Source organism: Croceicoccus sp. (genome assembly GCF_983967925.1).
Genome location: NZ_CFETID010000027.1, coordinates 1 through 40,385, shown reverse-complemented (window position 1 = coordinate 40,385; position 40,385 = coordinate 1). Strand labels below are relative to the sequence as shown.

General features: G+C 63.8%; 43 protein-coding genes and 2 tRNA genes. 28 read left to right on the top strand and 17 right to left on the bottom strand.

The window, feature by feature from the left end; translation table 11 throughout:
- Positions 1-59: 59 nt before the first annotated feature.
- Positions 60-812 carry an MFS transporter gene (locus AC4FIJ_RS13715; protein WP_490337273.1) on the top strand — a complete coding sequence of 251 codons (753 nt, stop codon included), beginning with the start codon at positions 60-62 and terminating at the stop codon, positions 810-812.
- A 54-nt stretch (positions 813-866) separates the two neighbouring features.
- Here the strand turns inward: AC4FIJ_RS13715 and AC4FIJ_RS13710 are convergent, their stop codons facing one another.
- Positions 867-1,793, bottom strand: a complete 927-nt coding sequence (locus tag AC4FIJ_RS13710; protein ID WP_490337272.1) for a LysR family transcriptional regulator — start codon at positions 1,791-1,793, stop codon at positions 867-869.
- A 129-nt stretch (positions 1,794-1,922) separates the two neighbouring features.
- Between AC4FIJ_RS13710 and AC4FIJ_RS13705 the strand changes: the two genes are divergently transcribed.
- Both AC4FIJ_RS13705 and AC4FIJ_RS13700 read left to right on the top strand, forming a co-directional pair.
- Positions 1,923-2,621: a pirin family protein gene (locus AC4FIJ_RS13705; protein ID WP_490337271.1), complete on the top strand. Its 699-nt coding sequence runs from the start codon at positions 1,923-1,925 to the stop codon at positions 2,619-2,621.
- Between the two features lie 25 nt (positions 2,622-2,646).
- Positions 2,647-3,081: a DoxX family protein gene (locus AC4FIJ_RS13700; protein ID WP_490337270.1), complete on the top strand. Its 435-nt coding sequence runs from the start codon at positions 2,647-2,649 to the stop codon at positions 3,079-3,081.
- 168 nt (positions 3,082-3,249) lie between these two features.
- On the opposite strand, the gene AC4FIJ_RS13695 is transcribed toward AC4FIJ_RS13700, so the two are convergent.
- The gene (locus AC4FIJ_RS13695) at positions 3,250-4,161 is read right to left on the bottom strand and encodes a LysR family transcriptional regulator (protein WP_490337269.1); all 912 of its coding nucleotides are present in this window, start codon (positions 4,159-4,161) and stop codon (positions 3,250-3,252) included.
- Between the two features lie 119 nt (positions 4,162-4,280).
- On the opposite strand from AC4FIJ_RS13695, the gene AC4FIJ_RS13690 reads away from it, so the two are divergent.
- The 3 genes from AC4FIJ_RS13690 to AC4FIJ_RS13680 are packed head-to-tail and all read left to right on the top strand — an operon-like array spanning position 4,281 to position 5,961.
- Positions 4,281-4,610, top strand: a complete 330-nt coding sequence (locus AC4FIJ_RS13690) for a nuclear transport factor 2 family protein (protein ID WP_490337268.1) — start codon at positions 4,281-4,283, stop codon at positions 4,608-4,610.
- Positions 4,607-5,386 carry an SDR family oxidoreductase gene (locus AC4FIJ_RS13685; protein WP_490337267.1) on the top strand — a complete coding sequence of 260 codons (780 nt, stop codon included), beginning with the start codon at positions 4,607-4,609 and terminating at the stop codon, positions 5,384-5,386. The genes AC4FIJ_RS13690 and AC4FIJ_RS13685 overlap by 4 nt, the downstream gene beginning before the upstream one ends.
- Positions 5,387-5,400: 14 nt before the next feature.
- Complete coding sequence (locus AC4FIJ_RS13680) at positions 5,401-5,961, top strand: DNA-3-methyladenine glycosylase I (RefSeq protein WP_490337266.1); 561 nt, start codon at positions 5,401-5,403, stop codon at positions 5,959-5,961.
- A 214-nt stretch (positions 5,962-6,175) separates the two neighbouring features.
- Here the strand turns inward: AC4FIJ_RS13680 and AC4FIJ_RS13675 are convergent.
- The 4 genes from AC4FIJ_RS13675 to grxC all read right to left on the bottom strand — a co-directional run bounded on the left by AC4FIJ_RS13675 (position 6,176) and on the right by grxC (position 7,949).
- Positions 6,176-6,252 (bottom strand) — tRNA-Arg (locus AC4FIJ_RS13675).
- A gap of 64 nt (positions 6,253-6,316) precedes the next feature.
- Positions 6,317-6,814, bottom strand: coding sequence for a DUF1178 family protein (locus AC4FIJ_RS13670; protein WP_490337265.1), 498 nt, complete (start codon positions 6,812-6,814; stop codon positions 6,317-6,319).
- 8 nt (positions 6,815-6,822) lie between these two features.
- A complete protein-coding gene (locus AC4FIJ_RS13665; protein ID WP_490337264.1) occupies positions 6,823-7,653 on the bottom strand; it encodes a carbon-nitrogen hydrolase family protein in 831 nt (276 codons plus the stop codon).
- A gap of 20 nt (positions 7,654-7,673) precedes the next feature.
- Positions 7,674-7,949, bottom strand: a complete 276-nt coding sequence (gene grxC, locus AC4FIJ_RS13660) for a glutaredoxin 3 (protein ID WP_490337263.1) — start codon at positions 7,947-7,949, stop codon at positions 7,674-7,676.
- A 208-nt stretch (positions 7,950-8,157) separates the two neighbouring features.
- On the opposite strand from grxC, the gene AC4FIJ_RS13655 reads away from it, so the two are divergent.
- The 12 genes from AC4FIJ_RS13655 to AC4FIJ_RS13600 all read left to right on the top strand — a co-directional run bounded on the left by AC4FIJ_RS13655 (position 8,158) and on the right by AC4FIJ_RS13600 (position 17,389).
- Positions 8,158-8,640: an Hsp20 family protein gene (locus AC4FIJ_RS13655; RefSeq protein ID WP_490337262.1), complete on the top strand. Its 483-nt coding sequence runs from the start codon at positions 8,158-8,160 to the stop codon at positions 8,638-8,640.
- Between the two features lie 169 nt (positions 8,641-8,809).
- The gene (gene purB / locus AC4FIJ_RS13650; RefSeq protein ID WP_490337261.1) at positions 8,810-10,120 is read left to right on the top strand and encodes an adenylosuccinate lyase; all 1,311 of its coding nucleotides are present in this window, start codon (positions 8,810-8,812) and stop codon (positions 10,118-10,120) included.
- 109 nt (positions 10,121-10,229) lie between these two features.
- Positions 10,230-10,568, top strand: coding sequence for a LapA family protein (locus AC4FIJ_RS13645; RefSeq protein ID WP_490337260.1), 339 nt, complete (start codon positions 10,230-10,232; stop codon positions 10,566-10,568).
- Positions 10,565-11,239 carry an orotidine-5'-phosphate decarboxylase gene (gene pyrF / locus AC4FIJ_RS13640; protein WP_490337259.1) on the top strand — a complete coding sequence of 225 codons (675 nt, stop codon included), beginning with the start codon at positions 10,565-10,567 and terminating at the stop codon, positions 11,237-11,239. The genes AC4FIJ_RS13645 and pyrF overlap by 4 nt, the downstream gene beginning before the upstream one ends.
- A gap of 149 nt (positions 11,240-11,388) precedes the next feature.
- A complete protein-coding gene (locus AC4FIJ_RS13635; protein ID WP_490337258.1) occupies positions 11,389-11,745 on the top strand; it encodes a hypothetical protein in 357 nt (118 codons plus the stop codon).
- Positions 11,742-12,260 (top strand): GNAT family N-acetyltransferase, encoded by a 519-nt coding sequence (locus AC4FIJ_RS13630; protein ID WP_490337257.1) that lies wholly within the window; start codon positions 11,742-11,744, stop codon positions 12,258-12,260. Before AC4FIJ_RS13635 ends, AC4FIJ_RS13630 begins: the two co-directional genes overlap by 4 nt.
- A 10-nt stretch (positions 12,261-12,270) precedes the next feature.
- The gene (locus tag AC4FIJ_RS13625; protein WP_490337256.1) at positions 12,271-12,912 is read left to right on the top strand and encodes a phosphoribosylanthranilate isomerase; all 642 of its coding nucleotides are present in this window, start codon (positions 12,271-12,273) and stop codon (positions 12,910-12,912) included.
- Positions 12,913-12,976: 64 nt separating this feature from the next.
- The gene (gene trpB / locus AC4FIJ_RS13620) at positions 12,977-14,224 is read left to right on the top strand and encodes a tryptophan synthase subunit beta (protein WP_490337255.1); all 1,248 of its coding nucleotides are present in this window, start codon (positions 12,977-12,979) and stop codon (positions 14,222-14,224) included.
- Positions 14,221-14,403: a hypothetical protein gene (locus tag AC4FIJ_RS13615; protein WP_066843286.1), complete on the top strand. Its 183-nt coding sequence runs from the start codon at positions 14,221-14,223 to the stop codon at positions 14,401-14,403. The genes trpB and AC4FIJ_RS13615 overlap by 4 nt, the downstream gene beginning before the upstream one ends.
- Positions 14,403-15,191 carry a tryptophan synthase subunit alpha gene (gene trpA, locus AC4FIJ_RS13610; RefSeq protein WP_490337254.1) on the top strand — a complete coding sequence of 263 codons (789 nt, stop codon included), beginning with the start codon at positions 14,403-14,405 and terminating at the stop codon, positions 15,189-15,191. Before AC4FIJ_RS13615 ends, trpA begins: the two co-directional genes overlap by 1 nt.
- Entirely contained in the window at positions 15,191-16,042 is an 852-nt protein-coding gene (accD, locus tag AC4FIJ_RS13605; protein WP_490337253.1) for an acetyl-CoA carboxylase, carboxyltransferase subunit beta, read from the top strand. Before trpA ends, accD begins: the two co-directional genes overlap by 1 nt.
- Positions 16,043-16,063: 21 nt before the next feature.
- Positions 16,064-17,389: a bifunctional folylpolyglutamate synthase/dihydrofolate synthase gene (locus tag AC4FIJ_RS13600; RefSeq protein ID WP_490337252.1), complete on the top strand. Its 1,326-nt coding sequence runs from the start codon at positions 16,064-16,066 to the stop codon at positions 17,387-17,389.
- On the opposite strand, the gene AC4FIJ_RS13595 is transcribed toward AC4FIJ_RS13600, so the two are convergent.
- Entirely contained in the window at positions 17,386-19,128 is a 1,743-nt protein-coding gene (locus AC4FIJ_RS13595) for an AmpG family muropeptide MFS transporter (RefSeq protein WP_490337251.1), read from the bottom strand. The two genes, AC4FIJ_RS13600 and AC4FIJ_RS13595, sit on opposite strands and share 4 nt — an antisense overlap.
- 156 nt (positions 19,129-19,284) lie before the next feature.
- On the opposite strand from AC4FIJ_RS13595, the gene AC4FIJ_RS13590 reads away from it, so the two are divergent.
- Complete coding sequence (locus AC4FIJ_RS13590; protein ID WP_490337250.1) at positions 19,285-20,178, top strand: pseudouridine synthase; 894 nt, start codon at positions 19,285-19,287, stop codon at positions 20,176-20,178.
- 50 nt (positions 20,179-20,228) lie between these two features.
- A complete protein-coding gene (gene rsmD, locus AC4FIJ_RS13585) occupies positions 20,229-20,771 on the top strand; it encodes a 16S rRNA (guanine(966)-N(2))-methyltransferase RsmD (RefSeq protein WP_490337249.1) in 543 nt (180 codons plus the stop codon).
- 92 nt (positions 20,772-20,863) lie between these two features.
- Here the strand turns inward: rsmD and AC4FIJ_RS13580 are convergent, their stop codons facing one another.
- A complete protein-coding gene (locus AC4FIJ_RS13580) occupies positions 20,864-21,409 on the bottom strand; it encodes a hypothetical protein (protein ID WP_490337248.1) in 546 nt (181 codons plus the stop codon).
- Positions 21,410-21,546: 137 nt separating this feature from the next.
- Between AC4FIJ_RS13580 and AC4FIJ_RS13575 the strand changes: the two genes are divergently transcribed.
- The gene (locus tag AC4FIJ_RS13575; protein WP_490337247.1) at positions 21,547-23,871 is read left to right on the top strand and encodes an ATP-dependent helicase; all 2,325 of its coding nucleotides are present in this window, start codon (positions 21,547-21,549) and stop codon (positions 23,869-23,871) included.
- A gap of 27 nt (positions 23,872-23,898) precedes the next feature.
- On the opposite strand, the gene AC4FIJ_RS13570 is transcribed toward AC4FIJ_RS13575, so the two are convergent.
- The gene (locus AC4FIJ_RS13570) at positions 23,899-25,338 is read right to left on the bottom strand and encodes a DEAD/DEAH box helicase (protein WP_490337246.1); all 1,440 of its coding nucleotides are present in this window, start codon (positions 25,336-25,338) and stop codon (positions 23,899-23,901) included.
- A gap of 201 nt (positions 25,339-25,539) precedes the next feature.
- Positions 25,540-26,055: a hypothetical protein gene (locus AC4FIJ_RS13565; RefSeq protein ID WP_490337245.1), complete on the bottom strand. Its 516-nt coding sequence runs from the start codon at positions 26,053-26,055 to the stop codon at positions 25,540-25,542.
- A gap of 140 nt (positions 26,056-26,195) precedes the next feature.
- Here AC4FIJ_RS13565 and AC4FIJ_RS13560 point away from each other — a divergent pair, with 140 nt between their 5' ends.
- Both AC4FIJ_RS13560 and AC4FIJ_RS13555 read left to right on the top strand, forming a co-directional pair.
- Complete coding sequence (locus AC4FIJ_RS13560) at positions 26,196-27,638, top strand: FAD-binding oxidoreductase (protein ID WP_490337244.1); 1,443 nt, start codon at positions 26,196-26,198, stop codon at positions 27,636-27,638.
- A 153-nt stretch (positions 27,639-27,791) separates the two neighbouring features.
- Entirely contained in the window at positions 27,792-28,571 is a 780-nt protein-coding gene (locus AC4FIJ_RS13555; protein WP_490337243.1) for a SapC family protein, read from the top strand.
- A gap of 239 nt (positions 28,572-28,810) precedes the next feature.
- On the opposite strand, the gene AC4FIJ_RS13550 is transcribed toward AC4FIJ_RS13555, so the two are convergent.
- Positions 28,811-29,797, bottom strand: coding sequence for an N-formylglutamate amidohydrolase (locus AC4FIJ_RS13550; protein ID WP_490337242.1), 987 nt, complete (start codon positions 29,795-29,797; stop codon positions 28,811-28,813).
- A gap of 186 nt (positions 29,798-29,983) precedes the next feature.
- On the opposite strand from AC4FIJ_RS13550, the gene cpdR reads away from it, so the two are divergent.
- Both cpdR and AC4FIJ_RS13540 read left to right on the top strand, forming a co-directional pair.
- Positions 29,984-30,361, top strand: coding sequence for a cell cycle two-component system response regulator CpdR (gene cpdR / locus AC4FIJ_RS13545; RefSeq protein WP_490337241.1), 378 nt, complete (start codon positions 29,984-29,986; stop codon positions 30,359-30,361).
- 111 nt (positions 30,362-30,472) lie between these two features.
- Positions 30,473-30,547: transfer RNA gene (locus AC4FIJ_RS13540), tRNA-Val, on the top strand.
- 57 nt (positions 30,548-30,604) lie between these two features.
- Here AC4FIJ_RS13540 and AC4FIJ_RS13535 read toward each other — a convergent pair.
- Positions 30,605-31,582, bottom strand: a complete 978-nt coding sequence (locus AC4FIJ_RS13535) for a quinone oxidoreductase family protein (protein ID WP_490337240.1) — start codon at positions 31,580-31,582, stop codon at positions 30,605-30,607.
- Positions 31,583-31,768: 186 nt separating this feature from the next.
- Between AC4FIJ_RS13535 and AC4FIJ_RS13530 the strand changes: the two genes are divergently transcribed.
- Positions 31,769-32,995, top strand: a complete 1,227-nt coding sequence (locus AC4FIJ_RS13530) for an NADP-dependent isocitrate dehydrogenase (RefSeq protein WP_490337239.1) — start codon at positions 31,769-31,771, stop codon at positions 32,993-32,995.
- Positions 32,996-33,093: 98 nt separating this feature from the next.
- Positions 33,094-34,719, top strand: a complete 1,626-nt coding sequence (locus AC4FIJ_RS13525) for a GNAT family N-acetyltransferase (RefSeq protein WP_490337238.1) — start codon at positions 33,094-33,096, stop codon at positions 34,717-34,719.
- Here the strand turns inward: AC4FIJ_RS13525 and AC4FIJ_RS13520 are convergent.
- Together AC4FIJ_RS13520 and AC4FIJ_RS13515 are read right to left on the bottom strand one after the other, a co-directional pair.
- The gene (locus AC4FIJ_RS13520) at positions 34,716-34,991 is read right to left on the bottom strand and encodes a hypothetical protein (protein ID WP_490337237.1); all 276 of its coding nucleotides are present in this window, start codon (positions 34,989-34,991) and stop codon (positions 34,716-34,718) included. The two genes, AC4FIJ_RS13525 and AC4FIJ_RS13520, sit on opposite strands and share 4 nt — an antisense overlap.
- Positions 34,988-35,671, bottom strand: coding sequence for a hypothetical protein (locus AC4FIJ_RS13515; RefSeq protein ID WP_490337236.1), 684 nt, complete (start codon positions 35,669-35,671; stop codon positions 34,988-34,990). Before AC4FIJ_RS13515 ends, AC4FIJ_RS13520 begins: the two co-directional genes overlap by 4 nt.
- A gap of 164 nt (positions 35,672-35,835) precedes the next feature.
- Between AC4FIJ_RS13515 and AC4FIJ_RS13510 the strand changes: the two genes are divergently transcribed.
- A complete protein-coding gene (locus tag AC4FIJ_RS13510; RefSeq protein WP_490337235.1) occupies positions 35,836-36,249 on the top strand; it encodes a hypothetical protein in 414 nt (137 codons plus the stop codon).
- A 10-nt stretch (positions 36,250-36,259) separates the two neighbouring features.
- On the opposite strand, the gene paoC is transcribed toward AC4FIJ_RS13510, so the two are convergent.
- From paoC to paoA, 3 genes are read right to left on the bottom strand one after another with little or no spacing between them, the layout of a single operon-like run.
- A complete protein-coding gene (gene paoC, locus AC4FIJ_RS13505; protein ID WP_490337234.1) occupies positions 36,260-38,461 on the bottom strand; it encodes an aldehyde oxidoreductase molybdenum-binding subunit PaoC in 2,202 nt (733 codons plus the stop codon).
- Positions 38,458-39,423, bottom strand: coding sequence for an FAD binding domain-containing protein (locus tag AC4FIJ_RS13500; RefSeq protein ID WP_490337233.1), 966 nt, complete (start codon positions 39,421-39,423; stop codon positions 38,458-38,460). The genes paoC and AC4FIJ_RS13500 overlap by 4 nt, the downstream gene beginning before the upstream one ends.
- On the bottom strand, positions 39,420-40,061 hold the full coding sequence (paoA, locus tag AC4FIJ_RS13495; RefSeq protein ID WP_490337232.1) for an aldehyde dehydrogenase iron-sulfur subunit PaoA: 642 nt from the start codon (positions 40,059-40,061) through the stop codon (positions 39,420-39,422). The genes AC4FIJ_RS13500 and paoA overlap by 4 nt, the downstream gene beginning before the upstream one ends.
- Positions 40,062-40,385 lie beyond the last annotated feature (324 nt).

Genomic DNA, 40,385 nt, shown 5'->3' with positions numbered 1-40,385 from the left:
CAGATCAAGGCCCATCCACTTCGCTGCTGCGGCCTCATGAATAAACCGGGCTAGGCGCATTGGCGCTGCCAAGTCTCAGGTCCCGGATGAGTGGTAATACGATCAGCATCTGTGCATCCCTGCTGATGGCCGGGGCGCTTGTCGCATTATCACGAACGAACGGATTCGTTCTTGCGGCAATGGTGCTTCTGGTGGTCGGTCTCGCATGGATCGCCATGATGTCGATCCTGAACGGATCGGCGCAGGCCGGCTCTCCCGACTGGGTGAAGGCGCGGGCGCTGTCGGTCTATCTGCTGGTCTTTCAGGGGTCGATGGCCGGGGGATCGCTCCTGTGGGGCTGGACCGCCAGCCAGTTCGGCATTCCGATGGCGCTTGCGGTTTCAGGCTGCGGCCTGCTTGTCATCACTGTATTGGTCGCGCCCCTCTTCCGGCTGGAAGCGGCTCCCACGCTCGATCTCGCGCCCTCGCTTCATTGGCCCGACCCGCAGGTGGAAGGCGACCGGGACATCGACAGCGGTCCGGTTCTGGTCACAGTCGAATATTGGATCGATCCCGCCCGCATGGCGGAATTCATGGCCGCCATGCGCGCCATGAAACGCATTCGCCGCCGCGACGGGGCCATGCAATGGGGCCTCTACGAAGATGCTTCTCGCAAAGGCGTCGTGCTTGAAACATTTACGGTCGAAAGCTGGCTTGAGCACAAGCGTCAGCATCGTCGGATAACCAATGCGGACCGCGTCGAGCAGGACGTGGTCAGGGCGTTCCATCTGGATGACGAACCACCGCTCGTCCGCCATTTCATAGCCCCCTGATCCTCTGGCAGGAGCTCCGAAGGAGTGAGGCCGTCAAGGCTGCCCACCCGCCACTCAGACATCGGCCATTGCACCGGCTGGCGCGTCATGTTCTCCCGAAGCGACGATGTTGTCTACCAGCCATTTTGCGGCAGGGCCCGGCGGGCGGTCACCGCGCCAGATCGCGCGAAAGCGATAGGTGCCGCCGGGGTGGTCCGGCATCTGCAAATGCAGCAGCGTGCCGGCCACCAGATCCGCTTCGACCATCGGCCGCGGCATATTGCCCCAACCGATCCCCTCGCGCAGCAAGGCGTGTTTCGCGCCGAGGTCGCCAAGACGCCACGTGCGCGGACTGACGACGGAGAAATCGCGCCCCTCGGTCGCGCGCGACCGGTCGGTAAGGACAAGCTGCGTATGGTCGCGGGCGGCACCCGGCGGCAGCGGACTCTGCCGTGCCAGCGGGTGGTCAGGCGCCGCTACGGGGATCATGGTGACGAGGCCTGCGGGCAGGCCATCGATCCCCTCGACCCCTGCGGACAGGGGTCCGGACACGCCGATGATCGCTGAGCCGTCGAGCACATTGGCGGTCACGGCTCCCAGCGCTTCGACCTGAAGGCGCAGCGTCACCGTGGGAAAGCTCTCGGCAAAGACACGCAGGATCCGTGCCAGCCGGTCGGCCGGGAACATGACGTCGACAGCAAGGCCGACTTCGGCCTCCAGTCCGTCGAGCAGCCCCTTGGCCCGTGCCCGCAGATCGGCGACCTTGCCCGAAACCGCTCTTGCGTCGGCAAGGACGGCGTGGCCCGCCTCGGTCAAGACGGGTTTCTTCGTCCCCTCGCGGTCGAACAGGGTCAGCCCCAGCTGCGCCTCGAGATTTGCGATACCGTAGCTGATCACCGAGACGGCACGGTTCAAGCGGCGTGCGGCGGCGGCGAAACTGCCTTCCTCCACGATGCACTCGAAGATCCGCAACTGGTCCAGCGTGGGCGTTCCGGGCTCCATGGGTATAGGCTCGCTTTTCAGTTTTATCGAACGTTATCGTCTATTTTATCCCAGTTTTCGAGAAAGTCGAGTGCGCCTACATCGGTCCGGCAGCGGCAATCGGGCCGCGACAAGGAAAGGATCGATACGATGATCGAACTCCGTCCATTCGAAAGCCTGGGCTCGGCCAATCACGGCTGGCTCGATGCCCATCACCATTTCTCCTTCGCCGGTTACCACGATCCCGAAAGGGTACATTGGGGCGACCTTCGCGTCTGGAACGACGATACGATCGCGCCGGGCACCGGATTCCCCCCGCATCCGCATCGGGACATGGAAATCATCACCTATGTCCGCGAAGGAGCGATCACCCACGAGGACAACCTTGGCAACAAGGGCCGTACCGAAGCGGGCGACGTGCAGGTCATGTCCGCAGGATCGGGTGTCCGTCATTCGGAATACAACCGCGAGGACGTGACGACCCGCATCTTCCAGATCTGGATCATTCCGGAAAGCCAAGGCGGCGATCCGTTCTGGGGCGCAAAGCCCTTTCCCAAGGGCGATCGTTCCGGGCGTTTCGTGACGCTGGCGTCGGGCTTTGGCGACGATGCCGATGCGCTTCCCATCCGCTCACGCTCGCGTGTGCTGGGGGCGACGCTGAAGGCCGGCGAAAGCGTGACCTATCGGCTGGGCGACAAGCGCAGCGCCTATCTCGTCCCCGCGACGGGGCAGGTTCGGGTCGAGAACGTCACCGCAAAGGCCCGCGACGGCGTCGCCATCGCTCAGGTCGAAAGCTTTACCGTAACCGCCATCGAAGACAGCGAAATCGTGCTGGTCGATGCCGCCTGAGATTGAAGAGATAAGGAGACCTACAATGCAGAACATCGAAACCGTCCAGCCCGTCGCATCGCCTGTCACCGTCAGCGCTAGCGATAGCCTTGCCCTTGCCGCGCGCGTCCTGATCGCCGCCATCTTCGTGATCAGCGGGTTCGGCAAGCTGACGGATCCCGCAGGGACCGCCGGCTATGTCACAGCCATGGGCCTCCCGCTTCCCGAAGTGGCGACATGGATTGCCATAGCGGTTGAACTGGGCGCGGGCATCGCACTCGCCGTTGGGTACCATACCCGTTCGGCCGCGGCGATCCTTGCCGTCTTCAGCTTGGCGACTGCCGTGCTGTTTCACGCCGATATTGGCGATCAGAACCAGTTCATCCATTTCTTCAAGAACGTGGCTCTTGCCGGCGGGTTGCTGCAGGTTGCGGCATTCGGATCAGGTAGGCTGTCGGTAGATGCTGCATTTAGCCGCTGAACACAGAAATGTAGAAGATTGCGAAGGGCGGGACTTGGTCCCGCCCTTTTTCATTGCTTGATGAAAGCACGCTCGCTCAGTCCATTCAAAATGCTGTCGAAGGCTGAATGCTCGAAAGCTTGCAGCAAGCCGGTTCGAATTTGGGAAAGTCGGCTACGTCAGCGATAGCTACTTTCCCTTGCCAGCTTTTTTCGAGAACGTACGCGCGAGATCGATGAAGGCTTTAAACGCGGCGGAAGGATGACGCCTGCCCGGATAGTAGAGCGCCAAGGGGGCGAGCTGCGGGGTCCAGTCTTCGAGCACCATCTCCAGCCGCCCGGCGTCGAGATCATCGCGCACATCGGATTCCATGACATAGCCGATGCCCGCGCCTTCCAGCAGGGCGATGCGCGAAAGGCTCGCCTCGTCGAGCGTGATCGGGCCGGTGACGTCGATCTGGGTGGGCTGACCGTTCTTCTCGAACTGCCAGCGATATGGAGCGCCGTTGGGAAGCCGGATCCGGAGGCATGACTGGTGCAGCAGATCCGGTGGCACCAGCGGCTTACCGTGCGCCTGAAAATACGCCGGCGAGCCCACCACTACATTTCTTCGGCCCGGTCCCAAGGGCACGGCGATCATATCACTCGGCACCAGATCCCGGGCCCTAACGCCGAAGTCGAACCCCTCGGCGACGACGTCGACAAGTCGGCCTTCGGTGACCAGATCGATGTGAACCTGAGGATAGAGCTTCAGAAACTTCAGGATGAGCGGGGACAGGATTTCGCGTGCCGCCGTCGCGAAGGCGTTGATGCGCAATGTGCCCGAGGGTGTCTCCTGTTGCGAGCGCGCTGCGTTCATCGCATCGTGGATGTCCAGCAGCGCTGGCCCAACCCGTTCGACGAAGTCTCGTCCGGCATCTGTCAGCGAAACGCTGCGGGTGGTCCGATTGAAGAGGCGAACGCCAAGTTGCCGCTCCAGCTTGCTGATCGCGTTACTGAGAGCGGTCGTCGACATCTCGAGATCGAGTGCCGCGGCACGGAACGACCCTCGTCGGGCGATCGCAAGAACCGCATCGAGTTCGACCAAACCGTGCCTCTTCATTGTCCCTCAAATCGTGACGTTTCATCCTACTTTGTCCCGATTATCGGCGAGTTCGTCCATAGCTAAATTGTCTCCAACCGCGAACGACCAATCCGGTCACTCGCCAAAGGAGACGAGCGATGGCTATCGAGCTACCCAAACCGATTGCTGGCTACTTCGAAGCGGACAAATGCCTGAGCGCTGAGGCGATCGCCGCATGCTTTGCTCCGGCGGCTGTCGTCAGGGATGAGGGTCACACCTATGCCGGGCGCGACGCGATCCGCAGGTGGAAGGATCAGTCCTCAGCAAAGTACAACTACAGGGCGGAGCCATTCTTGATCGCTGAAGAAGGTGGGCGGATCGTCGTTGCCTGCCGCCTGGTCGGTGATTTCCCCGGCAGCCCCGTCGACTTAAGCTACTTCTTTGTCCTCGATGGCGAGGAGATCGCCGAGTTGGAGATCGTCCCATGATCCCGTTTGTCACCCTTACAGGTAAGTGCGCGCTGGTCACCTCCGGCACCCGCGGCGCGGGAGCGGCCACGGTGGCCTTGTTCGAGGAACTGGGCGCCCGTGTTCTGACGACGGCCCGGACCAAGCCCGAAAGCATGGCAGCCTCGAAGTTCGTTGCTGCCGATCTAACGCGAGCCGAAGATTGCGCGATCTTGGCCGAAGCCGTGCGTGAACGGTTGGGCGGCGTCGACATCATCGTCCATATGCTGGGCGGCTCATCGTCGCCAGCGGGAGGCCATGCGGCCTTGAGCGACGCACAATGGCAGCAGGAGCTCGATCTCAATCTGATGACTGCGGTCCGCCTCGACCGGGAGCTCGTTCCTGAGATGGTGGCGCGCGGCAGCGGCGTCGTGATCCATGTAAGCTCCATCCAGCGCGTGCTGCCCCTGCCAGAGACCACAACGGCCTACGCAGCTGCCAAAGCGGCGTTGTCGACCTACAGCAAGAGCCTCTCCAAGGAGGCTGCACCGAAGGGCGTGCGTGTAGTTAGCGTTGCGCCCGGCTGGATCGAAACTGAGGCGTCCGTAGACCTGGCGAAGCGGTTGGCGGCTGAGCACGGTGCCGATATCGAGGAAGGCAAGCAGATGATCATGGATTCGCTCGGCGGCATCCCGATCGGCAGGCCATCGAAGCCGGAGGAGGTGGCGAACCTGATCGCGTTTCTAGCGTCTGACCGGGCGGGCACGATCTCCGGCGCCGAATATTTGATCGACGGCGGTACCGTTCCGACTCTTTGATGAAAGACTGTGAGATGGCCAAAGAGCACCCACGATGCGCATGGGCCGAGGGCGATACCCTGATGGCCTCTTATCATGACGAGGAATGGGGCGTGCCGCAGCATGACTCGCGCATGCTATGGGAAATGTTGATGCTCGAAGGATTCCAAGCCGGCCTTGCCTGGATCACCGTTCTCAGAAAGCGGGAAGCATTCCGCAGGGCGTTCGCCGGGTTCGATCCCGCGATTGTTGCCAGCTTTGGCGAGAAGGATGTCGCGCGGTTGATGGCGGACCCTGGTATTGTCCGCGCTCAGCCAAAGATCAGGGCCACGATCGCAGGCGCGCGGATATATTGCGACATGGCCACGGGTGGCGAGAGCTTTGCCGACTTCTGCTGGTCATTCACCGATGGCAAACGTATCCTGGGCAGCGGCCGAGAATGGATCGCTAACTCGCCGCTGTCGGAGAGGATCTCTAAGGAGATGAAAAGCCGAGGGTTCAAATTTGTCGGGCCCACGATCGTGTATGCTTGGATGCAGGCGGTCGGCATCGTCAACGATCATGCCATCGACTGTTTCCGTCACAGCGAAGTCTGAACAGACGGCAGGTCTCAAGGACCTCCATCGACCGCCTGAATGTCGCTTTTGTCGGCGGCAGCTGTCCGACGATCGGCGCACTCGAATGTCCGCTTTCCGCCCAATCGCTTCTCAAAGCTGCCAGTCAGCAATCGGCCCAAAAGCTGTCAAAAGTGCCCATTATTGTCCGTTTGGGTAAACACGCAAATCGCAGAAATCTGCGGATCTTCGCGTATGGTGCGCCCGACAGGATTCGAACCTGTGGCCCCCAGATTAGGAATCTGATGCTCTATCCTGCTGAGCTACGGGCGCGCCGGGGGTTCGTTTAAGGTCGGTTCGTGAAAATGGCAATCGCCCAGCAAAACCCGGCGGCGTTTCAGTTGACCGCGTCGGGAGGCGCGACAGGGAACGGCAAGGCGGCGATTTCGACACCCTCCTCGATCAGCTGTTCGGCTTCCTCAATGCTGGTCTCGCCGTAGATCGCCCGCTTCTCGCTTTCGCCGTAATGCATCGAACGGGCCTCTTCGGCGAAATTGCCGCCGACCCATTTCGACTTTTCGAGCACCTTCCGCTGGATCTCGGCCATGGCGACCAGTGCGCGCTTCGCCTCGTCCGACAGGGGCGCAATCGTCGCAACGGCGCTGTCCTGACCGACTTCCACCGTCACCTCGCGCCGCACGGGCCGTGTTTCGACCTGCTGGTTCCCCTTGCGGCCCACGGCTGGCGCCATCAGGGCCTTTCCGACATCGCTGGATCCGCATTGCGGGCATAGCAGCAGGCCCTGCTCGCGCTGCCGCTCAAAATCGGCGGAGGAGCGAAACCAGGCCTCGAAGCGGGCATCATCCGCATGGCAGTGAAGATCGAAAACAATCATTACAAATGTCACTTAGTGATTGCGCGCCGGTTAGCAAGGCTGGGCAGCTGCGCACGTACGCTCTCTATGCGCCCAGGATCGATCTCTGCGAAACCCACGCCCGCGTCCTCGCCGCCCATGTCGAGCACGACTTCGCCCCATGGATCGACGACCAGCGAATGGCCATAGGTCTTGCGGCCATCCTCGTGCTCGCCAACCTGCGCCGCGGCGATCACATAGGCGCTGGCCTCTATCGCGCGGGCCCGCAACAGCACGTGCCAATGGGCCGCGCCGGTCGGCCGGGTGAAGGCGGCGGGGCATGCAATCGCGTCGCAGCGCGCATCGCCAAGCGCGGCCCACAAGGCGGGAAAACGCATGTCATAGCAGACCGCAAGGCCAAGGCGGCCGATCGGCGTTTGCGTGGTCACCACACGCTCGCCCGGCGCGAAACCGTTGGATTCGCGCCAGCTTTCGCCGCCGCCATCGCCGGTCAGATCGACGTCGAACATGTGTATCTTGTCATAGCGGGCCGCCACGGTGCCATCCGGCCCGACGACGAGCGAGCGGTTCGCCCAGCGGCTCTCGCCATCCTCGCGCCGAATCGCGAGTGAACCGAGCGCGACCCAGATGTCATGATCCTTGGCAGCATGGGCGATGGCCGAAAGAACTTCGCTCTCCCGCTCGGTCACGACATTTGCAGCCGCCCGCTGGCGGTTGCGGTCGAGCATGCCCGACATTTCGGGCGTGAAGAGCATCTCTGCCCCGCCCGACGCCGCCTCGGTCACGGCATCCAGCAGGCGATCCGTGTTGACGGCCGGATCGATGCCCGTGTTGGCCTGATATAATGCGATGCGGGTCATGTCCGCTCAGCAGCCTGACATCAGCGACCCAGCATCGGATCGAGCTTGCCCTCGCGCTCCAGCGCGGCGAGATCGTCGCTGCCGCCGATAGCCTTGTCGTCGATGAAGATCTGCGGAACGGTGCGTGCACCGGGCGCGCGTTCGCCCATTTCCTGCCGCTTGGCCCGGTCCATGGTGACGTCATACTCAGTGTAATCGACGTCCTTTTCTTTCAGCAACGCGATGGCGCGGTGGCAATAGGGGCAGCCGAACTGCGTGTAGATTTCCACCTTGGGCGTGGCAGTCTGATCGTTCATCAAAATTCCTTCTCACTTCGTGCGATCTTGTCGTTCGCGTGGATCGCGCCAGCACTTGAATAGCGAAGGCGGATTACCAGATATCAACGGCGGAAGGCCATGCCGGTTTCGGATGGCCGTCCGCTTCGTCTGGCAGGAAGTGCGGATGCCCGTTTTCGGGGTCCGCCGAAACCTGCCGCTGGATTGCTTCTGATGGAGGATTTGCAAGATGAACCGTTTCGATTTTACCCCCTATCGTCGGACCACCGTCGGCTTTGACCGGCTGTTCGATCTCCTTGAAAACAACGCACGCGCAGGTCAGGGCGACAATTACCCGCCCTTCAATATCGAGCGCAGCGGCGACGACGCCTATCGCATCACGCTGGCCGTCGCAGGCTTCAAGCCCGAGGATATCGACATCACGGCGCAGCAGAACATGCTGACCGTGCAGGGCCGTAAGGCGGACGACGGCGAAGAGCGCGAATATCTGCACGTCGGCATCGCCCAGCGCGGGTTCGAACGCCGCTTCGAACTGGCCGATTTCGTGCTGGTCAAGAACGCGCAGCTCGCCGACGGCCTGCTTGTCATCGACCTTGAGCGTGAAGTGCCCGAGGCGATGAAGCCGAAGAAGATCGCGATCAACAACGCCAAGAAGCTGAGCGTGATCGACGGCTCGGACAAGAATGACGAGACCGAGGAAAAGGCCGCCTGATCAGCGCTTTTCTTCGATGACAGGAGGCGCGGCCGGGCAACCGGTCGCGCCTTTTTTGTTCGGCCTTGCACGATGACGGCAGCGCGCCCCCTTGCCATTGCGGTCACTCCGGCCTAGCCGCGCGGGTCAAATCGCAACCCGCCGCAATCGCAGACCGGAGCCTTGACCCATGGTCCCACGTTACGCCCGCCCCGCCATGACCGCCATCTGGGAGCCGGAAGCGAAATATCGCATCTGGTTCGAACTGGAAGCGCACGCGACCGAGAAGCTGGGCGAACTTGGCGTGGTGCCGCCGTCTGCCGCCAAGGCCTTGTGGGACTGGTGGGCGACCGATCCGAAGATCGACGTCGAGGCGATCGACGCGATCGAGGCGGTGACCAAGCATGACGTGATCGCCTTTCTGACCTGGGTGGCGGAGAACGTCGGCGACGAAGCGCGTTTCATGCATCAGGGCATGACCAGCTCCGACGTGCTGGACACGACGCTGGCGGTGCAGCTTGACCGCGCCTCCGCGATTCTGCTGGAGGATCTCGACAGGCTTCTCGCCGCGATCAGGACGCGCGCGGAAGAGCACAAGTACACGCCCACCATCGGCCGCAGCCACGGCATCCACGCCGAACCGGTAACCTTTGGCCTCAAGATGGCCGAGGCCTATGCCGAGTTCAGCCGCTGCAGGGAGCGCCTTGAATTCGCGCGCAAGGAAATCGCCACCTGCGCGATTTCGGGCGCGGTCGGCACCTTTGCCAATATCGATCCCAGCGTCGAAGCCTATGTGGCCGAGAAGATGGGCCTTGCCGTTGAACCCGTGTCCACGCAGGTTATCCCGCGCGACCGCCACGCGATGTTCTTCGCCGTGCTGGGGGTCATCGCCTCGTCGATCGAGCGGCTGTCGGTCGAGGTGCGCCATCTGCAGCGCACCGAGGTGCTGGAGGCCGAGGAATATTTCTCGCCGGGCCAGAAGGGTTCGTCGGCGATGCCGCACAAGCGCAACCCGGTTCTTACCGAGAACCTCACCGGCCTTGCCCGCGTCGTCCGCGGCGCGGTCGTTCCGGCGATGGAGAACGTTGCGCTCTGGCACGAACGCGATATCTCGCACTCCTCGGTCGAGCGGTTCATCGGCCCCGATGCGACGATCACGCTGGATTTCGCTCTCGCCCGCCTGACCGGGGTGGTCGAAAAGCTGCTGGTCTATCCCGAGCGGATGCAGAAGAACCTCGACCGCATGGGCGGCCTTGTCCATTCGCAGCGCGTGCTGCTGGCACTGACGCAGGCGGGCGTAAGCCGCGAGGACGCCTATCGCCTTGTCCAGCGCAATGCGATGAAGGTCTGGGACAGCGACGGCGAACTTTCGCTGCTCGAACTGCTGAAGGCTGACGAGGAAGTGACTGCCGCGCTGACCCCGCAGCAGATTGAGGAAAAGTTCGACCTCGACTATCACTTCAAGCATGTCGACACGATCTTCGCGCGGGTCTTTTCCTGAAGGCTCGCCTGCGATCCGGGGATGTCGAGGCAGGGTGGCCAAGGGTCGTTTTCGCGCTTAGGATCAGTCGCGTGAAGGGTCTGCAAAACCGCGCCAGACGGGAGAATTCATGAAGATCATACGCAGCGTCCTGTGGGTCGTCATCATCGTGGCGCTAGCCCTGTTCACGGCCTTCAACTGGACGGCGGTCGACATCCGGATCTGGGAAGGCCTCGTGCTTGAAACGAAGCTGCCGGTCCTGATCCTCGTCGCATTTCTGCTGGGCTATGGCCCGATGTGGCTGACCCATCGCACCACGGTGTGGCGACTGAAGCGGCGCATCTCCTCGCTTGAGGCGTCGCAGCGTTCGCTGATCGCCAGTCAGACGCCTGCGGAACCGGCGTCCACCCGTCCGGTATCTGGCGGAACCGGCCTCGACAGCATTGACACCAAGGACGGCCGGCCATGAGCAATCCGGTTTACCTTGCGCTCGACCTGCCACAGATCGAGGCGGCGAAGGAGCTGGCCGGCAAGGTCCAGGGCCATATCGGCGGGCTGAAGCTGGGTCTCGAATTCTTCTGTGCGCACGGACACCACGGCGTGCACGAAATAGCGCAGCTTGGCCTCCCGATCTTCCTCGACCTGAAACTGCACGACATTCCCAACACGGTTGCAGGCGCAATGCAGGCCATCCACGTGCTCGAACCCGCCATCGTCACGATTCACGCGGGCGGTGGGCGCGCGATGATGGAGGATGCCAAGGCCGCCGCGGGCGAAAAGACCAAGGTCGTGGCGGTCACCATGCTGACCAGCCTCGACGAACGCGATCTGGCCGCTACCGGCGTGGACAGTACCGCTCACGACCAGGTGATGCGGCTTGCCGAACTGGCCGAAAAGGCGGGTCTCGACGGGATCGTCTGCTCCGGACAGGAAGTGGCCGCGGTCCACAAGCAGTGGAAGCAGGGCTATCTGGTCGTGCCGGGCCTGCGTCTTGGCGGAAGCGCGGTCGGTGACCAGAAGCGCGTGGTCACGCCGCGGCAGGCGCGCGACGACGGGGCCAGCGTCCTGGTGATCGGGCGCGAGATTTCCAAGGCGGAAGACCCGCTTGCCGCCGCCCGCGCGATTGAGGCGACGCTCTGATCCTGCTCGCCCCGATCCTCGCGCTGGCCGCTGCCGCGGCGCAGGCCGAACTGCCGCCCAAGACTAGCGTATTGGCCGGGCCGTCCGCGGGGTTTCAGCTGCCTGCGTGTTCGCGTTCTACCGCAGGGCCGGTCGAAGGCGGCTGGGAAGTGCGAAACGACGAAATCATCGCGATGGAACAGGCGCTGGCGCAATTGCTGCCCGCCCTCGCCGCGCGTGACGGCTATACGCCGGGGACCGAGAATCCCGATCCGCTGACCTATCGCCCGAACGATCCGCGCTGGCAGCGCGAAGTCTTCGGTATCACGCGTGGCGGCAAGCGCCTGATCTATGCCAATTTCGTGCCCGCCGACATCATGCCCGATCAGCGTCACATGCCGACGAATGTCTGCGATGGCGGTCCCGCCTTCTTCGGCGTGGAATTCGATCCTGCGGCGGGGCAGATCACCCATATCGCCTTCAACGGCGCGCTGGGCGGTCCGTTCTGGCCCGTCTACACGCCATGAATCTGCCCGAAAGCGTCACGCTCCGCCGCGCAGGACCGGACGACGCGGATGCATTGAAGCCTCTGATCGAAGGCGGCTATCGCGGGGGTTCCGCACGGCGCGGCTGGACGCATGAAGCCGACATCATCGAGGACGAGCGGATCGGCGCGGACGAACTGGCATGCATGCTTGACGATCCTTCGATCCATTTCCTGATCGCCGAGAGCGAGGGCCGCGCCATCGGCTGTATTGCCGTGACCGACAAGGGCGGCGCGCGCGCCTATTTCGGCCTGCTTTGCGTCGATCCCCCGTTTCAGAGCAGCGGTCTGGGTTCACGCCTGATACGCGCGGCGGAGGATCTGGCACGCGATCTTGGTGCCGAAGTGATGGATATCTCGGTGATCGAGGACCGTCGCGAGCTGATCGCCATGTATGAGCGCAAGGGCTATCGCGACACCGGCGAGCGCGAGCCCTTCCCCGCGCCCCAGCCGCGCCCCTTGTTCTTTCGCCTTTTCGAAAAGCGCCTGCGGGCCTAACAGGCCGTCCATGAGCAGCGCACAGATCAAGATTTGCGGCATCAACGATCCTGTCGCCATGGACGCGGTCATCGCCGCCCATGCGGATTACGCGGGGCTGGTGTTCTATCCTCCCTCGCCGCGCAATGTTGGCCTGCATGACGCGTCGCTGCTGGCAGAGCGATCGGGTTCGCAGATAAAGCGCGTGGGACTGTTCGTCGATGCCGACGATGGCTCGATCGGCGATGCCGTATCGGCGGGGCGTCTCGATGCCTTGCAGCTTCATGGATCGGAATCGTCGGCCCGCGCTGCGGAATTGCGCGCAAGGTTCGGCCTGCCGGTGTGGAAGGCGATTGCGGTCGCGGGTCCGGGCGATGTCGAACGGGCAAGCCAATATGCGGGTGCGGCGGACCTGATCCTGTTCGATGCCAAGACGCCCAAGGGCACGCTGCCGGGCGGAATGGGGCTGTCGTTCGACTGGTCGCTGCTGGTGGCCTATCGCGGTGCGCTGCCGTGGGGCCTTGCGGGCGGGATCAGCGCTGCGAATGTCGCGGACGCGGTCCGGCAGACGGGCGCGCCGCTGGTCGACGTATCTTCGGGCGTCGAGAGCGAACCGGGCGTCAAGGACCCGGACCGCATCGCCGCTTTCGCCAGGGCTGTGCGCGGCGGCTGAAACCGGGCACCATTGCCCCCGCGGGCGCTGGACAAGCCCCGCCCTCTCTGCCAATCGCGGGGCCATGAACGACACGGCAATTCCGACGCGGCCCAACAGCTTTGCGAACCAGCCCGACGAACGCGGTCATTTCGGCCAGTTCGGCGGTCGCTATGTGTCCGAAACGCTGATGCCGCTGATCCTCGATCTGGAGCGCGAATATCGCGCGGCCAAGCAGGACCCGGCCTTTCACGAACAGTTCGAGGATCTGCTCGAACATTACGTGGGCCGTCCCAGCCCGCTCTATTATGCGGAGCGGCTGACCGAGGAACTGCGCAAGGACGCGCCCGCCGGAAAAGGCGCGCAGGTCTGGTTCAAGCGCGACGAGTTGAACCATACCGGCGCGCACAAGATTAACAATTGCATCGGCCAGATCCTGCTGGCGATCCGCATGGGCAAGACCCGCATCATCGCGGAGACCGGCGCGGGTCAGCACGGCGTGGCGACCGCCACCGTATGCGCGCGTTTCGGCCTGCCTTGCGTGATCTACATGGGCGCCACCGATGTAGAGCGGCAGCAGCCCAACGTGTTCCGCATGAAGCTGCTGGGCGCCGAAGTGGTGCCGGTCAAGGCAGGCGCGGCGACGCTGAAGGACGCCATGAACGAGGCGCTGCGCGACTGGGTCGCCAATGTGCATGACACGTTCTATATCATCGGCACGGCGGCCGGTCCGCATCCCTATCCGGAACTGGTCCGCGATTTCCAGTCGGTGATCGGGCGCGAGGCTCGCGCACAGATGCTGGACCGCGTGGGACGCCTGCCCGACATCTGCGTCGCGGCGATCGGCGGCGGTTCCAACGCGATCGGCCTGTTCCACCCCTTCCTCGACGACAAGGACGTCGCGCTGCTGGGCGTGGAAGCCGCGGGCTATGGGCTGGACAAGGAACATGCCGCATCGCTGGCGGGTGGCGCGCCGGGTATCCTGCATGGCAACAAGACCTATCTGCTGCAGGACGAGGACGGCCAGATTACCGAGGGTCATTCGATCAGCGCGGGCCTCGACTATCCCGGCATCGGGCCGGAGCATGCGTGGCTGCGTGATATCGGCCGGGTCGAATATACCAGCGCGACCGACAGGGATGCGCTCGACGCCTTCCAGCTTCTGTGCCGGACCGAGGGGATCATCCCTGCGCTCGAACCCAGCCATGCGATTGCCGCAGTGGTGAAACGCGCAATGGACATGGACGCGGACCAGATCGTCCTCGCCAATCTGTGCGGGCGCGGCGACAAGGACATCTTCACCGTCGCCAAGGCGCTGGGGGTCGATATATGAACCTCGTCGCGAGGGTCGGGACCGATTTTGCCCTGTTCTTCACGTCGCTGATCGGGGCCATATTGCTGACGAGGTATATACTGGACCGCGTGATCGCCGTCTCGCTGACCGATCTGATCGAGGCTGCGATCGCGGCGCTGATCATCGCGCTGGGCCGGACACTGCTCGGGAAGAATTGATGAGCCGTTTCGAAGACACTTTTGCAAAGCCGCGCCCCGCGCTCGTCTGCTTCATCACGGCGGGTGACGGCGATACGGCGGCCAATCTCGACGCGCTGGTCGAAGGCGGCGCCGATGTGATCGAACTGGGCATGCCCTTCACCGATCCGATGGCGGATGGTCCGGCGATCCAGCTGGCGAATTTGCGCGCCTTGGGTGCGGGCACCCGGACCGCCGACGTGCTGGCGATTGCGCGCGATTTCCGCGCACGGCATCCCGATATCCCGCTGGTGCTGATGGGCTATGCCAATCCGATGGTTCGGCGCGGGGCGGACTGGTTCGCGCGCGAGGCCAAGGCCGCGGGAGTCGATGGCGTGATCTGTGTCGACATCCCGCCCGAAGAGGACGATTCGCTAGGCACCGCACTGCGCGCCGAGGGGCTGGCCCCTATCCGGCTGGCGACGCCGACCAGCGATGCCAAGCGCCTGCCCGCCATTCTAGATGGCGCGGGCGGGTTCCTCTATTACGTGTCGGTTGCGGGGATCACGGGCCTGCAGCAGGCCGCGCAGGCCAGCATCGACGATGCGGTTGCGCGCCTGAAAGCCGCGACCGATCTGCCGGTCTGCGTGGGTTTCGGCGTGCGCACGCCCGAACAGGCGGGAGAGATCGCGCGCGTGGCCGATGGCGTGGTTGTCGGCTCCGCGCTGGTTGATCTTGTGGCCAAACATGGCCACGACGCGCCCACCCATATTCGTGAACTGACCGCCGCGCTGGCCGACGCCGTGCACGCGGCGAGGGAGACCGTCTGATGAGCTGGCTGAATGAAGTCCGCAAGCGCCTGCCCTTCGTGGCCAAGCGCGACACGCCCGACAATCTTTGGCGCAAGTGCCCCGGTTGCGGCGAGATGCTGTTCGTCAAGGAATACGAGGACAATCTGTGGGTCTGCCCCCGCTGCGAGCATCACGGCCGCATCGGTGCGGATACCCGCCTTGGGCAGGTTATGGACGCGGGCTACACCGTGCTTCCCGCACCGAAGGTCAAGGAAGACCCGCTGAAATTCCGCGATACCAAGAAATACACTGAGCGACTGCGCACGGCCCGCTCCGGCGCGCCGCATCCCGATGCGCTGACCACGGCTGATGGAACGATCGATGGACGCAGGGCCGTCGTGGGCGTGCAGGACTTCGGTTTCATGGGCGGATCGATGGGCATGGCCGTGGGCGATGCGTTCGTCGCCGGTGTCGATCATGCGGTGAAGACCGGCTGCCCCTATGTGATCTTTACCGCGGCGGGCGGCGCGCGCATGCAGGAAGGCATCTTGTCGCTGATGCAGATGCCCCGCACGACGGTCGCGATCCGGCGGCTGCATGATGCGGGCCTGCCCTATATCGTGGTGCTGACCGATCCGACCACCGGCGGTGTCACCGCCAGCTATGCGATGCTGGGCGATGTGCAGATTGCCGAGCCCAATGCGCTGATCGGCTTTGCCGGACAGCGGGTGATCCAGGACACGATCCGCGAGCAGCTGCCCGAAGGTTTCCAGCGGTCCGAATATCTGCACGAACACGGCATGCTCGACATGGTCGTGCCGCGCGGCGAGATCCGCGAGACGCTTGCCCGGACCATCGACTACCTGATGACCGCCCGGCAGGCGGCCTGAACCCGGCAGCCCAAGCCGACGATGCGCGACTTCGCCGTGTCCGACGATCCGCGCGTCCAGGCGCAGCTCGACCGGCTTGAGGCGCTGTCGGTACCGCAGGGGCGGCTGGGACTGGACGCGATCCGCGCCCTGCTGGACAGGCTGGGCAATCCGCATCGCGCGATGCCGCCCGTGTTTCACATCGCAGGCACTAACGGCAAAGGATCGACCAGCGCCTTCCTGCGCTACATGCTGGAGGCAGACGGCAAGCGGGTTCATCAGTTCACCAGCCCGCATCTGGTGCGTTATAACGAGCGGATACGCCTTGCCAGCGAGCTGATTTCGGACGCGGCACTGGCCGAGCTATTGGCCGAAGTCATCGACGCGGGCGAGGATGTCGGCGCAAGCTTCTTCGAGGTCACCACGGCCGCCGCCTTCCTTGCCTTTAGCCGCACGCCTGCCGATGCCTGCGTGATCGAGGTGGGCCTTGGCGGACGGTTCGACGCCTCCAACGTGCTGGAGCATCCGGCGGTCTGCGGTATCGCCACGCTGGGCATGGATCACGAACGTTTTCTGCTTGCACCCGACGACAGTGCACCGGCGCATCCGATGGCCCGCATCGCGTTCGAAAAGGCGGGCATTGCCAAACCGGGCGTTCCCCTGGTGACGCAGGCCTACGGACCACAGGCGGAAGACGCGATCGCAGCGGTGGCCGCCAACAAGGGATGTCCGCTGCACATGCGCGGCATCGATTGGCACGCGCAGGTGGCAGCCGGCAGTATCGAATACCGCGACCGGCATGGCGTGCTGACCCTGCCGCTGCCAGCCCTGCCCGGGGTGCATCAGGCCGACAATGCAGCGCTGGCGGTCGCGATGCTGCGACATCAGGATATTGTCAGCGTCAACCGCGCCGCGCTTGCGCAGGGGATTGTGGAGGCACGCTGGCCCGCGCGGTTGCAATATCTGTCCGAGGGTCCGCTGACGGCCATGGTCGCGCCTGCCCGTGTCCTGCTGGACGGCGGGCATAATCCCGACGCGGCGCGCGTGCTTGCCGCCTATCTGGCTGCCCTGGACGACAAGCCCCATGCAATCTGCGCGATGCTGGACAACAAGGATGCGCGCGGTTTCCTGACGCCGCTCGCGCCGTACCTTGCCAGCCTGACGCCAGTGCCGATCCCCGGCCATGCGTTCCATGCGCCCGAATATCTGGCGCAGGTCGCTGGCGAACTGGGAATTGCGGCGCATGTCGCATCCTCGGTCGAGGATGCCCTGGCCCGCCTGTCCGGTCGCAATAAACCGGTGCTGATCTGCGGTTCGCTCTATCTTGCCGGCACGGTGCTGCGCGCCAATCGCGAACTGCCGGACTAGCTGACCAGCTCCGGCGCGACCACGCCCGCGCGGCGCCCCAGACGCGCCTGCCGCACCCATTCGACAACGCAGGCCACCACCGCGATCATGCCCAGCGCGGTCGTGAGGATGAAGACCGGGTAATAACCGTCCTGGTCGATCATCTGCCCCAGCGCCCCGCGGCCCAGCGTGCCGATCAGGAAGGTGAGCGATGACAGCAGCGCATATTGCACCGCCGAATAGCCCTTGGCCGTGATCGAAGACAGATAGGCCACCAGCGCCGCCCCGGCGAGACCGCCCGCCACGTTCTCACCCGCAATCGCCATCATCAGCTTCGCCAGACGCAGATCGCCGCCGAGCCATTCGACAAGCGTCGTGAACCCGGTGAAGTTCGACACCAGCTCCATGTAATAGCCGCCCAGCGCCAGATCGGCATAGAGCAGGTTCGACAAGGCCGCCGTCAGCGCGCCGATGAACAGCACCGCCATCCGCCCGATAAAGCCGAACAGCGCGCCGCCCAGCATGATGCCGAACATCAGCGCGCCCACGCCAAACCCCTTGGACGCGATGGCCACTTCGTCCTTGGTGTACTGCAGTTCGCCCAGATAGAACGGATAGGCAAAGCTGCCCCAGACGGTGTCGGTGAACCGGTAGGACAGCACCAAAGTCAGCACGATGATGACCGCCCAGCCCAAGCGCCCCACAAATTCAGTCAGCGGCAAGATCAGCGCGCGGTATCCATGGTCGACGAATCCGTCCACCGGTCCGCTCTTCGCGGCGATGTCCGTCAGCGTATAGCGCCCCTTGCGGCGCCAGTTTTCCAGCACTGCGGCGATAATCACCGGCACGACGACCGTGGCGATGACGATGATCGGCCCCATGCCCGTAATGAATTCGACCGAATCGGGCCGCGATTCCGGATCGGAACTGAGCGAGCGGAACATGAAGACGCCAACCGTGACCAGCGCCCAGCCCCACAGCACGCCCACGATCGCCAGCGCCCAGCCGCGAATGCGCGGTTCAAGCTGACCGGGATTGCGCAATTCGCGCAGCGCCTCGTCATCGGCGGCGATGGACGCGACCGTCTGGTCGGGTTCGGGCGCAAAGATGGCTGCGACGGCAATCGCCATCATGATGCCGCCCATGATCGCATAGACAGTCGGCCAGTCGGTCCGGTCCGCGATCACCAGCGCGAGCGCGCCGCCGACCAGCACCGCCGTCCGCCAGCCGAGCTGATACACGGTCGACAGAATGTCGATGGTCGCCTGCTCGTCCGCGACATCGACGCGCCATGCGTCCATCACCACGTCCTGCGTGGCGCCCGCAAAGGCGCCGATCGCCGCCATCAGCGACAGCAGGCCGATCGCGCCCGCCGGATCGAGGCGCGAGACGACCAGCAGCACGCCGCCCAGCAGGAACTGCGCGGTCACGATCCATTGCTTGCGATGGCCCAGCCGCTTGATCCCGGGCAGATCGACCTGGTCCAGTACCGGCGACCACAGGAACTTGAAGCTGTAGGCAAGCCCGATAAGCGAGAACACGCCCATCGTCTCGAGGTTGATCGACGTATCGCTCATCCACGCGTAAAGCGTTGAAAGCAAAAGCGTATAAGGCAGGCCCGAGGCAAAGCCGAACAGCAGCATATAGGCCGTCTTGCGGTTCTTCAGCGCAGCGAGCAGCGCGCGCCATCCCGGCTTCTTCTTGGCCGGCGGCGCCTTGGCCGGTTCGCCGGAATCCTCGGTTACGGGCGTGCTGCTCATCCGCTCTCCTTGCATTGGCGTGGGGTTTAGGACGCATGATCGGCAAGGTGCAATCGCCGGCCGCCCGTTGTCACCCGACTTGCGCGAGGCTGCGCGATGGCGCATGGCGCGGCCCTGAACGGACTTGGCCATTCACACAATCACAGGCGAACCGAATTGACCGGCGACAGACGCCCCCCATCGCGAAACGACCGTTCCGGTCAAGGCCGTGCGAGCGGCAGGCCGGGCGCGCGCCGCACATCGGGCAAGCCCGGTAGTGGCCGCCCGAAAGGACCGACCGCGCCTTCGCCCGATCTGCCGAAGCGCGATGGCGACCGGATCGCCAAGCTGCTCGCCCGCGCAGGGCTTGCATCGCGGCGCGAGATCGAGCGGATGATCGCCGATGGGCGCGTCGCCATCGACGGCAAGGTGCTGGATACGCCCGCGACAGTATTGACCAGCCTGAAGGGCGTCACCGTCGACGGCAAGCCGGTCGCCGCGGCGGAGCAGGCGCGCCTGTTCCGGTTCCACAAGCCGCAGGGCCTGCTGACGGCAGAGCGCGATCCCGCCGGGCGGCCGACCATCTATACCGCGCTGCGCAATGCGCTGCCGGCCAATGCGCCGCGCCTGATGCCGGTCGGCAGGCTCGACCTCAACACCGAGGGGTTGCTGCTGATGACCAATGACGGCGAGTTGAAGCGCGCGCTGGAGCTGCCATCGACCGGGATTCCGCGCACCTATCGCGCGCGCACTTTCGGCGACATCACGCAGGCGCAGCTTGAGGACTTGATGGACGGGATCGAGATCGACGGCGTCCGCTATGGCCAGATCGACGCCAATATGGAGCGACGCACGGGCCGCAACCAGTGGATCGAGATGACGCTGACCGAGGGCAAGAACCGCGAAGTCCGCCGCGTGCTGGAACATCTCGGGCTGAAGGTATCGCGCCTGCTGCGCTTGGCCTATGGCCCGTTCGCCCTTGGCGATCTGCCGCGCGGACAGGCGGCTGAAGTGCCGCAAAAGGATGTCGAAAGACTGCGCAAGGGTCTTAAGGCGGAGTCGTCGTCTTGAAACCGGGCGGCGGAAAATCGGGCGCAGCAAAACCGGGCAAGGCTTCAGGATTGCGCATCATCGCGGGCGAATGGCGGGGCCGCCGCCTTGTCGCGCCCGAAGGCGATGCGACGCGTCCCACCGCCGACCGTACGCGCGAGGCGCTGTTCTCGATGCTGGTCAGCCGCCTCGGCAGTTTCGAGGGCCTGTTCGTCGCGGATCTGTTCGCCGGTTCAGGCGCGCTGGGGCTTGAGGCTTTGTCACGCGGAGCCGGGCGCGTACTGTTTGTCGAACAGGATGCGGCCGCATTGCGTGCACTTTGCAGCAATATCGCTGCGTTGGGGGCGCAGGCGCGCTGCGACGTTCGCGCCGGGTCCGTCCTTTCGCTGTCGCAGACTTCGACCCCGCCCGATCTGATCTTGATGGATCCGCCCTATGGCACCGGGGCAGGCGCTGTTGCACTCGATCGGCTGGACAGGCTGGGATGGGTGGAAAGCGCGACCTGGATCAGCATCGAGACGGCGCGAGACGAGGATATATCGGTCAAGGGTTTCGAAAGCGAAACCGTGCGCGACTGCGGCAAGGCGCGGCTGCATATCTTGCGGAAGATCTAGGGCGGGATGCAAAAAAGGATGGCCGCGCGAAAAGCGGACCATCCTTCTCCCCCGTTCGGTTGGCCCGCGTATCCACGCAGGCCGAGCGAAGGTTACATATTGTCGTCGGCCTGCATCTTTTCCTGCGCGCTCATCTGGCTGGCAGGCTCTCCCGGCCAATAATCGAGCGGCACGTTACCGAAATTCTTGCCGGCTTCGCGCGGGTTGATGCAATTGTCGGTGCGGCCATCGGTGCACAGCGGATATTCGCCATTGTGCGGCGGCGGTGCCTGCTGGACCACGGCATTGTCCCGCATGATATAGACCGGATCCACCGTCCCGGCGGCAGAGTTGGCCGCGAACTGGCTTTCGATCGCGCTCCACGCCTGCTGCTGCTGCATCGGCGACATGGCGGCAATCTGGGCGCGCTGTTCGACCGTCAGGGTCCAATAGGCGTCCTGCTGCGTCGGCGTCAGCGTCCAGTAATAGGTCTGATAGCTCACCGGCCAGGTTGCGAACTCACCCTTCTTGGCGGGCGACCAGCCGTCATAATCGGCCTGCTGCGCCTCGGTCATCTCGACCGTCATTTCCTGCGCGTGGACGGCCATGGGGGCTGCGCCCAGCATAAGGGCGGCGCCTGCGATAAGTATGCGTCTCATGAGGGTTCTCCTCCTCGTTGAATTTCTTCGTTTCTTGCCTCTCCTACGTTTCCAGAGGGTAAATCGTTCCGCCGCGGCGGTGAATGGCGTGATCTCAGCGCCTTGCGCCAGGGGGCCGCGTTCCCTAACTGTTCACAATGTCCGACAGCGCGCTTACCCCCTCGCCCACCACGCCGAACGAGCGTCAGGAACCCTGGCTGACCGCATTGAACGCGCCGCAGCGCGAAGCCGTAATGACGACCGAGGGGCCGGTGCTGATGCTGGCCGGGGCTGGAACCGGCAAGACGGCGGCGCTGACGGCGCGGCTGGCCCATCTGGTCGCCAGCCGCCGCGCATGGCCCAGCGAGATCCTGTGCGTCACCTTTACCAACAAGGCCGCGCGCGAGATGCGCGAACGCGTCGGATCGCTGATCGGCCCGGCGGTCGAAGGCATGCCGTGGCTGGGCACGTTTCACGCCATCGCCGCCCGAATGTTGAGGCGTCATGCCGAACTGGTCGGGCTGCAATCGAACTACACGATCATCGACACCGACGATCAGATCCGCCTGCTGAAACAGCTGATCAATGCCAATGACATCGACGAGAAGCGCTGGCCCGCGCGGCAGCTGGCCGGGCTGATCGACCGCTGGAAGAATCGCGGCCTGCTGCCCGGCGATCTAGATGCGGTGGAGAACGAGGCCTATGCCAATGGCAAGGGCGAGCAGATGTACCGCCTTTACCAAGACCGGATGAAGGCGCTGAACGCCTGCGATTTCGGCGATCTGATGCTGCACATGGTCACGATCCTGAAGACCCATCCGGACGTGCAGGCCGAATATCGCCGCCGTTTCAAATATATCATGGTGGACGAATATCAGGACACCAACGCAATCCAGTACCTGTGGCTGCGACTGCTGGCCGAGGTGAAGGGCGATGCCGGTCACAATATCTGCGTGGTGGGCGACGACGACCAGTCGATCTATTCATGGCGCGGCGCGGAAGTCGCCAATATCCTGCGGTTCGAGCGTGATTTTCCCGGCGCGGCGATCATCCGGCTCGAACAGAACTATCGCTCCACCCCGCAGATCCTGGCCGCCGCTTCGACCCTGATCGACGCGAACAGCGAGCGGCTTGGCAAGACGCTCTGGACCGAAAAGCCGGAGGGGGAGAAGCTGCGCGTCATCGGCGTATGGGACGGACCCGAGGAAGCGCGCCGCGTGGGCGAGGAAGCCGAGGCGCTGATGCGCGGCGGGATCCGGCTGGCCGACGCCGCCATCCTCGTTCGCGCGCAATTCCAGACGCGCGAGTTCGAGGATCGGTTCATCCAGATCGGCCTCAACTACCGCATCATCGGCGGTTTCCGGTTCTATGAACGGGCCGAGATCCGCGATGCGCTGGCCTATCTGCGCGTCATCGCGCAGCCGTCCGACGACCTTGCGTTCGAACGCATCTACAATACGCCAAAGCGCGGACTGGGCCAGAAGGCGCTGGAAAAGCTGCACCGCCATGCGCGGCAGGCGAACATGCCGCTGGCCGCCGCCGCGCTCGACATCTGCGACACGGACGAACTGCCCGCCCGTGCACGCAACACGATGCTGGGTCTGATGCGCAATTTCGCCCGCTGGCGCGAGAAAGCGAAGACGCTGGCGCCTGCCGAACTGGCGCGCATCGTGCTCGACGAAAGCGGCTATACCGAGGCGCTGCAGGCCGAGAAGAGCGCCGAGGCGGCAGGACGGCTCGAGAACCTGTCCGAGCTTGCCCGCGCGATGGAGGAATATGAGACGCTGGGCGCGTTCCTCGAACATGTGTCGCTGGTGATGGACAACGATTCGGCGGACGATGCCGACACGATTACCATCATGACGATGCACGCGGCCAAGGGGCTTGAGTTCGACTACGTGTTCCTTCCCGGCTGGGAAGAAGGCGTGTTCCCTTCGCAGCGCGCGATCGACGAAGGCGGTCTCAAGTCGCTGGAGGAGGAGCGGCGGCTTGCCTATGTCGCGATCACGCGGGCGCGCAAGCGATGCACCATCCTGCACGCCGCCAATCGCCGGATCTATGGGCAATGGTCCAGCGCGATCCCCTCGCGCTTTATCGATGAATTGCCCGACGACATGATCGAGATGGAAACGACGATGACGGGCGGCGCATCTCTATGGCGCGCCAGCTTTAGCGAGCGCGACGATCCTTTCGCCCATGTCGCGGCGGCTCAGCCTTCGCGCGCGATGACACGCGGCCCCGGTTTCCAGCGCGCGTCGCAGGGCCAGTTCGACGCCGCGCCCAAACGCATTCCCGAACCGCGCCGCAGCGCGGCCAGCTTTGCCGCAAAGCCGCGTACCGACATCGCCATCGGACAGCGCGTGTTCCACGACAAGTTCGGCTACGGAAAAGTCGTCGCGCAGGAAGGCAACAAGCTGGAGATCGAGTTCGAGCAGGCCGGGACCAAGCGCCTGCTCGACAGTTTCGTGAAGCCCGCCGACTAGCGGGTCTTCACGCCGTTCGCTGCGAGATCAGCCCAGCGAGACACCGAGGAAATCGGGGATAGGCCCGTTCCACTCACCGGGCTTCGCCGGCTTGTCACGCGTGTCCTGACGATCGCGGCGCGGCGCGGCTGCCGCTGCCCTCTCGGACCGCGCGCTTCCCTTGGACCTGGCACCTGACGACTTGGGCGCTTCGTCACGCTGCTCTTCCGGCTCGCGCTCGTCGGATTGGGGTTCGTCCGAACGCGATGCCTTGGGCTTGCGCTCCGAGCGCGGCTTGCTTTCGCGCTTGGGCTTTTCGCTGCGGGGCCTGCGTTCGCGCTTTTCCTCGCGCTCTTCGGGTTCCGGCGCGCTGTCGCCCAGTTCGAAGACGGGGATTTCGGCCCCGGTCAGCTTCTCGACATTCGAGATCGCTTCGGCGTCCTCTGCCGTGACGAAGGTGAAGGCGCGGCCCTTGGCCCCTGCCCGGCCGGTGCGCCCGACGCGGTGGACGTAATCGTCGGGATGCCACGGCGTGTCGTAATTGAAGACGTGGCTGACGCCCTTGACGTCCAGTCCGCGCGCGGCGACATCGCTGGCGCACAGGATGTTGATCTTGCCTTCCTTGAACAGCGCCAGTTCGGCCAGCCGCGAGGACTGATCCATGTCGCCGTGGATCTCGCCAGTGGCGAAGCCGTCGCGCTGCAGCCCCTTGTTCAGGTCGCGCACGGTGGTCTTGCGATTGGCAAAGACGATCGCGGTGTTGACGTTATCCTCGCGCAGCAGCTTCTTCAGCACGTCGCGCTTGGAACGCGCGGTGGTGCGGATCTTGAACTGCTCGATGTCCTTGTTCGTGCTGGCCGCGCGGCTGACCTCGATCGTCTTGGGGTTCGACAGGAACTTGTCGGCCAGCTTCTTGATCGGCGGCGGCATGGTGGCCGAAAACAGCAGCGTCTGGCGATTGGGGGGCAGCTTGGTGCAGATATGCTCGATATCGGGAATGAACCCCATGTCGAGCATGCGGTCCGCCTCGTCGATGACCAGAAGGTCGCAGCCCGTCAGCAGGATCTTGCCGCGCTCGAACAAATCCATCAGTCGGCCCGGCGTGGCGATCAGCACGTCGACGCCCTCATCCAGCGCCTTGACCTGATCGCCCATCTGCACGCCGCCGATCAGCAGCGCCATCTTCAGATCATGGTTGGTGCCGTATTTCTCGAAATTTTCCGCCACCTGCGCGGCCAATTCGCGCGTCGGCTCAAGAATCAGGGATCGCGGCATGCGCGCGCGGCGACGGCCATGCGCAAGAATGTCGATCATCGGAAGGACGAAGCTGGCGGTCTTGCCCGTCCCCGTCTGCGCGATGCCGATAAGGTCGCGCATCATCAGGACAGACGGAATCGCCTGCGCCTGGATCGCGGTCGGCTCATCGTAACCGGCCGTGGCGACCGATTGCAGCAATTCGTCGGAAAGGCCGAGATCGGCAAACTTCATTCAGTGATCCTGTTGGACGTATTAAACGGATTTGGCGAAAGGCGCATGGAACAGCCTGTTCGGCAAAAGGGCCGGCATATGACGCGCAAAAGCCATCGTCAGCCAGACCACCGGCGTACCGGCCAGCCGCCTATGCGCGCAGCAGGCTAAAAGTCAAGGAAAAGCACGAGTCGGTTTGGCGGCGCCGTGACCGCTCAAAACTTACTTTTCGTCCTCGGCGCTCTCTCGCGGCTCGCTGAACCCGCCCAGCGTGCAATCCGTACCCGAACGCGCATGCAGTCTTTCGCGCCCGGCGCACAGCAGGCCGTCGCGCGGCCGCTCGACGTAAAAGCCGGAATAGAAACCCTGCACGGGGCACGATCGTTCGAAGCTGGCAGAGATCACCGTGCGGTCGCGCATGAACAGCAGCAAGCGCCGCCCCTCGGCCAGGCGGACACCTGCAACTTCGGACAATGGCACACAGCCGTCCTTCACTGGGCTGGCAGCATCCGCCGATCGCGTGACCGGCCGTGCATCGGGCACGGACATTTGCGAAGGCACCTGCCGCGCACCGAAAGGCGTGATGCGCACGATCACCCGGCGTTCGACCCGGATCTGGTGCTGAACCGCTTCGAAGGTTTCGGGTACCGGATGGGATTGATCGGAAACAGGAGGCGCTTCGCCCGGAACGGTAAGGCCAAGCACCGTCGCTGCAAAAAAGGCAAACCCGCTCGCCATCGGCAATGTGTGTCCCTGTTCTGCGTGGCCGCAAGAGTGCGAAGCGGCATGTCCCGGCGGCGCATTGCGCGATCCGCATTTAACCCCGCCTGAACCGCAGATAATTGCGTAAAAGGCTGCTGCCGTGCATGAAGCGGGCCATGACACAGACGAGCGCAACGGCGGTCACCGACGCCGATCCGATACTGAACGAACTGCGCGGACTTCTTGGGGCCCGCGGCGTCACCACCGATACCGATGCGATGGAACCATGGCTCACCGACTGGCGCGGGCGCTATCACGGCAAGGCCCGCGCGCTCGTCCAGCCGGAAAATGCCGAGCAATTGTCGGCGCTGGTGCGGCTTTGCGCCAAAGAGGGCATCCCGCTGGTGCCCCAGGGCGGCAATAGCGGCATGGTCGGCGGCGCCACCCCTGACGAGAGCGGCGACGCGATCCTGCTGTCGCTGCGCCGCATGAACGATCTGCGCGTGGACGCCGAAAGGGGCACGGCCGAATGCGGCGCGGGCGTCATCCTCCAGACTTTGCACGAGGCGGCTGAGGATCAGGCGCTGCGCTTCCCCCTTTCGCTCGGCGGCAAGGGGTCCGCCACGGTCGGCGGCTTGATCTCCACCAATGCCGGCGGGACGCAGGTGCTGCGTCACGGCACGATGCGCAGTCTGGTCGAAGGGCTGGAAGTCGTGCTGGCCGACGGTGCGATCCTCGATCTGACTTCGGCCCTGAAGAAGGACAATCGCGGTTTCGATCTGAAGCAGCTGTGGATCGGGTCGGAAGGCACGCTGGGGATCGTGACGCGCGCTGTCCTGCGGCTGGTCCCCGCCATTGCCGAAAGGCGTGTGGTTTGGGCAGGAGTCGACACCATCCACGAAGCGCGCACGCTTTTGCTGCATTGCCAGCAAGCCCTGCCCCAGGCGCTGGAGGGGTTTGAGGTCATTCCGCGCGTGTGCCTCGATCATGTTCTCGATTACATGCCCAATGCGCAGGCCCCGCTGCAGGGGAGCCATGGATGGAACGCGCTGATCGAATTCGTCGCCGACCGCGAAAGCGCGTCAGCGCTGGGAGACGCGGTCGAGAATGCGATGGGCGCGGCGCTCGAACAAGGGCTGATCGAGGATGCCGTCATTGCCGCCAGCGAAGCGCAGGCCAATGCGTTCTGGGAACTGCGCGAGAACGTGCCCTCCGCCGAACGCCAGCGCGGACCGGCCAAGCAGCACGACATCTCCGTTCCGGTCGCTGTCATGCCCGAATTGCTGGAACGCGCCGAACGCGAGATCCCGGCCCTGTTCCCCGGTGTCGAAGTGGTGGGCTTTGGCCATCTGGGCGACGGCAACATCCATCTTCACGCCGTCGCACCGCAAGGGTCCGAGATTCAGGCGTGGGAAAAGGAAACGGGCAATGCGGTCAGCGCGCATATCTATCGCATGGTAACGCAAGAGGGTGGTTCGATCAGCGCGGAACACGGCATCGGGCAGGACAAGCTGGCGACGCTGCGCGAAACGCGCGACCCGGCTGCGCTGGATGTCATGCGCAGGGTGAAACAGGCGCTCGACCCCGACGGGCTGCTCAATCCCGGCAAGCTTGTCTAGCCGGCCTTGCGCCCGCCCGGTTTCCCCCGATGATCGCCTGCGGCATCCCGGCCCTGCTTGCACCGGCGCACCCTAACGCCTAAAGCGCCCGGCCAGAGCCAGCGCGCCCGCGCGACCGGTTTCGATCCAGTTCAGATTTTTCGGAGAATTCCCATGGCGAGCGCGCCGCAAAACGCCAATCTTCCGCTGTTCTACAAGAACCTCGTTCCGCTGAACTCCAACGCGCATGCCAACTGGCGCGCGAAGAGCACCGAGAAGGCGCCCTGGCTTGCCAAGCAGCACGCCATTCCGCTGACGGTCGAGGAATTTCCGCAGGCGCAGCGTAATTTCCCCATCGTCTTCACCGCGGGCAACAGCCCCGTTCCCATCGCGCTGATGGGCCTGAACGAGGGCGTGAACACCTATTTCGACGATGACGGCACGATGATCGATCCGGTCTATGTCCCGGCCTATGTGCGCCGCTATCCGTTCCTGCTCGCCAAGCTGGACAACACCAGCGACCAGCTGTCGCTCTGCGTCGATCCCGATAGCGATCTGGTCGGCGAATATGACGAGGGCGAGGCGCTGTTCACCGACGGTCAGCCCAGCACGGCCACGCAGAACATCCTGAAGTTCAACGAGCAGTTCGAACAGGCCGGCATGAAGACGCAGAACTTCATGGAAGAGCTGAAGAAGCACGATTTGCTGATGGACGGCGAAGTCTCGATCCGCCGCGACGACAACGAACAGCCTTTCGTCTATCGCGGATTCCAGATGGTCGATCAGGCCAAGCTGCGCGAAATTCGCGGCGACGTCCTGCGCGGATGGAACCAGAACGGCCTGCTCGCTCTCGTGTTCGCGCATCTCTTCTCGCTTGACCTGACGCGCGAGATTTTCGCCCGGCAGATTCGTCAGGGCAAGGGACCCAGCACCAACGCGGCGTCCAACGGCTGATCGCCATCAGCGATCGGCTGGCCGCAAAACTGACCCTATATGGGACGGATAAATAACTAGAAAAATTTTTATTGATTGATGCGTTCTTGCAACAGCCTTGCATATCGCATATATGGTTGATGTCCGTTGCGGGCTTCCCTCATGGCCCCACGGACTGGTGCGAGCGATTGCACCACCTCCCTGAACCTTGACCACCTCGTGCCATGCGCACGGGGTGGTTTTTTATGGGCTGCCCGCCCCTACTCTGCCGCGTCGCTATAGGCCCAGCCGCCGCCTGCGATCAGGCCGGCGAGCAATTGCGCCAGTTCGCTTACGATGCGGCCTTCTTCGCCGGTGCCCTGTTCGCGCGGCTGACCAGCCTGATCGAGATAGCGGGCGCGATCGATTTCGAGTTGCAGGGCATGGATGTCCTGCCGCGGGCGCCCGTGACGATCCAGCACATAGCCGCCCGCATAGGGCCGGTTATAGGCGGGAACCGCCAGCGCGCGCGAAAGCAGTTCCATCGACGAGGCAGCGAGCGACGACGCGCAACTTGCGCCGAAACGATCGCCCACGACATGGGTGGGGCTGGCACCCCTCCCGGCAGGCGGCAGGCTGGGCATGGAATGCAGGTCGATGAGAATCGCATATCCATGCCGCTCCTTCAGCCGCGCCAGTTCGCGGCCAAGGGCCAGGTGATAGGGAACATGCACGGCGGCGATGCGGCGCTCCGCCTCCTCGGCGGACAGCGGCTGGCGCCATAATTCGCCAAGGCCCGGCAAGCGGCGCGGAAACAGCCCCAGCCCCCGCGCCGCGCGCGACTGCTGTCGCGGCAGGTCGGGAAGGCGCGCACCGGAGGACGGCGGCGGTCCGCTGAACATACCGCGGTCGATGTCGCCGGTATCGCGGTTGAGGTCGATCATCGCGCGCGGAACATGAGCAACCAGCAGGCTTGCCCCGCAGGCGGCGGCGGCCATGCGTCCGATCCGATCCACGAAGCGATCCTCAAGCCGCTGCGCCGCCATCTCGCCGTGACGCATGGATTCGATCAGTCCCGGCGGGTAGGCCCTGCCCGCGTGCGGTACAGCGATCAGGACGGGAAGACCGCCTTCACCCGATCGCTGCAGGCTATAGGCGGGCCGCGCCGTGCCGGGCACATGGCCGCCGGATGTCAGCCCCGCGTCGTCCGCTGCATCGGATCTGGCCCCGAATCTTTGAGAATCCCGCTGCGGGGCATCGTCCTTCATGCGGCCAAGGCTGCGACGTCGCGGGCGGCAGGTCAATGTCTGGCTGTTCCAAAGGTGCACAGGCTGTGCGAAATTCTCATCTGCATCGCAACATACGTTATAGAGGCTCCGGCGGTTCGGGACGGGCTGGCTCCATACAGCAAAGCCTTGGCTATCAGCCGATTAGAGGGAAATAAGGTGACATCGATGATTCGCATTCTGCTGGCTGAAGACGAGGAATCGATGCGGACCTATCTTGCCCGCGCGCTGGAAAATGCGGGTTATGACGTGGTCGCCGTGGACCGCGGCACGCATGCGCTTCCGCTGCTTAAGGACGAACATTTCGACTTGCTGCTGTCGGATATCGTGATGCCGGAAATGGACGGCATCGAACTGGCGCAGCGCTGCGCGAAGGTATCGCCGTCGACCAAGGTCATGTTCATCACCGGCTTCGCGGCCGTCACGATGAAGGCCAGCCGCGAGGCTCCGCAGGCCCGCGTATTGTCCAAACCGTTCCACCTGCGCGACCTTGTTCTGGAGGTCGAACGGCTTTTCGACGATAATGTGGCCAGTATCGAACGATAGGGCCGGGAATTTTTTCGTACCCTGTCGATTGGGCTTGAACAGCACGAAATCCATCGCTAGGGGACGCGCCTGCCTTCCGGGACGAACCGGTCGGCAGCACCGCGACAGAGTGGGCGTATAGCTCAGTGGTAGAGCACTGTGTTGACATCGCAGGGGTCGGAAGTTCAATCCTTCCTACGCCCACCATCGCGGCTCTCTGACAATCGAGAACATCAGCGGTTCCGCTAACGAAGCCGGCCGGCATCATGGAACGAGAATCGTCGCGCCACTCGTCTCGCGCGCTTCCAGCTTGCGGTGTGCCTGCGCGGCCTCACGCAAGGGAAGGCGTTGCCCTATGTCCGCGCGCAGCACGCCGCTTGCGATCATGTCCGTCAGGCGGCGCGTTCCGGCTTCGAATTCCTCCCTTACCGCGTAATAATCCATCATGGTCGGGCGCGTGACCATCAGCGAGCCATGCGACGACAGTTCACCCAGTTTCACGCCGGTCACCGGACCGCTGGCATTGCCGAAACTGACGATCAGCCCCCTGCACTTCGCCGCTTGCAGCGAGCATGGCCACGTCGCCGCACCCACTCCGTCGAGCACCACATCCGCGCCGCGCCCGTCGCTTTCGGCAAGGACCGTTTCCATGACATCATCCTGATCGTAACCGCAGACCGCGGACGCACCCGCGGACAGCGCAATCTGCCGCTTCTCGTCCGTGCTGGCGGTCGCCACGACGCGCGCCCCGATATGCGCAAGCCACCGGATCATGATCTGCCCCGTCGCACCCGCGCCTGCATGGACCAGCACCACATCGCCCGCCTGCACCTTGGCGCACCGCTCGATCAGTGCTTCGGCGGTGCAGCCTTTCAGCATCAGCGAAGCCGCCTGATCGAAGTCGACCTCTTGGGGAAGAGATACCAGCCAATCGGCATTCACGATCCGGGCCGAGGAATAGGCGCCAAGCCCCGACTTGAATGTCGCCACCCGGTCGCCGGTACGAAAGCGATCGACCCCTTCGCCGACGTCTTCGATCACCCCGGCCGCTTCTAGACCCAGGCCACTGGGCAGCGGGACCGGATAGAGGCCCGACCGGTGATAGGTATCGATGAAATTGACGCCCACCGCCTCGTGGCGCAGCAGGACCTCTCCGGGGCCCGGATCGCCAAGTTCCACCTCGCGGAAATGGATGACGTCCGGATTGCCGTTCGTGTCGATGACTGCCTGAATTGCCTGCATGCCGTTGGTGTCCCTTCCTTGCCGGATCCTGCTACGTGCAACCGCATCGCATTACCACCCCGCCGATAGATCGCAGGCGACCGCCCTTGCGCCGACGGCGCGCTTTGCTAAGACCCGCTCGACTCATTCGTGCGCGGTGCTCCTTGCCGCGCTCCCTCAAAACACACGAAGAGAGATGAAAGCCCCATGGAGAAGATCAAGGTAAAGAACCCCGTCGTCGAAATCGACGGCGACGAGATGACGCGGATCATCTGGGAATGGATCCGCGAGCGCCTGATCCTCCCCTATCTCGACATCGACCTGAAATATTATGACCTGTCGGTGCAGAAGCGTGATGAGACGGACGACCAGATCACCGTCGATGCGGCCAATGCCATCAAGGAATATGGCGTCGGCGTGAAATGCGCCACCATCACCCCCGACGAGGCTCGCGTCGAGGAATTCGACCTCAAGAAGATGTGGCGCTCGCCCAACGGCACGATCCGCAACATCCTTGGCGGCGTGGTCTTCCGCGAACCGATCGTGATCTCGAACGTGCCGCGGCTGGTGCCCGGCTGGACCGACCCGATCGTCGTCGGCCGTCACGCCTATGGCGACCAGTACCGCGCGACCGACACGCTGATCCCCGGCAAGGGCAAGTTGCGCCTCGTCTTCGATTCCGAGGACGGCCAGAACGACCTCGACCTCGAAGTGTTCGAATTCCCGGCACCGGGCGTCGCGATGGCGATGTACAACCTGGACGAATCGATCCGCGACTTCGCGCGCGCTTCGTTCAACTATGGCCTCGGCCTTGGCTGGCCGGTGTATCTGTCGACCAAGAACACCATCCTCAAGGCCTATGACGGGCGCTTCAAGGACCTGTTCCAGGAAGTGTTCGACACCGAAGGCTTCAAGGAAAAGTTCGAGGCCGCCGGCATCACCTACGAACACCGCTTGATCGACGACATGGTCGCCTCGGCCCTGAAGTGGAGCGGCAAGTTCGTCTGGGCCTGCAAGAACTATGACGGCGACGTGCAGTCCGACACGGTTGCGCAGGGCTATGGCTCGCTGGGCCTGATGACATCGGTGCTGATGGCGCCCGACGGCAAGACCGTGGAAGCCGAAGCCGCCCACGGCACCGTCACCCGCCATTACCGCCAGCACCAGCAGGGCAAGGCGACCAGCACCAATCCGATCGCGTCGATCTTCGCATGGACGCGCGGCCTGATGTATCGCGGCAAGTTCGACGAAACGCCCGAAGTCGTGAAGTTCGCCGAGACGCTGGAGCGCGTCTGCATCGAGACGGTCGAGAGCGGCAACATGACCAAGGATCTCGCCCTGCTCATCGGCCCCAGCCAGAGCTGGTCGACGACCGAGCAGTTCTTCGAGGCGATTGTCCAGAATCTCGAAAAGGAAATGGCCAGCTGGGCCTGATTTCCTCTCTCGTGCATTAGAACGGCACCGGCCTCGCGTAATGCGCGGGGCCGGTGTTTTCGCATTCAAGACCCGCCAGTTTCCCGAAAGAGTACCCCATGGCCAACACCCGCGCCCGCCTCGAAGTCCGCCAGGCACGAGCGTCCGACGTTTCCGGCATCGCCGCCCTCGTGCGCCGCGTCTATGACGACATGCCGGCCTATACCTATGGCGAGATCCGCGGCCAGATGAACAATTTTGCCGAAGGGTGCTTCGTCGCCAAGCTCGACGGCAAGGTGGTCGGCTATTGCGCGTCGATGCGCGTGTCGCAGGGGCTTGCGTTCTCACCGCACGACTGGGACGAGATTACCGGCAACGGCTTTGGCATCCGGCACGATCCGACCGGCGACTGGCTCTACGGCTATGAGATGTGCGTCGACCCAAAGGTGCGCGGTACGCGCATCGGCAGGCGGCTTTATGAGGAACGCCGCTCGCTGGCCGAGCAACTCGAACTGACGGGGATCGTCTTTGCAGGCCGGATGCCCAACCTGCGCCGGTTCTGGCGGCGGGTCGAGGGGCCGGAGGATTACCTTGAAAAGGTGATCGAGGGAAAGCTGCACGATCCCGTCCTGCGCTTCCAGATGGCCAACGGTTTCGAACCCAACGGCATCATCAAGAACTATCTGCCCGAGGATAAGAAATCCAAGGCCTATGCGGTCCGCATGGTCTGGAGGAACCCCTTTGTCGACCGCGACCAGCCGACCAAGTTCCGCCTTCCCCGCGGTGTCGAGCAGGTTCGCATCGCGACCTGCCAGCTTCAGGCGCGCGCGGTGAAGGATTATGACGAGTTCATGCGCGGCATCGAATATTTCGTTGATGTGGCTGCCGATTACGAAGCGGATTTCATCCTCTTTCCCGAGATGTTCACCCTGCCCCTGCTCTCCTTCGCCGAAAAGGAACTGAGCCCGCAGGAAGCGATCGAAGCGCTGAGCTGGTACACGCCCAAGATCCGCAAGGCGCTGTCCAAGATGGCGCTGGAATACAACATCAACATCATCGGCGGGTCGCATCCCACGCGTATGGAGGACGGGGACATCCACAATGTCGCCTATGTCTGCCTGCGCGACGGTTCGATCCATGAGCAGGAGAAGATCCACCCGACCCCGAACGAGGATTACTGGTGGAACATCAAGGGCGGCGATTCCATCGACGCCATCCAGACCGACTGCGGTCCGATCGGCGTGCTGATCTGCTATGACAGCGAGTTTCCGGAACTCGCCCGACGCCTGGTCGACGAAGGCGCGCGCATCATCTTCGTGCCCTTCTGCACCGACAGCAGGCAGGGTTACATGCGGGTACGCTATTGCGCGCAGGCCCGCGCGATCGAGAACCAGTGCTATGTGGTGATGAGCGGAAATGTCGGTAACCTGCCGAACGTCGGCAACATGGACATCCAGTACGCGCAGTCCTGCATCCTGACGCCCTGCGACTTCCCCTTCGCCCGCGACGGCATCGCTGCCGAGGCGAGCGAGAACGTGGAGACGCTCACCATTTCCGACGTCAATCTGGCCGATCTGTCATGGGCACGCGCCGAAGGCACGGTGAAGAACCTCGCCGACCGCCGCTTCGACCTTTACCATATCGAATGGGACGGCAAGGTCGGCAAGGTCGCGCCCGATCCCGAGCATGTTGCCGAAGCGCAGGGCGGCAGGCCGCTTGGTCCGAAACACGCAGGCGGAGGCTAGCGCGCCTCCGCCGCGAGGGCCGAACGCCTTCTCGCCAGCAAGCGGTAGATCGCGAACAGGATCAGCAGGTTTACCAGCGGCGCCAATATGGCAACCGCCGGGCCGACCATGCCCAGACGGTCGGCCAGCCAGATCCATGGCATGCCCAGCGGGATCAGGAAAATGCCCGAAAGCGGATCCCTTTCCTGCCCGAACAGGCCAAAGGTACCTATGATCAGCAGACCGAGCGCGATGACATAGAGCACCGCGAAGATCGCGCAGACGATCCTCATCCGCCGACGACCAGCGCATCGGGAATGACGTAGCGTTCAGGACCGAAGACGATCGTGCTTTCGTCACCCGACCGCGTGGCTTCGAAGTCCCAGCCGGCAGACCCGTCGGCCTGTGCGCTGTCGGCACCGTAGGCTTCGGTGCCCTGAAAATAGATGGCCCGCTTTGTCCCATCCGGCTTGGTGACCTCGACAAGCGTCGTGCCGTCATCGCCCCATCCGCGCTTGACCCCCGCGTCGCACATCGCTGCCGAGGCATTGGCGCCGACGGTACATGAGAGGGTCGTTGTTGCGTTATAATCCGTTCCGGGGACCAGTGCGTCGCCATCTCCGGCCATGGCCGTCTCCATACCGGCATTCGCATCACCCATCGGGACCGAGACCACGGTGACGCCATCGATGGTCGCCACGACCGAACCGCCCAGCGCCGCGGCCTCCGCCTCGGTAGGACAGCCGACCAACGTCGCGCTGTCATCCAGGTAATCGGCCACGGCCGCGCTTTCACCAAGCTGGCGGCATGGATCGCCCGCTGCCGGGTATCCGTCGCCGAAAGGGGAAAGGCTGGCAGGGAAAACGAACGCCGTGTCCGCCGCCATGTCGTCATCGGGAATTTCGGCAGGAGAGCCGCATGAAGACAAGATCGTGCCCGCAGCCATGATCGATACAAGCAGTTTGATACGCATCAAGCTCCCTCCCGGTTATGTCGATATGCAATTTCTATCGCATATTGTCGCAGAAGTCGCTTTGAATTTGAACAAAACCCATCATCGGCCATATGCTATTGCGAGTCTATTGCATTAGTGTCGACATCGTGAGACTGTCCGCTTCCGGCAATGATGGAGACAACATGTATCGATTCCTGGACGAACGCATCGCAGCCCTCGATGACGGCGCGCGCTTCACGGTCGAGGCCATTCGATTGTGGGTGTCGGCCGTTGCCGAACGCAAATGTCCCGCGGACGCGATCACGCCGCTTTTTCTCGACCGCCGGATGATCGCGGCGCTGGCCCCGTTCCACCGCGCGCTGACGCTGCTTGCGGTCCATGCGCGCATCCAGATCGGCTTTGCACAAAGCTGCTGCCCGGTCGTGGCCGAGGGCGAGGCGCTCTTTCTCTCGCTGCTCGACCGGGACAGTGATCGCATGAATGTCTGCGAGGCTGCCGTCAGTTCGCCCCATGCCGAACGGCTTTGCCGTTCGATCATGGAACTTGAGGCGGCGATGCAGATTGCGGGTCTGGCGCCGGGACCGGCCCGGCGCTGAACCCCGTCCGTCAGGCGATGGCGGGCAATCCGGCCAGATGCTTTTCCAGCGTGATGGGATAGTCGCGGACACGCACGCCGGTCGCATTATAGATCGCATTCGCAATCGCCGCGCCAACGCCGCACAGGCCCAGCTCGCCGACGCCCTTCGCCTTCATGGGAGACGTCGTCTCGTCCGCCTCTTCAAGGAAGATTACCTGCTGGTGCGGAATATCGGCATGCACCGGCACTTCATAACCGGCAAGGTCGTGATTGACGAAGAAACCAAAGCGCTTGTCGACCGCCATTTCCTCCATCAGAGCGGCACCCGCCCCCATCGTCATCGCGCCGATGACCTGGCTGCGTGCCGATTTGGGGTTCAGGATGCGCCCTGCCGCGCAGACCGCCAGCATGCGGCGAATGCGCGGCTCTCCGGTATAGGCGTTGACCGCCATTTCGACGAAGTGTCCTGCGAAAGTGGATTGCTGGAACTGCTTGTTGAGGTCGCCGTATTCGATCGCATCTTCGGCCACGAGCTCGCCCGCAGAGGCTGCGCTCGCCAGCGATACCGACCGGCCTCCGGCGCGGATCTGGCCGTCGGCGAAATCGACATCGTCCGCCGCATTGAAGCCGGCCGCCGCAGCCGCCTGCTCACGCAGCTTGACGCAGGCGGCATAAACGCCCGCCGTCGAATTGGCTGCACCCCATTGCCCGCCCGAACCAGCGGAAACGGGAAAATCGGAGTCGCCCAGATTGACCGACACATGGTCGAGCGGGACGCCCATCATCTCTGCAGCAGTCTGCGCGATGATTGTATAGGTGCCGGTGCCGATATCGGTCATGTCGGTCTCGACCGTCACGCGCCCATCCGGCGACAGGCGCACCCGCGCGGCCGATTTCATCAGGAGATGGTTGCGAAACCCGACAGCCATGCCGGTTCCCACGAGCCATTCACCCTCGCGGCGCTGACCGGGACGGGGATAGGCCTTTTCATCGCTCCAGCCGAATTCGGCTGCGCCGCGCTTCAGACATTCGATCATCTGCCGCTGGCTGTAGGGACGATCGGTGTTCACCGGATCGACCTGCGTATCGTTGACGATGCGCAGATCGACGGGATTCATGTTCAGCTTTTCCGCCAGCTCGTCCATCGCGATTTCCAGCGCCATCAGTCCCGGCGCTTCGCCCGGCGCGCGCATCGCATTACCTTCCGGCAGGTTGAGCACGCCCAGCCGCACCTGCGTGAACCGGTTTTCACCCGCATAGAGCAGTTCGGTCTGCGCGGTCGCGGTTTCGATATCGCCGTTCGGCAGGTTCCCGTTGACCGACACATGCGAGATCGCGGTCAGCCGCCCGTCGTTCTGCGCGCCCAGCTTGATGTGCTGGATCGTGGCGGGGCGGTGCGTGGTGTTGTTGAAGACGAAAGGACGCGGCAGCATCAACTTGACCGGACGGCCGACCTGCCGTGCTGCCAGCGCCGCCAGCACGGCGTCGCTACGAAGGAACAGCTTCGAGCCGAACCCGCCGCCCAGAAAAGGCGAATCGACCCGCACGTTTTCGGCCGGGATCTTCAGTGCCGCGGCGAGCGACCGCTTGTTCCACTGGATCATCTGGTTCGATGTCCAGACGGTGACCTTGTCGCCTTCCCAGTTCGCGATGCTGGAATGGCACTCCATCATCGCATGGCTTTCATCGGGCGTGGTGTAGGTCGCGTCGACCGTGACCGGCGCGGCGGCATAGGCCGTGTCGAAATCGCCGTGGCGTACCGTGCTGTCTTCCTTGGCCGGTGCCGATGGCGCGATCGCGGCCAGGTCGAACTGTCCGGGCGCGCGATCATAGCGCACGCGAACCAGCGAAGCGGCAGCGCGGGCCTGCTCGAACGTTTCGGCCACCACCAGCGCTATCGCCTGATGATAGTGCTGCACCTCGCGGCCGCCGAACAGATTGGCGGTGTTGAAGCCCATCAGCGGTACGGGTTCGTGATCGAGCGTCGAAAGGATGCCGATGACGCCCGGCGCAGCCTTCGCTTCGCCCAGATCCATCGAGGTGATCCGGCCCTTCGCGATGGCCGAACCGACGACATAGCCGTAAAGCTGCCCCTCCACGACGTCGTGGCGTTCATAGGCATAGGGGGCCATCCCCGTGGTCTTGAGCGGGCCGTCGATGCGGTTCGTCGCCTTGCCGACCAGCTTCATCTGGTCGATCGGGTTGGTGCCTGCGGGTGTATCGAATTTCATGCCGCGTTTCCTTTCGCGCGGGCCTCGGCAAGGACGGCGGCCAGCGTTCGCTCGACCAGCGGGACCTTGAAGGCGTTATCTTCGGTCGTCGACGCGCCCTGCGTCAGCACGCGGGCAGCAGCGGTCGCGCCATTGCGCAATTGCGCATCCGCATCTTCGCGCCGCCATGGTTTCGAACCGATGCCGCCGACAGCGAACCGGCCCGTGCCGTCGGGCTGGATGACCGCTGCGACGGAAACCAGCGCAAAGGCATAGGACGCGCGGTCCCGGACCTTGCGGTAGATATGCGTTCCGCCCAGCGGCTTGGGCAGGGTCACCGCCGTGATCAACTCGCCCGGTTCAAGCACATTGTCCTTTTCCGGCGCGGTTTCCCAGGTCCGGTGAAATTCGGCGATCGGGATCGCACGCGTGCTGTCGTCCGGCTTCACCGTTTCGACCACCGCGTCCAGAACCCGCATCGCCACCGCCATGTCGCCCGGATAGGTCGCGATGCATTTCTCGCTGACGCCCAATATGCCCAGCGGCCGCGAATAACCCTCGATCGCGGCGCAGCCGGAACCGGGGCTGCGCTTGTTGCACGGCTGGTTGATGTCGTAGAAATACGAACAGCGCGTCCTTTGTAGCAGATTTCCGGCAGTCGTGGCCTTGTTGCGAAGCTGCCCCGATGCGCCGGCCACGATGGCCCGCGTCAGCACGGCATAGTCACGCCGGACCGTCTCATGCGCGGCCAGCGCCGTATTAGACACGAGCGCCCCGATCCTGAGACCACCCTCTTCGGTCGGCTCTATACTCTCAAGGCCAAGCCCGTTGACATCGACCAGATGGGTGGGCGTCTCCACCTCGATCTTCATCAGGTCGATGAGATTGGTGCCGCCGGCGATGAACTTGGCGCCCTGCCGTTCGCTGACCGCGCGGGCGGCCTGCTGGGGCGAGGAAGCGCGTTCGTAGGTAAAGGCCCTCATGCGCTCGCTCCCGCGACCTGCGCCATGGCTTCGGCGATGTTGGAATAGGCGCCGCAGCGGCAGATATTGCCGCTCATCCTCTCGCGCATCTCCATTTCGGTCGGCGCAAAGCCGCCGGTCAGGTCCTCGCTGACATGGCTGGGAATGCCCTTGCGGATCTCTTCCAGCGTCGCGACGGCCGAGCAGATCTGTCCCGGCGTGCAATAGCCGCACTGATAACCGTCATGTTCGACGAAGGCCGCCTGCATGGGATGCATGTCGCCGGGCGTGCCCAGTCCCTCGATCGTGGTGACCTCGTCCCCTTGGTGCATGACCGCGAGGCTGAGGCAGCTGTTGATGCGCTCTCCGTTCACCAGAACGGTGCAGGCCCCGCACTGGCCGTGATCGCAGCCTTTCTTGGTACCGGTCAGCTTCAGATGCTCGCGCAAGGCGTCGAGCAGCGTGACCCGCGTATCGAGATCGAGCGCGCGTTCCTCGCCATTGACGGTGAACCGGATCGATTCGGTAGGCACCTCTCCCGTCTGCGCCGCGGCGGCAGCGGACAGGGGCGGAGACGCGGTCACCGCGACCGTCGCCGCGCTGCTGGCAAGCAGCCCGCGCCTCGAAATGGGGAGGATACCGCTTTTGTCGTCTGGCATGATCGGGACCGTCCAAATATTGGCATGAATGAATATTCCGCGAGAGACAGATTCGCTCGCTTCCGGACCGAGGCATCGATACGGGCGCTGTTTCTATGTTGCATGGAAAGCGATTTTTCCCAACACAGCCCAAGGTGCACTCGAAGCCCGCAGGATGCACAGTTGATGCTGCAAATGCGACATGAAAATTCGGCCGCCCGAGAAAAACTCTGCAATCTGCGCTTGACCCCCGCGCGTCACCTACCTAAAGGCGCATTCCGCACCACGGAGGCCCCTTCGTCTAGCGGTTAGGACGCGGCCCTTTCACGGCTGAAACACGGGTTC

Coding starts and splice junctions, on each gene's coding strand:
- AC4FIJ_RS13710 (WP_490337272.1), bottom strand. CDS start 1,793: ATGGAGCCCGGAACGCCCACGCTGGACCAGTTGCGGATCTTCGAGTGC.
- AC4FIJ_RS13705 (WP_490337271.1), top strand. CDS start 1,923: ATGATCGAACTCCGTCCATTCGAAAGCCTGGGCTCGGCCAATCACGGC.
- AC4FIJ_RS13700 (WP_490337270.1), top strand. CDS start 2,647: ATGCAGAACATCGAAACCGTCCAGCCCGTCGCATCGCCTGTCACCGTC.
- AC4FIJ_RS13695 (WP_490337269.1), bottom strand. CDS start 4,161: ATGAAGAGGCACGGTTTGGTCGAACTCGATGCGGTTCTTGCGATCGCC.
- AC4FIJ_RS13690 (WP_490337268.1), top strand. CDS start 4,281: ATGGCTATCGAGCTACCCAAACCGATTGCTGGCTACTTCGAAGCGGAC.
- AC4FIJ_RS13685 (WP_490337267.1), top strand. CDS start 4,607: ATGATCCCGTTTGTCACCCTTACAGGTAAGTGCGCGCTGGTCACCTCC.
- AC4FIJ_RS13680 (WP_490337266.1), top strand. CDS start 5,401: ATGGCCAAAGAGCACCCACGATGCGCATGGGCCGAGGGCGATACCCTG.
- AC4FIJ_RS13670 (WP_490337265.1), bottom strand. CDS start 6,814: ATGATTGTTTTCGATCTTCACTGCCATGCGGATGATGCCCGCTTCGAG.
- AC4FIJ_RS13665 (WP_490337264.1), bottom strand. CDS start 7,653: ATGACCCGCATCGCATTATATCAGGCCAACACGGGCATCGATCCGGCC.
- grxC (WP_490337263.1), bottom strand. CDS start 7,949: ATGAACGATCAGACTGCCACGCCCAAGGTGGAAATCTACACGCAGTTC.
- AC4FIJ_RS13655 (WP_490337262.1), top strand. CDS start 8,158: ATGAACCGTTTCGATTTTACCCCCTATCGTCGGACCACCGTCGGCTTT.
- purB (WP_490337261.1), top strand. CDS start 8,810: ATGGTCCCACGTTACGCCCGCCCCGCCATGACCGCCATCTGGGAGCCG.
- AC4FIJ_RS13645 (WP_490337260.1), top strand. CDS start 10,230: ATGAAGATCATACGCAGCGTCCTGTGGGTCGTCATCATCGTGGCGCTA.
- pyrF (WP_490337259.1), top strand. CDS start 10,565: ATGAGCAATCCGGTTTACCTTGCGCTCGACCTGCCACAGATCGAGGCG.
- AC4FIJ_RS13630 (WP_490337257.1), top strand. CDS start 11,742: ATGAATCTGCCCGAAAGCGTCACGCTCCGCCGCGCAGGACCGGACGAC.
- AC4FIJ_RS13625 (WP_490337256.1), top strand. CDS start 12,271: ATGAGCAGCGCACAGATCAAGATTTGCGGCATCAACGATCCTGTCGCC.
- trpB (WP_490337255.1), top strand. CDS start 12,977: ATGAACGACACGGCAATTCCGACGCGGCCCAACAGCTTTGCGAACCAG.
- AC4FIJ_RS13615 (WP_066843286.1), top strand. CDS start 14,221: ATGAACCTCGTCGCGAGGGTCGGGACCGATTTTGCCCTGTTCTTCACG.
- trpA (WP_490337254.1), top strand. CDS start 14,403: ATGAGCCGTTTCGAAGACACTTTTGCAAAGCCGCGCCCCGCGCTCGTC.
- accD (WP_490337253.1), top strand. CDS start 15,191: ATGAGCTGGCTGAATGAAGTCCGCAAGCGCCTGCCCTTCGTGGCCAAG.
- AC4FIJ_RS13600 (WP_490337252.1), top strand. CDS start 16,064: ATGCGCGACTTCGCCGTGTCCGACGATCCGCGCGTCCAGGCGCAGCTC.
- AC4FIJ_RS13595 (WP_490337251.1), bottom strand. CDS start 19,128: ATGAGCAGCACGCCCGTAACCGAGGATTCCGGCGAACCGGCCAAGGCG.
- AC4FIJ_RS13580 (WP_490337248.1), bottom strand. CDS start 21,409: ATGAGACGCATACTTATCGCAGGCGCCGCCCTTATGCTGGGCGCAGCC.
- AC4FIJ_RS13575 (WP_490337247.1), top strand. CDS start 21,547: ATGTCCGACAGCGCGCTTACCCCCTCGCCCACCACGCCGAACGAGCGT.
- AC4FIJ_RS13570 (WP_490337246.1), bottom strand. CDS start 25,338: ATGAAGTTTGCCGATCTCGGCCTTTCCGACGAATTGCTGCAATCGGTC.
- AC4FIJ_RS13565 (WP_490337245.1), bottom strand. CDS start 26,055: ATGGCGAGCGGGTTTGCCTTTTTTGCAGCGACGGTGCTTGGCCTTACC.
- AC4FIJ_RS13560 (WP_490337244.1), top strand. CDS start 26,196: ATGACACAGACGAGCGCAACGGCGGTCACCGACGCCGATCCGATACTG.
- AC4FIJ_RS13555 (WP_490337243.1), top strand. CDS start 27,792: ATGGCGAGCGCGCCGCAAAACGCCAATCTTCCGCTGTTCTACAAGAAC.
- AC4FIJ_RS13550 (WP_490337242.1), bottom strand. CDS start 29,797: ATGAAGGACGATGCCCCGCAGCGGGATTCTCAAAGATTCGGGGCCAGA.
- cpdR (WP_490337241.1), top strand. CDS start 29,984: ATGATTCGCATTCTGCTGGCTGAAGACGAGGAATCGATGCGGACCTAT.
- AC4FIJ_RS13535 (WP_490337240.1), bottom strand. CDS start 31,582: ATGCAGGCAATTCAGGCAGTCATCGACACGAACGGCAATCCGGACGTC.
- AC4FIJ_RS13530 (WP_490337239.1), top strand. CDS start 31,769: ATGGAGAAGATCAAGGTAAAGAACCCCGTCGTCGAAATCGACGGCGAC.
- AC4FIJ_RS13525 (WP_490337238.1), top strand. CDS start 33,094: ATGGCCAACACCCGCGCCCGCCTCGAAGTCCGCCAGGCACGAGCGTCC.
- AC4FIJ_RS13520 (WP_490337237.1), bottom strand. CDS start 34,991: ATGAGGATCGTCTGCGCGATCTTCGCGGTGCTCTATGTCATCGCGCTC.
- AC4FIJ_RS13515 (WP_490337236.1), bottom strand. CDS start 35,671: ATGCGTATCAAACTGCTTGTATCGATCATGGCTGCGGGCACGATCTTG.
- AC4FIJ_RS13510 (WP_490337235.1), top strand. CDS start 35,836: ATGTATCGATTCCTGGACGAACGCATCGCAGCCCTCGATGACGGCGCG.
- paoC (WP_490337234.1), bottom strand. CDS start 38,461: ATGAAATTCGATACACCCGCAGGCACCAACCCGATCGACCAGATGAAG.
- AC4FIJ_RS13500 (WP_490337233.1), bottom strand. CDS start 39,423: ATGAGGGCCTTTACCTACGAACGCGCTTCCTCGCCCCAGCAGGCCGCC.
- paoA (WP_490337232.1), bottom strand. CDS start 40,061: ATGCCAGACGACAAAAGCGGTATCCTCCCCATTTCGAGGCGCGGGCTG.